The organism is Burkholderia lata (assembly GCF_902499335.1).
GTDB lineage: Bacteria > Pseudomonadota > Gammaproteobacteria > Burkholderiales > Burkholderiaceae > Burkholderia > Burkholderia lata_B.
In genome coordinates this window covers 286,435-343,737 of record NZ_CABVQK010000006.1, presented here as the reverse complement: position 1 = coordinate 343,737, position 57,303 = coordinate 286,435, and the positions used below count along the sequence as shown (strand labels likewise).

Below are 57,303 nucleotides of genomic sequence, written 5' to 3'. Positions count from 1 at the left end.
ATGCCGATAAGCTGCGGCGGGATGCGGTGCGCCGCAAGCGAGTCGTCGCGTGTCACGTTCTTGATGTCAAAGAACTGGTCCTTCGCGGCGACTTCCGAAATCGGGATCAGTTGGACTGCGCCTTTCTCACCACTGCCGCCTCGTGCCGCTGAATGCAGAAACAGGTTCCGGAAATTGCCGATGCCCTTCGAATCGCGCAGCGCTTTCCGGATCGCGTCCACGTCCTCCGGGTCCATGTTCGGGTCGTTCACGTACAGGATGAACCCGGCATGCGAGCCGTTCGCGTAGTAGCGGCGCCGGAACAGCGTCGCCGACTCGTTCAGCCACGCGGACTGTAGAGAGGCGATGTATTCGGGCATGCCATAGACTTCCTGATTTACGTCGGGCTCCATCAGTTGAAAGATGGAGCCGGTTTCGAACTGGTGGCGGTTCAGCCAACCGTCGATGAACACGAAATTTTGCAGATCCGTTTTGCGCCGCGTGTACTTCGCCGGGGAAGGGCGGTAGCTGCGCACTCCGCCCGCGCGGTTGCGCTCACGTTCAAGGTAGGCATCGCCGAAAACCATAAAATCAAGCGCGAGACGACGAAACGCGTCACGTGAAAACTTCGGGTGCTCGATGAACGTCGACGCGAGCACGTTTCGTTTGAAGTACAGCGCGGACGCATGGTGTGTACCGGCGCGCATCGACTTCGCGAGGGCTTCGCGACTGATGGGCGGTTCGAAATAATCATCGACGGCCCACAGCTCGGCGTAGTCGAGAATATCGCCTCCGTCCATAGCGGAAACGGTGTCGCCGAACGTGAACGATTCGACCGACGATAGCGGTGCGCGCGTGGCGATATCGTGTGCGGTGGGTACGAGGTCGGAAGTCATTAGCAAATCTCCACGGTGCTGCGCGCGCGGCTCGCACCTTCGAGGGGTTCATTGTCGAGCGCGTGAAGGCAGGCCCATGCAAGGTCTGCATGGCCGATTTCTTCGTTACGCGCGGCGGTGTAGGTCATCTTTGCGCCGCTCGGCGTCATCGATCGCCGGATGGATAGGAAAGATTGCGCGAGGTCTGTCATGCCCGCGTCGAATTCCAGGCGCTTTTTCCCGATCACCGACATGCCTTTCAGGACAAGGCGATTTTTCAGTTCGGGCGAGTAATTCAACCCGACAACGCGCGGGAAGAACTGGCGCACAAGCTGATGGACGCCGTGACCAATGCCGGTGGTGTCGATCGCGATATACGCGACGTTGTAGCGCTGCGTCAGTTCGCGAATCTTGTCTGCCTGCGTTTCGAAGTCGATGCCCTTCCAGCGATGGCGCTCGAGAACGCGGAATTTCCCGTTCGGCTCGTCGGGCGGTGCGATGACGACGCACCCGGCCGAGTCACCCGTAAGCGCGGGGTCGTAGCCGATCCAGACCGGGCGGTAGCCGAACGGACGATCAAGCAGCGGCTTCACGTCGGTCCATACGTCCCATGAGTCAACCATGCACGCCTGCACGAGCCGGAACGAGAACACCGAAGCGGTGTCGTCTACGAACTGGCACATGTACAGGTTTTCGAAGTCGGCCGGACTGTTCGAGCGGCGCAAGTCCTCCAAATCGAGTTTCGTGAACCCGGATGCAATCGCATCCTCGGCCGTCACGATCTGCCGCCATTGCCCGTCACCACATGCGAGCCCGCGCGCGAGCGACGTATGCGATACGTCGATTTCAACCCGCTCGTCGTCCGGTCGATCGCGATTGAAGTGCGCGCCGGTCCAGAAGGGATAGCCTTCGTGTGTGGTGGTGGACGGCGTGGAAAAGTGCGTCATCCGCAAATGCGAATGCGTCGCCATCCCCATCGCAACCTTGTTGAGCGTTGCGAAATTGCTGGTCCAGAAATATTCGTCGAAGTACAGATCGCCGTTGTAGCTCTGTGCCGTGCGCGAACTGGTGCCGAGATAGATCAGGCCCGCGCCGTTCGGGAGCCACATCGGATCACCGGTCAGTTCGACCTGCGCTGCATCCCATGCGAATTTCTGGATATACGCGCGGAACACGTGCGCCTGTGCGCGGCTCGCGGACAGAAAAATCTGGTTGTATCCGGTTTCGAGTGCGCGCCCGAACGCTTCGTGCGAGAAATAGAACGTCGCGCCGATCTGTCGGGATTTCAGGATGTTCCGACGGCGCAAATGACGGTTCTCATACCACGTGTGCTGATGCCCGATCAGTGAATCGCGGATCGCGTCGAGGATGCGTTGTTGCTGCTCCGGGGTGATCGCGTTGCGTGTGGTCTTTCGCCCCGATGAGCGCGACGATGCGCGCGGCGTGCTACCGCTCGCGGTGCTCGTCTCAGTCGCGCCGGACTCGATTCGCTCGGCGCGAGCCTGCATGCGCTGTTGCCGCTCCATCTCGCGGCCGAGTAGATCGAGCTCTTTGAAATCGCGCGGTTCCTTCGGGTCTTTCGCAATCAACACACGCATTCGTTGCACGAGCGCGTCGGCCACCTTGTCCGTAGACGTTGCCTTGTCCCACCCCTCGCGCTGCTTCCATGTTTCGACGGTCGAGCGCGGTTCACCGATGTATTCGGCAATCGATCGGATTTTCCATCCGCCCCAAAACAGATCACGTGCGACGCGTCGCGTCGCGAGGCTCGTCACATTCGTTTCGGTCTTGTCATTTGCAGCCGGGAAATCGGCGAAAGGGTTTGCAGGTTTTTCCATGCGTCGAGCGTATGCGCGCGCGCGGGCGAAATCGACCGCATGAATTTGTACCCGGCCGCACGCGCAGCGCACCGCGTTGATAGGGCAACGGCGCACGCGCACGATGACGGAACCGCTTAATCAGCGCACAGGAACCAACAGGGAGAAAACACGATGAAGTTTGTGCGGGTGGCAACGGAGGGCGCGACGACGGACGGTCGCGCCATCACGCGACAGCAGATTCAAGAAATGGCGGACACATACAACCCGGCGACGTATGGCGCGCGCGTGTTTCTCGAACACATTCGCGGCGTCCTTCCGGATGGTCAGTTCCGCGCATATGGCGACGTGCGCGCGGCCGAGGCTCGCACGGTCGAAGAGGGCAAGTTGGCGCTGTTCGCGCAGCTCGATCCGACCGACGACCTGAAGGCAATGACCAAGGCGCGTCAGAAGGTCTACACGAGCATCGAAATCGCGCCGAATTTCGCCGAGTCCGGAAAATCGTATCTGGTCGGCATTGGTGTGACCGACAGTCCGGCGAGCCTCGGAACCGAAATTCTCTCGTTCTCGCAGCAGCATCCCGACCACTTCCGGACGCGCAAGCATGCCCCGGAAAACCTGTTTTCGGTCGGCGTCGAGGTCGACGCGGCGCTGTTCAACGACGAGCCCACTGCGGCCCCAGCCATGACCCCCGCATCGTTTACCACGCTCGTCACATCGAAGCTGGCCGAACTGTTCGGCATCGGCGGCAGTGGTGCCGCACCGGCATCGGCGCAAAGCGCCGGGGCAGCCCCGGCCGCGGATTCGAATGGCGGCGCAATTCCGTCGGATATCGCTTCGCGTCTGTCGTACCACAGCGCATCGCAACTGGTACTGATCGAGGGCATGCGGCGTGAAATCGATGCGCTGAAAACGGAGGGCGCGAAGGATCGCGCCGCGTTCAACGAACTGAGCCAGCGACTCGAACGCGAGCCGAGCGGCACGCAACGGCCGACCGCTACGGGCGGCGAATGGGACGCGACGGACTGCTAATCGCGGTCGGTGCATCTAGGCGAAACATCGATTCATCGGAGAAAACATGCTGGAAAAAACTCAGCGCGCCGTTGAGCGCTACATGGACAACATCGCACGCCTGAACGGCATCAGCGACGTATCGAAGAAATTTTCGGTCGTGCCGAGCGTGCAGCAGAAGGTCGAAAAACGCATTCAGGAATCGGCCGCGCTCCTGAAACTCATCAACGTTCAAGGTGTGACGGCACAGGAGGGTGAAAAGCTCGGTCTGCTGGTCGGCGCACCGATCGCGAGCACGACGGACACCAAGGAAAAGGAACGCGAAACGGTCGATCTGACTGATCTCGATCCGAACCGATATTTCTGTTCGCAGACGAATTTCGACACGCACCTGCGTTACAACAAGCTGGATGCGTGGGCGACGACGCCGAATTTCCAAACGATGGTGCGCGACGCGAACGCGCAGCAGCAGGCGCTCGATCGCATCCGCGTCGGCTTCAACGGTGTTAGCCGGGCCAATACGTCGAACCGTGCGAAGAACCCGAATCTGGAGGACGTAAACAAGGGCTGGCTCCAGAAGTACCGCGAGCAAGCGCCGAGTCGCGTTGTCGCCGAAGGAAAGGCGAAGGGCAAGATCGTGATCGGCGGCACTGGTTCCGACTACGCGAATATCGACGCGCTCGTGTACGAGGCGATCAATTCGCTGATCGAGCCGTGGTATGCGGACAATCCCGACCTCGTGGTTCTGTGTGGCCGGGACACGATGCTGGACAAGTATTTCCCCATCGTGAACCGGGACAATCCGCCGACCGAATCGATTGCCGCAAGTCTCATCATCAGCCAGAAGCGCATGGGCAACGTGAGCGCGATGCAGGTTCCGTTCATGCCGCGCGGCAAGATGCTGGTCACGATGCTGTCGAACCTGTCGATCTACTGGGAAATCAGCGGCCGTCGCCGCGCGATCATCGACAACCCGAAGCGCGATCAGCTCGAATTCTTCGAGTCGAGCAACGAAGCGTATGTGATCGAGGACTTCGGTGCGGGCTGTCTGCTCGAAAACATCGTGTTCGCGGGTGCGCCGGGCGCTGACGTTCCGGCTGCGCCGGGCGCTGGCCAGTAAGGGGCGGGCATGGTGAGGCATACCCCGATCACCCGACACCTGATGCGCGTCGCCGCGTCGGTGGCCGGGAGCGAGCCTGACGAGCCGATCGCGGCGAGCGTGCAGCGCGGCCAAGACAGGGCGTCCGACATGATGCGCGCCAAGCTCGCGACTGATCAGCGACGGTTGAAAGAGACGCAATCCGTCGCGCGCAAGGTCGCGATCAAGCGCGAAATCCTGCCGGACTACGTGCCATACGTCGGCGAAGCGCTGAACCGCGACGCAGGCGGTCAGGACGACGTGCTGGTCACGATCATGCTGTGGCGGCTCGATGCGGGCGACATGGGCGGTGCTTTCGATATCGCACGCTACGCGATCCGCCACGGGCTCACCATGCCTGCGCAGTTCGAACGCACGCTACCCGCTACCGTGGCCGAAGAGTTCGCGGACGCGGCCGACGTGCCGCCGTACATGCTGGCCGAAGTGATCGATCTGACCGAGCCGTTCGATATGGTCGATCAGATTCGGGCGAAGCTGTTCAAGGCGTATGGGCTCGCGACTGCCGCGAACGAACCGGCGGTGGCACTCGCCGCGTTTCGGCGTGCGTTTGACCTGAACGACAGGATCGGCGTCAAGCGCGATATCGCGCGGCTCGAAGCGACGTTGTCAGGCGATGAATCTGCATCCATGCCCGACGGTGAGGGCGTGGATGCGTAACGTGTCCCTCGCGACGTGGCGGCACGCGTGCCGGGCGGTAGGCGGAAAGCCTCACCAAACGGCACGCGTCCACCGCCACACCTACATCGCGGCGGTGCCGACATGAGCGATTTGATTTCCACTGCTCCGGTGCCTGCCGCCAGTGCGCCCGCACCCGACGATCCGTCGGTCACGCCGGTCATTCGGGTGGATAGCTGGTATCCACCGATCGACATGCGCAATGCGCGTGCCGTGCTGCGGCTGGTCGACGGCACGATCACGGACGCCCGGTTACGTGAGGCGCTGATCGAAGGCATCGCACACACGTGCGATGTGCTGGCCGACTGGCGCGCCGAAAGCGAGCGCGCCGGGGCGCTCGATCTGTCGGCAACGTCGCCGCTCGAAATCGACGGGGAGAACGTCCAGATACAGCGCTTCCGGCGCGCCGTGTATGGGTGGGCTCGGGCGCAGTTGGCCGAGCGCTACCGGGATTACGACACGTCGAAAGACGGCGCACGTCGTGCTGACGCGCTCGATTGCGTGCCGGACGACGCCCGGCGTGATGCGTATTGGGCGATGTCCGACATGATGCGGCGCGGTCGCGTCACGGTGGACCTGATCTGATGAAAGCGCACGCACTCCAAAACGAAACAGTCGACGCGCTCTGCTGGCGTGTGCTCGGCCGAACCGATGGCGTCGTGGAGGCGGTATTGGAGGCGAACCCCGGCATCGCCGACGTGGGGCTGTTCCTGCCGATCGGACATGAGGTGGAGATTCCCGACCCGGCCACGGTGTCCGGTACTGCCCCGTTGATTCAAATTTTTGACTGAGGTGGACATGCAAAGGCTCACCAACACCCATGATCGCCGCGCGCTGTCCACGGTGGTGAGAATCGCCTACATGGTGGCGGTACTGGCGACCGCACCGCGCAGCGGCATCACGCAGTATCCGCTTGCGCTGATGATGCTCGGGCACGGCGGACTGCTGGTCTACGCGCCGTTTTACGCGATGCTCGGCGTCGCATCCATGCAAGCGGCGGACGTGCTCACGAATGTGATTCTTCGGGGCCGGTTCGTGTGTATTTGGCTCGCCGACATGCGGCGGGGTTTGTACGTGTACGCGGCGTTCTGTTATCTCGTTCCGCCGTTCGTGCTCGCGCCTGTCCTTGGCGATGCGTGGGGCGCTTACGTGGTGTCCGTCGCTATGGCCGTCGTCTCGTTGGCGATGGCATTTCACGATCTATTCGAAAAACGTCATCGGAGGGCTGTGTGCAAAACCTGATTCGCTACCACTGGCTTTGGATGCTGATGGTATGGCCGCTGTCGGCGTGGGCCGCGTCGATCACGTTCGGCGACGATCTGGCGCACATTCCGGCCGCCGCGTTTGCGGTGTGCCTGCTGCTGTCGTTTATCGGCGGGCTCGCGAGCACGTTGCAGAAGCTGGCCGCTGACGATCCACCGGTTCGCTCGGTTGCGTTGGAAATCGCGAAAGACACGGTTGTGTCGCTGGTCGCCGGGCTGGTCGCGTTTTTCGTGTCGGAATGGCTCGACTTGCAATCCGTGCTGGAGGCGGGCGTTATCACGCTATCCGGCTACGGTGGTTCGCGGGTGCTCGATCGGATGCTCGGCCGGGCGCTGCGCGAGGTTGATCGCGGCGTCGACGCGAGCCGATAGATTTTTCACGACTGGATTCAGGGAGAACACATGCAGTTGACGGACCATTTCTCGCTCGCCGAACTGATCGCGAGCACCGAAGCACGCAAACGCGGCATCGACAACATGCCGTCGGCCGAAACGGTCGACAACCTGCGTCGCCTCGCTCAGACACTCGAACAGGCACGCGTGCTGCTCGGCGGAAAACCGATTCTGATTTCGTCGGGCTACCGGTGTCCGGCGCTGAATCGCGCGGTCGGCGGCGTATCGGACAGCGCGCACCTTCACGGGCTCGCGGCCGATTTCGTCTGCCCCGCGTTCGGCTCGCCGCTCGACGTGGTGCGCAAGCTCGCGGCGTCGAATCTGCCGTTCGATCAGGTCATTCACGAGGGCGGTCGGTGGGTGCATATCGGGCTCGCCGCTGACGGCAAGAAACCCCGCCGACAGGTGTTGACCGCGAGTTTCAGCGGTGAGCACACGACTTACACGGTCGGCGCATGAACCCGCTCGTCGTGCGGCTGCTCGCCGTCGCGGTTGCTGCGCTCGCAGCATGGAGCGCGGTGCGCTACGTCAAAGACCTGCGCGGCGATCTGCGGGCCGCTCAGGACGACGCGTCCAAGGCACGCGAAACCGTGACGGCACGCGACAACACGATTGCCGCGTTACTCGCGACGGCGCAGGAGAACGCCAAGCTGCAACAGCGGCTCGGTGTCACGCAATCGAAGATCGACAACGCGCAGAAGCGGATCGAGGACGCAACCCGGAGGATCATCAATGAAACGCCCGAATCTCGTGCATGGGCTGATACTGTCCTGCCTGCTGGCATTGCCCGCTTGCACGCAAGCCCCGCCATCACCGGGGCCTGCGATTACGTTCAACACGTGCCCGACGGTGACACGCTGCACGATGTCTGCAACGGCGCCAGAAACGAACGGTGACATGAGCACGACGCTTACGGCAGTGAAAGCGGCGTGGGCGCGTTGCGCGGCAGTCGTGGACATGATTTTTGACTGTCAGGCGCGGGCCGATGCCGGCGACTCGACGGCGACGGCGGGCGCGAAGTGAAGAAATCGGATTCGCTTCGGGCCGCGATCACGGCGGCGGTGCCGGGGCTTCCTGAAAATCCCGACCGACTGTTGATGTTCGTTGAGGGCGGGCACATCGCCGCATCGCCAGGACAAACCGCATCGTTCGAATACCGCTATTTCGCGCGGCTCGTGATGCTGGAATTCGGTGGGTCGACGGATGCGGTCATGGGCGCGATTGTGCTTTGGGCGCAGGCGAACCAACCCGATCTGTTCCAGAATCGCGACAATGCAGCGCACGGGATCGAGTTCGAGGCCGACGTGCTGAACAACAACGCGGTCGACCTGTCGATTCGCGTCAAGCTCACTGAAAGCGTTGTCGCACGAATGGGCGATGACGGTCGACGCTCGTTCACGCACGTGGATGACAGCATGCCCGCGAGCACCGATTGGGATTCGGCCGCGTGGGTCGAAGGGCGTGATCTGGTGGCCGGGGCGTGGCCGAAGAAATGACCGACGATCTGCACGCGCTCGAAATGCTGGCAATCCAACTGCTCGCACGACTCTCTCCGTCACAGCGGCGGGTGGCGTTGATGGGCGTCGCGCGCGAGATGCGGCGGCATCAGTCCGACCGCATCGCACAGCAGTTGAACCCGGACGGCACGCCATACGAGCCCCGCAAGCGCGCAAGCGCGCGATCACGTAAGGGCCGCATCCGTCGACAGGTGATGTTCCAGAAGCTGCGCACCGCTCGATGGTTGAAGGTCGAAGCCAGCCCCGACGAAGCGGCGGTAGGCTTCGCGGGCCGCATCGCCCGTATCGCGGCGGTCCACCAATATGGCGAGCGCGCGCCAGTCGCGCCGCACGGCCCCGAATACCAGTACCCGCGCCGAGCGCTCGTCGGGGTCGCCGCGCACGATCGCGATTCGATCCGCGCTCGCCTGATTGCGCATCTCGACGGCCGAATTTCACGCGGCTGATTCTCAGGCAACCCCCCACATTTCCGCGCCTTTTGTACCCGGCACGAGCACTGCCGCATGTGCTCGCCGGGCGTTCGCGCGCGCGCCATGATGTTCACGTGATATTCGGGAGCATCGACAGTGGAGCAAGCGGCAGCAAATGAAGCGCGACGAGTCGCACGCAATAGCGTGCTGCTCGGCCGCGTGATCGCGATCGACGCATCGGACGCAGAAAACCCGGTGTGCCGCGTCGCGATCGGCGATGAGGAATCGGACGGACAAGGGCTCCAATCCGGCTGGCTTCGCTGGACTACGGCGCGCGCTGGCTCGTTGCGCACGTGGAGCGCGCCGACGCTCGGCGAACAGGTCAAGATCGATTGCCCGATGGGCGACCTTGCGCAAGGCATCGTCTCCGGTGCGCTGTATTCCGAAGATCGGCCCGCGCCGAGCACGAGCATTGCCGAACACGTGATGCAGTTCGATGACGGCGCACGCATCTCGTATGACGAGGAATGGCACGCGCTGACGGTCGATCTGCCTGCGGGTGCAACGATTCGCATGGTCGCGCCTGCGTCCGTCGTCGTGCAAACGAAGGACGCGACGGTGAAGGCTGAAACGATCACGCTCGACGCCAAACAGACGACGTGCAAGGGCAAGCTCACCGTCGAAGGTCCGTTCGTGTTCCTGTCGGGCGCAGACGGGCAGGCAGGCGAGGGCGGTTCCGGTCCTGTCATGCGGATCAACGGGCCTGCCGCGTTCACTGGTGTTGTGACCGCCGCCGACCATCAGGCGGGCGGTATCAGCCTGATCCGCCATCCGCACCGAGCACAGGGCGAGTTCGCGATCACGTCCACCGCACTTACGGCGGGCGCATGAGCGGCATGAACGCACAAACCGGCGAGTTCATCGACGGCGACGAGCACCTGTCTCAATCGCTCGCGATCATCATGTCAACGCCGCTCGCCTCGCGTGTGAAGCGTCGCACGTTCGGCTCCGAACTGCCGGACCTGATCGACGGCCCGGCGAACCGCGCATTGCTCGTGCGCGTCTACGCAGCGGTCGCGACCGCGATCATGCGGTGGGAGCCGCGCCTTACGCTCACCAAAGTGGCATTCGATGCCGCTGTGCTGGCCGCTGGCGATTTCCGGAACGGCCGCGTGCCGATTCTGATCGAGGGATACAAAACCGTGAACGGGCGGCAGGTTCCGGTCAGCGTGAAATCGTCCGTCGACGTGTCGGGGGTCCGGGCATGAGCCAGAGCGTTATCGACCTGTCGCGTCTGCCCGCGCCGAACGTAGTCGAAGAAATCGACTTCGAATCGCTCTTTGCCGAGCGCAAGGCCGGTTTCCTCGCGCTCGTGCCTGACGAGATTCGCGCGGCGGTTGCGGCGAAGCTCGAACTGCAATCCGAGCCGATCACGATCTTGTTGCAGGAAAGCGTTTATCGCGAAATGTACCTGCGCCAGCGTGTGAACGATGCAGCGCGTGCACTGATGCTCGCGTTTGCGATGGACGGCGATCTGGATCAGCTCGCGGCGCTGCTTGGCGTTGAGCGTCTGGTGGTCACGCCCGGCGATCCAGATACCGGCACCGACCCGGTGATGGAGTCGAACGACGATCTGCGCGACCGCACACAGCTTGCGCCGCAAGGCTATTCCGTTGCAGGGCCGGAAGGCGCGTATCGCTCGCACGCACGCGCGGCGCACGGTTCGGTGCTCGATGCGTCAGCGACGAGCCCGAATCCGGGCGAAGTGCTTGTGTCAGTGCTCGTGCGTGAAGGCGACGGTACGGCACCGCAAGCCGTGATTGATGCAGTCGCGGCGGCGTTGAGCGCTGACGACGTTCGCCCGCTGACGGACAAGGTGACGGTCAGAAGCGCCGAAATCGTGAAGTACGGTATCGACGCAATCATCTACACATACGCGGGGCCTGATTCGGGCGTGGTTATCACGGAGGCGCAGACGCGCGCGCAGAAGTTCGCCGACAACTCGCGCCGCAATGGCCGGGAAATCCCGCTGTCCGGGATCTATGCCGCGCTGCATGCCGAAGGCGTCGAACGCGTCGTGCTCATTTCGCCCGCGAAGGATATTGCGATCACGTCAACGCAAGCGTCGTTCTGCTCGTCGTTGAAGGTGAAACATGGGGGTGTGTATGGCGGATGACCTGTTGCCGCCGAACGCATCGCCGCTCATGCGGGCAGCAGCGCGCGCCAATGCGCCGCTCGGCGACGTACCCGTTCCCCTGCGTGACCTGATGAACCCGGAACGGATTCCCCTTGATCTGCTCCCGTGGCTCGCGTGGCATCTGGGCGTCGTCACGTGGAAAAACGAATGGCCGGAACAGGTGCGCCGCGCACGTGTGAAAGCGGCGATCCCGATCGCACGCAAGAACGGCACGGCGGCAGCGGTGCGCGACGTAGTCGAAAGCTTCGGCGGAAACATCGTCCTTCGGGAATGGTTTGAACAAACGCCGCCCGCTGCGCCGTACACGTTCGAACTTTTCATGACTGTGGCCGCTCGTGACGGCAACCCGCCGACCGCGGACTACATCGCCGACATTCTGCGCGAAGTCGATCGCGCGAAGCCCGTGCGCGCTCACTACACCTTCACGCAGGGGTTTTCGCTTAGTGGCTCGATCGGGGTCGGGGCTGGTGGACAGGCCGCGCTCTATCGTCGTCTGACGTTGACGGAACAATGAACATGGCAGGAAATTTCATTCAGGTAACCGATGCCGGGCGCGCCGCGTTGGTAGCGCAAGGCAATACGGGGACAAACGAACACCGCGTGACCGAAATCGGTCTTTGCACGGGTGCGTTCGCATTCAAGCCGGACATGCTGGCCATGCCGAACGAACGCAAGCGCGTGACCACGTTCGGCGGGAAGAACGTCGCAAAGGACACCATCCACGTGACGATTCAGGACACGACCGACGATCAGTATTCGTTGTTCGGCTACGGCTTGTATCTGGAGAATGGCGTGCTCGCAGCGGTGTACGTGCAGGCCACGCCGATCATGGAAAAGTCGCCTGCCGCCTACCTGATGCTGTCCGCTGACATGCAGTTTGTGTCGATCGATGCGGCAAAACTCGTTTTCGGTGAATCGTCGTTCCTGAATCCGCCCGCGTCGGAGACGGTACAAGGCGTGATCGAGATTGCAACGCAAGAGGAGGTAAACGAGGGCAAGGACGCGGTGCGCGCGCTCACCCCTAAGACTGCCGCTGCTCGCTATGCGCCGCTGGTGCGCCCGCAACTCACCGGGCCGGTGAGCGTCACGTCGACGCCGACGGATCAGGATGCACAGCTTGTGGTCGCGGCAACGTCGGGTGCATTGAATCGCGGCGCGAAGATGCGCTTTCACGGGACGTTTGCGGCTGGCACCGCCGACACCAATGCACGACTCATCGCGTCGCTGCGTGCGGGCTTCGATGCTGGAACATGGGGCCGCGAATACCTGGACTTCTATATCAACCGAACGCCGAACGATTCGAACAGCGATGCGAATCAGATTCGAGCGATGCGGATCACACACGGCGGCAGGCTCATCGTCGGCAATATGGACGATAACGGGGCGACCGCGCTTCAGGTCGGCGGCACCGGTCTGTACTCGGGCGGCGTAGCCTCGGCGGGGCTCGATAGCGGCGGCGCAAACTTCCGGCTGATGAACGGCCGCGATGTGATTCTGCGCAACGACGGCTCGAATTTCTATCTGCTGCTGTCCGACGGGAGCGGAATCGGTGCGTCGTGGAACAGCCTGCGACCGCTCACGATCGACGCCAAGACCGGCGCTGTAACTCTGGACGGTACGGGCTCGGGAAGTACCTACGTTGGCGGTCAGTTGAACGTCAAGGGCATGGTCAACATCAGCAATGGCCCGAGCGAAGCGCGAATGCTCATCGGGCCGAGCGGCGGGTACTTCTTCGGGACCAACATTGCAGCCGGGTTTTACCTTCCGTCGACGGGGGCAATGTTCGCATTCGACTTCGCGAAAAAGAATCTGACCGTCGTCGGAAACGAGGTGTGGAACACGGGCAACCTGCCAAGCCCGGCGCAAACGACCGGTATCACCATGTCCGGGCAGATTCTAGCCGCCGAAGGCACTGTGACCCGGCCCGGCTATTCGTTCGTGAACGACGGCGCACCGGACACGGGCTTTTTCCACATCGCCGATGGCGTGTTTGCGGTTACGAACAACGGGCGAGAAACCATGCGGTTTCTTGCCGTCGATGGAAGCTACCAGAACAATCGCGTGCTCATCGGGCAACCGGCCGACGACGGCAGTATGTTGCAGGTAGCGGGTAACGCGACTACGCGCGGTCTGCATCGGTTCGGCGAGGGCAAAACTACTGCGTGGGCGAACAGCGGCGGTGATTGGGGCTACTTTCGCTCGAACGGCCATGTCTCGGTCGGCAGTGAAGGCGCGGCCGGTGTGCTTCAACTTATCGCGGGAAACTCAGAAGTCGCTCGACTCTTTCCGGGCGGTCGGATGACGCTGGGCGGACTCGGGGACGACGGTTCTACCTTGCTGCGCGGGGCAGGCAATGCACGCTTCACGGGTGAATTCCAGTCAACGAGCCCGAACGGGCTTCGTATCGCATATGGCGACTTCGGCGTGTTTCTGCGAGCCGACGGGGCCAATGCGTTCCTCATGCAGACGGCCGCGAAGGATCAGTACGGAGCGGGCAACGCCTTTCGTCCGTTCCAGTGGGGTCTAAACGATGGCGTGGTGGCGATCGATGGAACCGGTGCGGGCGCGAATTTCGGCGGCGCTGTCAACGTTGCCAAGGGGCTGTCGGCGGGTGGCTCGGTCAAAGGGGGGAGTGGCGTCGGGGCACTCGTTGCTTCCAATGGTGGCGGTACGGGGCAGACGTCGATCATCCTGCGTCGTGAAGGTGGCACGGCCGATCAGAAGCAATGGGAATTGCTGCAGGGCGGTGACGGGACGTTTGCACTTCGCACGGTCAACGACGCCTACTCGGCGGCCATGAACGCTTTGTGGATCACGCGCGGCAATGGTTCAGCCGTCGGGAACATGGTGCTGATGCAGAGCGGCGGGCGCGTGCTGATCGGTGGTGCGACCGACGACGGCTCGATTCTAAACGCCGAAGGGCTCATTCGCGGGCGCGGCTATGCAGTGGACGGCGGTTCGTCGTGGGCCACCATGTATTTCAAGAACGGTAATGCTACGCGGTTCACGCTCGGCAAATCCGATACCGACGATTTCGCACTTAGCGCGTTCGAGAATGACGGCACGACGCAACGCCGAGTGCTGGACATTCCGCGATTGACGCAGCAGGTCAATTTCGTGAAGCGCCCGACGTGGGCCGGTGCGACCCCGTGGGACACGATGAACGTCACGCCGCTCGACAAGAACGTCGGCGGCACGATGGGCGCGCCGCTCTATCTGCAATCCAGAGGCGGGGCGAACGGGTTCGAGGACGGCACTGGCGACAATGCGAGCTACAGCACTTACAACTTCGCGTTGAAGGGCTGGTATGGCATGGGGATGCGTGCATACGACGGGAGCGTGAACGGGTATTACGACTTCCGCGCGGGCAAGTGGGACGTGAAGGGCGGCTTCTATGTGAACGGCGCACGCGTGTGGGATCAGGGTAGTTTCGATCCGAACACGAAGGTGAACAGGGCGGGCGACACCATGACCGGTGACATTCGCGTCAAGCAGCCGAACAACACGGACGCGCGCGGCTTGGTGCTCGCTCGTGCCGATGGCACCGCGCAGGCGTGGTTCCACGGCACGATGAACGGCAGCTATTCCGCGTGGGCGACCATGAAGGCGGATGGTTCGTGGCAGTCGAACGTGATCGTCGTCTACAACGCAGACAACCGCGTCCAGTTCAACACCGATATCCACGTCACGGCGCTTTCGCGCTTCTACAACCGCCCGACCCTGAATCGTGACGGTTGGCAGGCCGACATCGGCCTGCGGAACAACCGGCCGGGTTTCGACTCGTGGACGTACCTTCGTGCGCGTGACGGCGGCGGATTTGAATTCATCAACAGCGCATACAACGCGATGACGCTCGGCGTGGACGATTGGGGAACCGTGCACTTACGTGGCCAGGAAACGCTCAGGACAGATGGGAACCTGCGCCTTGGATGGCGCGGTCGCTGGCTCGGCGAGGAAATCGACGACATTTGGGGAAACATCAACGCACGAGCCGGTGCCGGTGCGCGCGTGCAATGGGACTCTGGTGTGAACAACTTCGGCACCGTCGATCGGCTCGGCGGCGCACTGCCTGCGCCATGGGTTGTGTGTGGGCTGAGTGGCCCCGGCAACGGGACCGCCAATGCGATCGTGGTCTACGGCGTACTACTGAGAAACCAATGACGAACAAATTCATGCTCCACGTCGAGCAAGCGGCTTTCATCCTGTCGAAGAAATTCCCGCAGCTAGTGCGCTGCAAGGATTACTGGGTTGCACACCCGGTCGATGAGAAGTCGCTCGAACAAACGAAATCGGCATGGGTGCCGATTTGGGAGCCGCGCGACATTCCGCAACCGACACCCGCAGATCTGTTGAATTGGTGGCCGGAATTTCAGGCGGAATTCGCGTTGGTCGACGCGGCCGCACGTGTGCGCAGTGAGCGCGATGCGCTGCTGTTGCAGGTCGACCCGTTGGTCGAGCGGGCGGCAGATTCCGGCCGCGCTGATCTGGAATCCGCCCTTCGAAAGTACCGCGCCGAGTTGCGCGACGTTCCGCAGCAAGCCGGGTTTCCGCTGAATGTTGTATGGCCGACTGCACCTATCTGAGCCGAGCGATCGGCGACGTATCTACTGAACCTTGATTGGAGATTTGAGCAATGACCCTGAAAAAAACCATCACCGTTGAACAAACGGGCGCACCCGCAAGCACGCACCGCATCGACTCGGTGACGATCAGCTACACGACCAACACCACGTCGGTGCAAATGTCCAGCTTCTACGACGACGCGGCGAAGAAGGCGAATCTAGCGCCGCTCGCAAATTCGATGCTCAGCGTAGAGGGCGTGCCGAAAAGCGGGAAAGACCCGAAAGCGTATGTCGAATCCGTGCTGGTGGCTCCGGTTCCGGAGGGCGAGAACGGCGACGCGATGTTGCGCCAGTACGGGACGAATCGGTACGCATTCGCGGGTGCCGATATCGTCGCCGACTGACGCGCGAGAACCTGAAACGCGGTCCTGATCTGGGCCGCGCCAAACCAATATCACAGGAGTGAATCAACCATGCCGCAGGACTATCACCACGGCGTAACCGTAGTGGAGGACCGCTCCGGGGTCCGTCCCATCACGACGATTTCGACGGCGATTATCGGCGTCGTCTGCACGGCGTCCGATGCTGACGCCGCCGCGTTCCCCATGAACAAGCCCGTGCTCATCACGAACGTGGTTGAAGCGCTTGGCAAGGCGGGGCGCAAGGGGACGCTGTACAAGACGCTCGACGCGATTTCGAAGCAGGCGCGCCCGTTCGTCGTCGTCGTGCGTGTCGCGGAAGGGAAGGACGCAGACGAAACGACGTCGAACGTCATCGGCTCGGTGAATGCGGACGGCACGAAAACCGGCATCAAGGCGCTCGAATCTGCGCCGGGCGTCGTGCAGGTCAAGCCGCGAATTCTCGCCGCGCCGGGGCTCGATACGCAGCCTGTCGCGAACGCGCTGGCGACGACCGCGCAAATGCTGCGCGGGTTCGCGTACATCGCCGCGCGTGGCGTCGACGGCGAACTGGTCGCGACCAAAGAGGACGCTGTGGCTTACCGGAAGATGTTCGGTCAACGCGAAGTCATGGTGATCTGGCCGGACTTCATCGCATGGGACGACGTTGCGTCGCAAGCGGCCGTCGTGCCCGCCGTGGCCTATGCGGTCGGCATGCGCGCCAAAATCGATCAGCTCGTCGGCTGGCACAAAACGCTGTCGAACGTTGCAGTGAACGGTGTGCAGGGCATCAGCAAGCCGGTTTCATGGGATTTGCAAAACCCGGCGACGGATGCGGGTTTCCTCAACGAGAATCAGGTGACGACGCTCATCAGCCGCGATGGCTTTCGCTTTTGGGGTTCGCGCACCGCTTCGGCCGATACCGATTTCGAGTTCGAGAACTACACGCGCACCGGGCAGGTGCTCGCGGACACGATCGCGGAGGCGCAGTTTCCGTCGATCGACGGCGCGATGGTGCCGAAGCTGCCGCGCGACATTATCGAAAGCATCAGCGCGAAGCTGCGTTCGATGACGACGAACGGCTATCTGATCGGCGCGTCGGCCAGTTATGACATGGACCGCAACGGCGTCGCCGAACTGCGCGACGGCAAGCTGGTGGTCGATTACGACTACACGCCGGTTCCGCCGCTCGAAAACCTCACGCTGCGTCAGACGATCACCGATTCGTATCTGGTCGACTTCGCATCGCAGGTCAACAGCTAACACGTCGCGCGGCGACGGCCGCGCACGATTGAAGGGAGGAAATGAACATGGGGATGCCCAACAAGCTGAAACACTTCAATGTGTTTCTCAACGGTACGTCGTACCTGCACAAGACGCCTGAACTGACGCTGCCGAAGCTGTCGCGCAAGATGGAGGAGTATCGCGGCGGCGGCATGCCGGGGCCGATTCAGATCGATTTAGGTCAGGAGGCGATGGAAATCGAATGGACGCTCGGTGGCATCGAGCGCGACATGCTGCGCCAGTACGGAAAAAGCACGGCCGATGGTGTGATGCTGCGCTTCGCTGGCGCGTATCAGGACGAAACGTCCGAACAGTGGATGGCCGTCGAAATCGTCGTGCGTGGCCGCTTCAAAGAACTGGATTTCGGCACCGCGAAGCCCGGCGACGACACGACGGTGAAGGTCACGATGCCGCTGGCGTACTACAAGCTGTCGATCAACGGGAGCACCGAAATCGAAATCGACGTGCTCAACTCGATCCTGAACATCGGCGGTATCGATTCGCTCGCCGACGTGCGCAAGATCATCGGCATCTAATTCCACTCGGCCCGACTGATCCGGGCCGCTCAACCTATTCTCGAAGGAACGAACGAAATGAAAGCGAAGGCAACCGACAACACGATCACTCTCGATCAACCGATTCAGCGCGGCGACACCGAAATCACGGCCGTGACGCTGCGTAAGCCGATGGCTGGTGAACTGCGCGGCGTGTCGCTCACGGAACTGGTGAATCTCGACGTGACCGCGCTGCAGAAGGTGATTCCCCGCATCACAACCCCGACGCTGAACGAAATCGAAGTGGCACAGCTCGACCCGGCCGACCTGCTGCAAATCGGGGGCGTTATGAGCGGTTTTTTTCTGACGAAGGCTATGCGGGAAAGCATGGATTCCCGCCTGTAATCGAGGACGCCATGGCGGACGTGGCGCTGGTGTTTCACTGGCCGCCGTCCGTCATGGACAGCATGTCCGTTTCTGAACTGATGGATTGGCGCGAGCGCGCGCGCGAACGATACGAAAAGCAATGAACAACGAACTGAAACTGCGTGTCGTATTCGGCATGGTGGAGAAAATCACCGCGCCGCTGAAGAAGATCATCGGCGGTAGCCGGGCCGCGTCGAAGGAGTTGGGCACTCTCCAACAGAAGCTGTCGCAACTCCAGAATCAGAAGCGGACGGTCGATGCGGTGAAGTCCCTGCGCGCGGAAATGGGGCGCACCGCAACGAAGCTGAAAGAAGCGCGCGCGGGTGTCGCTGACCTGACCGCCAAAATCCGGGATACCAAAGAACCGACGGTCCGCATGCAGAATTCATTGCGGCGCGCGTCGGCGGCAGTCGTGTCGCTGACGGCGCAGCAGGCCCGCCAGCGCGACCGCCTGGGCGAATTGAACAGCCGGATGCAGCAAGCCGGGAGGGGAACGCAGACGCTCACAGAATACGAGCGCGCGCTGCATGCGAGCATCGCGCGCACGAACGGTGCTCTTTCGGATCAAGGCCGCAAGCTGCAATCAGTGCAAGCTCGTAAAGCAGCGCTCGCGCCCGCGCGTGAACAGTTGCAGAAAACACAGACGTTCGCGGCCGGGATGGCTGTCGCCGGATACGCGACGCGCACGGTTGGCGGTCGGGTGCTCGGCGGCATGGGTCACGCGCTGAACGAGGCCAAGGAATACGAACAGCAGGTGTCGCAGTTTCGCGCGCTCGGCGTCGGAGAAACGAAACTCGGTGAGGCAACCAAGTTCGCGGACGGCATCGACGTGAAGGGTTTGAGCAAGCTCGACAAGCTCAAACTGCTCAAAGAGACGTACACCATCACGCGGGACATGCACCACGCGGAAGAAATGGCCCCGCTGCTCGCCAAGATGAAAGTTGGCATCGAATCCGTGATGGCCCGGCGCGGGTATGGCGAGGGGCACGGCGAGGTCGCCGAAAACATGCTGATGGACCTCGTCAAGACGACGGAATTGCGTGGGTCGCTCAAGAGCCCGGAGGCGTTCAAGCAGGCCGTAGACAACGCGACGAAAGCCTATGTTGCGTCGGGCGGCACGGTGAAGCCAGAAGATTTCTTGAACGCGATCAAGACGGGCGGCATCGCCGCCAAACAGTTGGGCGACAACGCGTTCTATTTCGGCCTGCTGCACACGATGCAGGAAATGGGCGGGTTCCGTGCCGGTACGGGCCTGATGAGTGCCTATACGAACTGGGCGCAAGGTCGCACGACGCAGCAGTCGGGCGAAGAGCTGGTGAAGGCCGGACTGATCAATAAGAAGTCGGTCAAATACGGGAAAACGGGGCACGTCACGAAGATTCTGCCCGAAGCACTCAACCAGATCGAGCTATACAAGACCGATCCGTTCGAATACCTGATGAAGGAAATCATCCCGAAGATTAACCCGAAGGGAAATCTGACGGATATGCAGGTCGTGTCGAAAATCGGCCATCTTTTTTCGTCGCGCAAGGGTGGCGACTTTTTCGCATCGCTGTTTCTCGAGCGCGCGAACATCATGAAGCACCGCGAGAACGCGCCGAAGGCGTTCGGGGTCGACGCGCTTTACAACGAAGGCACGAACATCGCCTACGGCAAGGAAATGGACGCGCTCGCGAAGCGCGCGACGCTCGAAGCCGAGTTGGGCGAAAAAATCCTGCCGCTGTACAACCGGGGGCTCGAACTGACTTCCAAGCTGCTGTCGCGGGTGACGGAGTTCACGCGCCAGCACGGCGAAGCGACCCGCATTGCGCTCGTCGCGCTGGCGGCGCTCGGCGTAATTCTCGGTGTCGGCGGAACGCTCATGATCGGGCTTGCGGCGATCATTGGCCCCCTCGCAATGGTGCGATTCGGCCTGCGCATGCTCGGCGTCGAAAGCAAGGCAGCGGTCGGCGGGATTAACGTCGGCTCGGGCGCGCTCGGGCGGTTCTCGAAGGTCACGAAGGTGTTCAGTTCCGCAGGCGGAGCCGCGACCAAAACGGCGTCGCGTTTGCGATTCGCGCTGTCGGCCGCATGGGACGCATCATCGCCGCGCAACTTCGCGCGTACCGTGTCCACGCGTATCCCGGCCGCTTACCGTGCTGCACGTGACGCGTCGAAGAAGTGGGGCGTGGATGCGGTCGCGAGCGTGAAGCGTGGCACGAGCGCAACGCGTGAATACATTGCCGAGTTGGGGCGTGCCGCCGCTGCGAAGCGGGCCGCGATCACCTCGCGCGTTGTGAGCGCGGGCCGGTACGTCGCAAGCCGCGGAGTGCGGGGCGTCGCCGGCGACGCCGTGCGCGGTGGCTTCAGCCTCGTGAAGGGTGGGGCGCGCGGGGCGATCGCTGGCGTAGCCGGTGCGCTCGCTGGACTCGGCCAGACGCTGCTGTTCGTTGGTCGGCTGGCGCTTACGAACCCGATCGGGATCGCGATCACGGCTATCGCGCTCGCGGCGCTGCTGATCGTTCGATATTGGGAGCCGATCAAGGCGTTTTTCTCGGGATTCTGGGAAGGTCTGAAAGAGGGGTTAGCGCCGTTGAGCGGCATTTTCTCCGGGCTGTTTGCGTCGCTCGGGGAACTGTTCGCACCGTTGAAGCCGGTGTGGGATTGGCTGCTGGAAAAAGTGCAGGTTGCGTGGGACTGGTTCAAGAAACTTTTCGGGCCGGTGGATACGACGAAAGAAAGTCTCGATAAGGCGTCGTCGAGCGGGAAGGAGTTCGGCAAGTGGCTCGGCGGGTTGATCGTGACGGCAGCGGAAGCGTCGAAGCAGTTCGTAGACTTCGGCGCGAACATGATGCAAGGCTTGGTCAATGGCATCACGAACGGGCTGAAATCGGTCAAGGATGCGATCACGAACGTTGCGAGTTCGACGGTCGCGTGGTTCAAGGAAAAGCTTGGCATTCACAGCCCTAGCCGCGTATTCGGTGAGCTGGGCGGGTTCATCGGGCAGGGGGCCGCGAACGGGATCGACGGTGAGCGGGTGCGTGTTGCATCGTCGGCCGCGCGACTCGCAGGCGTCGCCGCTGTCACGTTCGGCGCAGCGACTGGCACGGGGGCTGCACTGGCCGCGTCTATGGAGCCCATGCAGAGCCCGGTTCGGGCCGAGCAATATCGACCGCTGATCGATCAGCGCGGGCCGCTCGCAGCGTCGACAGCGTCGGCCGGGAGCGGTCGTCAAGGTGGCGGGAGCGAGCCTAGCGTGCATCACTACACGTTCAACATCACCGCACCGTCTGGTAACGCCGACGATATCAAGGCGGCGGTGCGTCAAGCGCTGCAGGACGCCGAGCGTGAACGCCGTCGACGCGGTGGGTCGAGTCTTTCGGATATCGGGTGAGGGTGCGCAATGTTGGTTTCTTACGGGCAGTTCGTTTTCAGTACGGAAATCGCACCGTTCCATCAGTTTCAGCGTCAGCGAACGTGGAAACACGCGAGCAATTCACGTGTCGGTGCGCGCGATAGCACTCAATACGTCGGGCAGGGTGAGGACACGATCAGGATTGAGGGAATGATTGCGACCGGCGAAATCGGCACGCCGCTTTCGCTCGATATTCTCGAATCGATGGCAGACGTGGGTGACGCGAATGTGTTGGTCGATGGCACGGGGCGCATCTACGGTGCGTTCACCGTGGAGGAATTGAACGAAACACACTCGTACTTCAACGTCCTTGGCGTCGCGTTGAAAATCGAATTCGAGTTGACGTTGAAGGTCGCCGACAACAACGCGTTGGGCGCGACCGTCGACGGTGGATCGCAGAACGAGAAAGCGGCACCAGCGAACGGGAAGGTCGACAACGCGCCAATGTCGGAAGCGCCGCCGTACATCAAGACGGGCAAAGCGAAGCGTGCGAAGAAGGGGAAATAATGTCGACAAGACCGACACGCGAGAAATCGGCGGATGCGGGCCGCATCGTGCCGCAATGCGATTACTGGATTACGCTGGATGGGCGCGACATTTCCCGCAGCATCGCCCCGTATCTGATCTATCTGACGCTGAGTGAATCCCGCGCGGACGAGGCCGATAGACTCGATCTCGTGCTGGACGACACGCGCGGCGATCTGGCGATACCAAAGCGCGGCGTCACGATAAAACTGATGCTCGGGTGGGTCGGTCAACCGTTGGTCGACAAGGGCAGTTTTACGGTCGATGAAGTCGAATTCCACGGCGCGCCGGATCAGATCACGATAAGCGCGCGATCGGCATCCATGACGGGAGCCATGCACGAACGCCGGGATAAAAGTTGGCACGCGCAGACCATCAGCGCGATTGTGAAGGCGGTCGCGGTGCGCCACAAAATGACGCCGGTTGTCGGCGAAGCGCTCGGTAAAATCAAGATCGATCACATCGACCAAACGGGCGAAAGCGACCTGTCATTTTTGACACGCCTCGCGAAGCGGTACGACGCCGTTATGACCGTGAAGGACGGGCGGCTGTTGTTCCTGCCGATCGGTGCGGGTGCGACCGCGAGCGGTAAGCCGTTGCCGACGATTCAGATTCGGCGATCGAGCGGCGATTCGTATCGCTATCACGTGTCGCAGCGCGAAAGCTATTCGTCCGTTCGCGCGCGCTGGCACTCATCGAAGAAGGGGCGTGCGCAGTCGGTCACGGTCGGCGGCGACAACGGCAGCAGCGTGAAGCTATTGCCAGAAACCTACGCGACGCAGGCGGAAGCAACGGCCGCCGCGAAAGCGGAGTACACGCGCACGCAGCGCGGGCAGGCGACGTTCGACATTTCGCTGGCACTCGGCCGTGCCGATGTATACCCGGAAATGCCCGCAACCGCGAAGGGGTTCAAGCCCGACATAGACGAGACGCCGTGGCTCGTGAAGCGGGTAACGTCCCGCCTGGACGGAAATGGCGGGTTCACTACGTCGCTTGAAATGGAGATGCGCGACGATCCGACGACGAGTCGGCACCGGACACACTTTCGGAAGGGAGGGAAATCGCAGTAGGTACAACCTGTCCGGATTGACGGCAGCGCCGCCGGATTCGGCTAGCACGTTTGCAAACGAGGCACAACAGCAATTATCAATCCCGCTGCACTGAAAGTTGCGAAATTTCCCCATATAGTGCATTGACCGCTGACGGAACCCCACATACAGTATTAGCACCTCTGCACGAGAGGGATAATCGATCCGCAGCAGCCCCCACAAAAGGAGACACTGCGCGGCGCTAAATTCAGATCGCTGGTAGCGGAGACATGACTTGATGGAGCACAGCTCTTGGGAGCGGTGTCTCTCCGATTTCGTGTCGCCGCTCGATAACAAGACCTAGCATCTGCACCGGGGTTCCACATGTCTATCGTCAAGAGCTTTTCCGTTGGAAACGGCGACATGTTCTACATCAAGCACAACAGCGATAACTTTACAATTATCGACTGCAATCTCACTGATGAGAACAAGGACGCAATTATCGCCGAGCTGAAACAAGAGTCGGCCAGCAAGGGCATAACTCGCTTCATTTGTACCCATCCAGATCAGGATCACTTTGGGGGTATAGAAATGCTCGATGATGAAATGGCCATCGCGAATTTCTATGTCGTCAAGAATCAGGCCACAAAAGATACGGATTCGGACTCCTTTATACGCTATTGCGAGCTTCGAGACGATACCAATAAGGCGTTCTACATCTATAAAGGCTGCAAGCGAAAATGGATGAACGATGACGACGATACGCGCGGCTCGTCTGGTATCAGTGTTCTTTGGCCGGATATTAATAATTCTGATTTTAAAGAAGCGCTGGAAAACTGCGAAGCAGGCGAGTCATATAACAATACGTCGGCCGTCATTCGATACTCGCTTGAAAACGGAGTAAAAGTGATGTGGCTGGGTGACCTCGAAACGGAATTCATGAAAAAGATCGAGAATCACATCAAACTGGAAAAAACCACAATCGTTTTCGCTTCACATCATGGTCGTGATTCAGGGAAAATTCCTGACTCGTGGCTTGAGAAGCTGGATCCGCAGATCATCGTGATCGGTGAAGCCCCGTCACGGTATTTGCACTACTACACGGGCTACCAGACAATCACCCAGAACAGTGCCGGCGACATCACCATGGAATGCGTGGAAGGTAAAGTGCACTTTTACGTTTCCAATCCGAAATACAGTGGGCCGAGCAACCTCAATGACGAATCGATGGCCAGCTTTTCCAACTACATCGGTAGTCTCGACGTAGAAACGGAATACACGCTCGACTCTTAAGTTAGATGTAATGCTCGCCGGGGTAGCGTATGAACAGTAGTCGCCTCACGCCCGATCAACTTGAAATCGCGTTGGCACTATCAGGTGGGGGCGCGCGCGCAATGGCGTTCCATCTCGGTGTGCTGCGGTACTTGGCAGAGCAGGGTGTGTTGGAGCGCGTTTCGCGAGTTTCGACTGTCTCCGGCGGCAGCTTGCTCGTGGGCCTCATATTTAGCCAGTGCAACATGAATTGGCCGTCGTCCGCAGGCTTCATTGAACAGGTGTACGAGCCGCTTCGTATGCAGATGAGTCGACGTAGCCTCGCCTTCGACGCGATATGCAAACTGGTGATTCCGCACAACTGGCGCTATATATTGTCTCGTGCGAACCTGATCGCCAAATCCCTACGAGGCTGGGGCGTCACACATTGCCTCAAAGACTTACCAATGCGTCCGGAGTGGTCGATCAACGGGACTACAGCGGAGACTGGGCGACGGTTTCGGTTTAAGCGCGACTCCATCGGAGATTGGAAATCCGGGTACGCTTACGGCGGAGAATTCGCACTAGCGAATGCTATGGCGGTGTCGGCAGCTTTTCCAGGATTGATCGGTCCGCTCTCCCTCAAGACTAGAGCATTCTCATGGATGCGTCGTAAGGAATGGGATGCCAGCAAACCACCTGAACCTGTCACGTTGCCCTTTAGGAACCTTCATCTTTATGATGGAGGCGTCTACGACAATCTGGGGCTAGAGCCGTATTTCGATGTCGGCAAACAGCAGCCAAAAATCGCTGGAACCGTCATTTACGTTTCAGATGCAGGAGCCCCACTTGCCGATGGGCGAGCATCCTTCTTTAGCTTGTTTCGGGCGAAGCGCCTCGCCGACATCATGTCGGAGCAGTCGCGGACATTGCGGGTGCGTTCGTTTGTTAACTACCTCGAACGATCAAGCAACGCTGGCGCCTACACCTACATTGCGAGGAAGATTCAAGGTGGAGACCAAGAAAATGCAAAACTCGCACGCGGTTTCCCGACGAATCTCTCACGAATGAAGGTTGAGATTTTTGATGCGATTGCGGGCCACGGATACGCTCTTGCGCAGGACATCGAACGCCAATATGGATTACTCACAAGTTTGAAGAGCCCTGATTGTGCGACGCCAACGGTATCGGCAAGCGATATCGACCGGAATTTATAACGAACCTAGAAAAATACCCGCATGCGCGGGCTTTTCTGTTGAAGTGCATCGCATCAGTTCAGCCCTTAGAAAATGCGACTTCGGCGCGCAGCGCGTCAGCCTCTGTCAGTATTGTTCGGATGATTCGATGGGGATTTCTACCAATGCCGATCAGCAGGGGGCCGTAACAGCCACGTGTAGCATCGCCCGGCCCGGTCGGCCTCGACTTGTGCCGCGTACCACATGGAAAGCAGGACGACGGCGCACGGAAACGTCACGGCGGTTCCGGTGCTGTCGTTCCACCCGAATTCGCTGTTCCAGTAGCACGAGAAATAGCCGCCCGTCGGCATGGCGATACCGCGTGGCTCGAAGTAAAGGCGCGTGCGGACCATCGCGCGAAAATCAGCATCGTGTCGCGATAGCCCGCCGTCGAACGTCATGATCGCGGCGCGCTCATCGAAGAATTCCCACACGTTCGCGTCGTCGTCGAGCTGCATGATCGTCAAAATATCTGTATGTTTGTACAGTATTTGAGTCGCATAAGCCGAAGTCAACGAGCGGCGAAACGATGGAAGGAGGTGGATGCGACGGGTTACAGGCGATGGAAAGCGCGCCGCATGTGCAGCGTCCCCGGAATGGTCATGTTATTTCCCTATTTTTCAGTAGATTGCGTGGCGACGGATCGCACTGCGATGCGCGAATGCGATCCGGTCACTTTTTTTCGTATGCTGGCGGGCCGATCCCGGCCCACATCGGGCCGGACCGCCACATGCGCGGGAGTTCGACGGCCAGCAAGCGCCAGCGCGCCAGCACGGCGGCAAACGTACCTTCGGACTTCGCGCGCCGTACCTTGTCGATAACGTTCCAGCCACGCACGTAATGCGTGAGGCTTCGCTTGCTGGACAGGTGATGTGGCGAATGAACGCCGACCCACGCAAGCATGTCGTCGGGCGTTACGTCCGGGGCGGCCGGATCGGGATCGAGTGTGGCAACGACGGGAGTTTCATCAGCGGCTGACGCCCGACCGATATCCCCAAGCGCTTCGAGCGCAAGCAGGCGTAGCATTTCAATGCGGTGCCACGGGATCGGGGCGCGCCCGGCAAGATAATTGCGCACAGTGCGTGTGCAGCAGCGCAATCGGCGGGCGATTTCGGCTGTCGCTAGACCGTCGATCAGGTCGAGAAACTCCCGCAGCGTGCCGTGGCGTGTTTGGTCAGACACGATGTATTGTGTGGGGCTGCGGAAAGGCGGGCGTAAACTATCGTAAACCCGCGATCTTTGCTCAGACGAAAGCAGCGCCGCAGCCTATGCGAACCATCGGAAAGATAGCGACCTGACTTTACATAACGTGAATTATCGATAGTTTGTGTGTCAGGGCTTTTTAGTAATGTCTGGTTTGGGCTCGTTAGAAATGTCTGATTCCTGCAGTGGGCGAACCTAAAGTTGCTACCTTTTTGGCCCGAAGCCCCACGCTTCCCAATTTTGGTGCGGAAAAATGTCGGGTAGCGTGTTTTGCTTCCACAACCGATGAGCGGTACCAGAGATAGTATTTTTCCGTACACTTTGAGCACGCGCCTGGGGTTCTTCCGGCGCCTGTATGGTGGAGAACCACGGGATGCCTTTGCACCTCTTCGTCGATACTGTGACCTGCCCCCGGTTTTAGTCCGGACTGCAGTTAGAGTCCAAGGTTAAAAACTGCTGCTTTGCATCGTGCGCCAAGGCGAACTGCACCGGCGTCAGATAGCCGAGTGAGCTATGAGGCCGCTCGGTGTTGTACTCGATACGCCATTCCTCAATCAGCCGCTTGGCGTGGCGCATTGAGACGAACCAGTGCTCGTTCAGACATTCGTCACGGAATCGCCCGTTGAAGCTCTCGATATAGGCATTCTCCACCGGCTTGCCAGGCCGAATGAACGACAGCGTGACACCGGCTTCGTAGGCCCATGCATCCAGCACCTTACCAGCGAACTCCGGCCCATTGTCGACCGTGATGGATGCGGGTAAGCCTCGCATCTCCTTGAGCCGCTCAAGCACTTGCTGCACGCGTAGGCCCGGCAATGAAGTATCGACCTCGATGGCCAGGCACTCGCGCGTATAGTCGTCGACCACGTTCAGGCATCGAAACCGCCGACCATAGGCCAGCCCGTCAGAAACGAAGTCCATCGACCAGCTCTGATTCGGGCCTGTTGGTAACGGCAGCGGCGTGCGCTCGACAGCCGCAATACGCTTGCGTCGTCGCTTGCGCACGCTCAGCCCCGCCTTGCTGTACAGGCGCCAGATGCGCTTGTGGTTGGCGAAGCAGCCATCCCGCTGCAACAACACGTGAATCCGGCGATAGCCGTAACGGCGCTTCTGCGCGGCGATCGCCATCATCCGGCCAGTCAGCGCTTCGTCGTCAACTCGGCGGCGTGATTCGTAGTGGAACAGCGAGCGCGAAATCCCTACCAGCCCGCAGGCCCGGGTAACACCCATGGCGCGTTCGGTCATCAAGGTTCGGACCGCTTCGCGCTTGGCCTGCGGGCTTGCTACTTTCGGGCCAACAGGTCCGAGATGCCGTACTTGCGGCACAGCTCCGCCGGCTTCAGGCCAGCCTCGGCTTCCTTCAAGATGCTGATGATTTGCTCTTCGGTGAATCGCTTTTTCATTGCCGTTCCTCTCTGGAACGGACTCTACACCGTCACCGTACTAAACGCGGGGAGCAGGTCAAGCCCAAACCGCCCCCCCAAGATCGATCTGTATTTTTGAGCCAATTGCGTAGGTTTGCTCTCCATTCGATTGATAATTTAAATTTCCATCGGCATCTTTCGGAGTATACAACCCAATCGGACCAGCAGTCTTGGCATCAACCTCCGCTTGATACTGATTTAGATACTGAACCATCAATGGACTGGAGTTGATGTAGTTCAGCGCTTTCGCGGAGATTGTTTGACCGCCCCACATTGTCGCAGCTGCAGAAATTGGGGTTAAATTAACGTCACTCATTCACTTATCCCTTAAATGCTTGATTGACGTTCACCCTTGAGGCACACATCTTTCTTGAAGACGAAAACAAAAAATCGACGGATATATTTTTGCCGGGCAACTTCTCCGCCAAAACCGTCCAAGCAGTCCCCAAGGCGGTAGACGTCACAGACGGGAATCTCCGCAGGATATCCTCTTGCTTAATACATACGCGATCAGAATCGAGGTTGAGTTGAATTCCAGCAGACCGCACCTTTTCACCGTCCATTCGTTCGATTAGATCCGCAAAGCAAGGGGACTTCCCGGCTTTTGACGAATCAACAAACCACGGCATCGACTCAAAAGCATATCTCCTCGCCTTGAATACCGGCTCCGGAGGCATAGTTAAACCGCAAACATTAAAAGATAGCGGAGCGTTAACTATCACCCCTTCCGTAAACGACACTCCAAGTGCATGAGCGTAGAAGGCACGATCCGACAAATCCCCATGATTAATGAGATCACTTATTGCCGCCAAAATTTCATCGGAGGTTTGAGGGGCGACAAAAACTTGGCTCGACGCAACATTTTCCGCACTGGGTACATCTACACTACACCCGGACAAAGAACCAGTCGATACAACTAAAACCATTAGAGAAAAAAACACTCTAAACTTCACAATTACCTCTCGATATCTTGAACACGGCCAGCTACGGCCGTTCCGCCGATGCAATCCCACATCGGTGCATTTCGTTCAGGAGACTTCTTGAATTCCTCCCTCTATACCACCGTGCTGATCGCCCTGGCACTCCTGCTCATCGCGATGTTCGCGTTTGGCTTCTATTGGCTCGCAACCAAAGACCGTCCGGCTCTCCCCAAAACTCCCCCTCCTTCATCCTCGTCGCTCAATACAATAGACGACCATGATGAATGGGAAGCGCTGGCACCGTATCCCGATCATGCGCGGGATGCGCTACATGACTCGGGTTCTGCAACGCAAAACCCTGTCCATCATCCGCAATCGTCGTTCGCGCCACCCAAGCTCCACGAGGTTCCCGTCGACGACGCACCAGCCTTCTCCGAGACGCACCGTCCGTTGCCGTCCTCTGACCACTTCTCCTACGCACCGCAACGGGCGCCCCGCGCCGCACCCAGCCCATCCAACGCCCCCGGCTGTCCGCACTGCGGGTCGACGCGGATCGATACGCTCAATATTGGCCGACGCGCCGGCAGCACGCTCGGCAGCGCGGCCGGTGCAACCAGTGGTGTCGCCATGGCGTTATTCGGCGCAGAAGCCGGGGCAGCAGTGGGTGCGGTCGGCGGACCGGTCGGCGCTGTGTTCGGCGGACTGGCGGGCGCCGTCATTGCCGGACTGCTTGGCGGCGCGGCAGGCTCAGCCGCCGGGTCCGCTGTCGGGAGCGTGCTCGACGACAACGTATTCGACAACTATCGGTGTCTGACGTGTGGTCATACCTTCGGCTCGACGTTCCATTGAATCCAGTCCATGTCGGCTGTTCCTCTCGGCAAGCGCCCTCATCGACTCTCAGGAAGCCAACCATGCTCTCCCCCTTTCCCCTCGACTACCTCGCCGCGTTCGCGCTCGCGTTCATCGGCGGCGCGCTGGTCGCCGCGTGCCACTGCAAGTACGTCGGCAAGATCCGCAGGGAGGTTCCAGCTCATGCGTGACCCTCTGCCGTTCGACGATGAAGAGGAACCCTGGTCCGCCCACGCATCGCAGCCCAGTAACGCTGAAGCGACTCATTACCGTCCCGGCACTGATCCGCTTTGTCCGTGTCCGTATTGCCAGTCTCCACGGACAGAACCACGTCATACCGCGAGACGCATCGGCGGTGCGATCGGCGCCGCGGCGGGCACAACAAGCGCCGTTGCGATTACGTTGTCTGGCGCGGAGGCCGGTGCAACAGCCGGTTTGATCGGGGGCCCATTCGGAGCTGCGTGCGGTGGCATCGCTGGTGCCGTCCTGGCCGGACTCGTCGCCGGTGCGGCCGGATGCGCGACCGGTACCGCATGTGGCGAAGCCATCGATCAGAAAGTGCTCGACAACTGGCGCTGTCTCGCCTGCGGCCGAACCTTCAGCGCTCACCCGCGCTAGCCCTCCCTCGCCTTCCCCCTTTATTGCTTTCATTCCGCTCGGCCTCGGCCGGGCTTTATGCACTGTGATTTTCCAATAGGAGTGTTCTCTCATGCATCTCGTCCAAACCATGGCCTACGTCGGTGCCGAACCTTGGCACGGTCTCGGCAACAAACTCGCTCCCAAACAACCGCTCGAAGTCTGGGCACAAGCTGCCGGGATGGACTGGCGCATTGAAGAAGCTGAAGTACGCTTCGTCGCCGCGGGCGGCCGTAGTCTCGGTTCGATCCACGCGTTTCCGGAACAGAAGGTACTCTACCGCAGCGATACGAAGATGCCCCTGTCCGTCGTATCTTCCCGCTATCAGGTCGTGCAGCCTGAAGAGATTCTGGAGTTTTATCGCGACCTGACGGAGATCGGCGGGTTCCAGCTCGAGACAGCCGGTGAGGAACGCACGGACACTGCGCAAGTCGTCCGCGTTCAGGTAGACGAGCAGCTGCTTACCGATGAGCCCTGTGCTGCAAGCCAGAACGGGGCTCGAATACCGCACACCGTAGCGGGTACCCTGATTCAGATACGCGTGGACACGACAGCGCTTCGCCGACTGCATCAGGCAAAGCGTGCGACGGCGGGGCTCCGACAACCAGTTCACGAGCGTGTGTCGGCCACGGACGAACAATTCCATCGCCTCGAGCGGTGAGACGTTGTTGAGTCCGGTGTGCGGCGTGCCGTTGTAGCTCGCAATTGCGTATTCGACCAACTCTTCGAGCTCGTCGAAGGATACGAACAAGCGCAGATTGCCGTTTGGGTCCGACAATGCGCGATGCAAATCGCGAGGGTGGCTGCCGGTGTAGCCCGGCAAGCGCGAGGACAACCGAGTGGCGATCGTGCCAAAGAACCGCTCGATGTAAGGACGCTCATCCGGACTGTGCTTCGGTCCGGCGCGACCTGACAGCCAACGAACTCGCATAAAGCGGCCAGCGTCTCGGTGGCGAGATTCGCCTTCGCGTTGTCGAGCTTGATGCGCTCCCACGTCACGTACGCCAGCTCCGGCATGCGTTGAGACGGGTGCGCGTAGGAGCGAAAACGCAACCAACCCGCGCGCCGCGACCAGGCAGGGCAGCATGTGCCGCCAGTTATCGATCCAGGCGCGCGCGACCGCGAGGTCGATTGATGTCACCGACCGAACGGGAACGCCATCCAATTCATACTTGGGACGAGCAGCACGGAGCCGCATGTCCGCGAGCGAATCAGAAAGGATGGCCACCTCTTCGCGGTCGGCATAGCGGACCCAAAAATCGGCGAGGTAGCGCTGTCCGTTGAGCGGCACGTAACCCGGCCGCTCACAAAATGATTGGACAGCGGGATCCGTTTCGATGAGCAGCCACAGTTCGGGCGCGCCACGTTGAAACAGCGTCAGTCGGCGATCGAGTTTGAGGCTGAAGGCGTCCAGCCGGGGTGCGCCGCGCGGGCGGCATCGCAACCGGCCGCATCGCGTGCCGGGAATCGTCCATAAGATCAAGGCCTTACGGTCGGGCTTCGAAGCCTATGATGCGAGTTGACAAATTTAATCCGGACATATGCGAATTGACGACATTATTTTGGTAAGAATGTCAATAAAGTCGTCAACTCAGGGGCCGGATGCCTAGATCGGCGGGGATTCTGGAGTGACAGATTTAATTTGCTCTACGTGACGCCGCTTGCGAATCAGTGTGAGCAGATCGGCACACGTAGCGACGTCGGCGGCCGTGAGCCGCGCAATGAGTTGGGGTCGAGCCAGCCCTCGAGCGCGTGCTCGGGCTGCGAGGTCTCAACGAGACTCGCAGCTCTCCGCGCCCTGCTTCCGGTATGGAGGGCGATGCCAGCGCGGATCTCGCGCAGGGCCCCGCCGTGGACATTGTTACGCATTTAAATGCATATCCGTGCCGATGTTCAAGAATACGATGCGCTTCAACAGCGTATTCAGGTTGACTTAACAGTTATCACATTGTCATCGCCAGATTTTTCGGGAAATCGACTAAACGACGCCGAATAGATTTACGCAAGCCAACAACGACATCGAAATCAGTCTTGCAAAAAAGGGGGTGACCATAGATTTTCTGAAGCGCCCCGAAATTCTCCTTGCATTTCCCAAATCCTGGTCAATACTGATACCAATTTAATACCAAATACATACCAAAATAAACCAGGCTTCATCACCGGCATCCGCCGTAAAGCAAAGGAGAATGTAATGCAACGTTCGATTCACCGCCTGTGCCTGCCCCTGATCGGCGCGAGCAGCCTCATCGTGGCCAGCTCTGCGGCCTATGCCCTGCCCAGCTGCAGCGCCTGGCAATCCAGCCAGATCTATAACGCGGGCGATTACGCCTTGTACAACGGCCAAACCTGGCAAGCGCAATGGTGGACGCGAGGGGAAACGCCTACAGCCAGCCAAGGGGCCGTTTGGCAGCAGCGCGCCGCCAACTCATGCGCGCCTATCAGCGGTGGCGGCTCAGGCAGCGGCGTGCCGCCGGAACCCACGCCCACCGTGGGCTACAACGTGGGCTCTTATTTCACCCAATGGGGCATTTATCAGCGCCAGTATTTTGTGAAAAACCTGATGGCCAGCGGAGGCGATAAAAAACTCACCGTGCTCAACTACGCTTTTGGCAATGTCTACGCCAACGGCCAGTGCGGCATGGTTACGGTGGCGGAAAGCGGCAATGGCGATGGCGGCGACGCCTGGGCGGATTACCAGCGCGCCGTCTCCGCGGCGGAGTCCGTGGATGGCCAGGCAGACAGCTGGGACACCCCACTACGCGGCAACTTCAACCAACTGCGTAAGCTGAAACTGAAAAATCCGCAGCTCAAGGTGCTGATCGCCCTGGGCGGCTGGACCTGGTCCAAGAATTTCTCCACCGTAGCCGCCAGCGACGCCAGCCGCCAGGCGCTGGTTTCCTCCTGCATCAACCTCTACATCAAGGGCAACCTGCCGCAACAAGAAAACGCTGGGGGACAGGGTGTGGCGCTGGGCGTGTTTGACGGCTTTGACATCGACTGGGAATACCCGGTGGCCGGTGGCCTGCCCACCAATCATTACAGCGCGGCGGACAAGCAAAACTTCACCCTGCTGCTGGCGGAGTTCCGCCGTCAGCTGGATGCGCTGGGCCAGCAGAACAAGCGTCGCTATTACCTTTCCGCCGCGCTGGGCGCCGGAGTGGACAAAATCCGCAATACCGAACCGAGCAACTACGGCGCTTACCTGGACTGGGCCAATGTGATGTCTTATGACTTCCATGGCGGCTGGGAAGCGCAAGGCCCCACCAACTTCCACTCCAACCTCTACCCGGATCCGGCCAATCCGGCCCAGAACGACGCCAAGTTCTATGATATCGACGACGCGGTGAATGCCCTGGTCAGCGCTGGCCTGGCCCGCAACCGCATCAATGTGGGCATCCCCTTCTATGGCCGCGGCTGGACCGGCGTGGCCGCCGGCCCTAATGGCAATGGCCTGTATCAAAGCGCCACCGGCCCCGCGCCCGGCACTTACGAGGCGGGTTACGAGGACTATCGTGTGCTGGGGGGCCGCGCAGGCGCGCGTTATGTGCATCCCGTCACCAAGCAGCTGTGGAGCTATGACGGCACGCAGTTCTGGAGTTATGACACACCGGATGTGATCCGCACCAAGCTGGGCTATGTCAAAGCCCAGCAGCTGGGCGGCGTGTTCAGCTGGTCATTGGATGGCGACGATATACAAGGCTCACTGCTGTCCACCATGGGCGAGTTGCGCAGCGCCACCGCCGCCACCAAGCCCACCGGGGTGACGCCGAACCGTTAATGCTAGCAAAGCATTTTTAGCTGGAGTCCAGCATGCCGGTCCGCGTGCCCAATCCCTCGCTCAAGGTACGCGGTCTTTTAACGACGCACCGGCATTGTCACGTTGGCGTAGGATAGACACCCGAAGGACGACTCGGTGATCATCCTAGACGCTTTGCTTCGTCAACCCTTCGCATGAAGTGCGGCGCGTGCTCCTGAAGCAACATATATCCGAAAACCTGCGGAAGCATCATGCGCAAGTGAACCCAGTCATCGGTCATCACCGGTGCGAAGGGAGCGTCCCCGAAGCGGCTCCCCGGATGGATGGTCTGGATTCTCTGTTCGTAGAATTCTTCGAAATATTTGAGGCCTTGTCCCGCGGAGAGGCCAAGGGGTTCATCGAAGGTCTTGTATAACCAGTCACCGGCTTCGCGGGAACCTGGATTCTTTAATATGGGCTTGAAGCCCGGCCGTGCAGCCGAACGGCTGGGGCTGACAGTGCGGCAGATCGAACGCCTAGTGACCCGCTATAGGGAATCCGGCGCAGCTGGACTAGCTTCGCGTAAGCGTGGCGGTCCCGGCAACCGTCGCCTGGACCCAGGGGCCGCCGACCGGGCTCTGTCGATCATCCGCGATCGCTACGCCGATTTCGGGCCGACGCTGGCCTGCGAGAAGCTCCGGGAGTGTCACGGCATTCGGCTAGCCAAGGAAACGGTCAGGAAGCTGATGACGGACGCTGGCTTGTGGATTCCGCGCCGACAACGACCGCCGAAGGTCTACCAGCCGCGAGCGCGGCGCTCTTGCCTCGGTGAACTGATCCAGATCGACGGCAGCGATCATCGGTGGTTCGAGGAACGGGCGCCGGCCTGCACGCTGCTGGTGTATGTGGACGACGCGACGAGCCGCCTGATGATGCTGCACTTCACGCAGACCGAATCGACCTTCAGCAACTTCGAGGCAACGCGGGCGTACATCGAACGCCATGGCAAGCCGGGAGCGTTCTACAGCGACAAGGCCAGCGTGTTTCACAACGTGAAGCCGGGCAAGAATGGCAATCGCGTGACGCCGTTTGGTCGGGCGATGTACGAGCTGAACATCGACACGTTCTGTGCGAACAGCAGCTCGACCAAGGGGCGAGTCGAACGAGCACACCTGACGCTGCAGGATCGATTGGTCAAGAAAATGCGATTGCGCGGGATCAATACGGTAGCCAATACCAACGCGTATGCGCCCTCCTTCATCGCCATGTATAACGCTCGGTTCGCGAAGCCGCCGTGATGCGCATCGACCGTTGCGAGACGACGAGAATCTGGACAAGCTGGCGGAGATTGATCAAGGCGCGATCATCGAACACAAACGCCTAAGCCACGTGCTGCAGGTTGCGCAGGCGCTTCAGGCGCAGCGCGATAACCGACGCGCTTCCGGTTCGCCGTCACGCACGAATCAGAGCCTCGAAGTTCGGAAGCCTGAACGTTTCGGCGTTGCGCCAAAACTTCCTGCCGGCATATGGCTGTGTCTTGAGAGTTATGACGTCCGGGCGGCTCTGCCTTCATGCAGATTGGAGTCTTGACGCAGTGTGTTACCGGTTGCCCCTGCGATTGGAAGCCATGCGTAACAGCGCTGCATTGGCAGCACGCAGATCGTGTGCCCGGGGGGCGTGAACAGGTGACCGAGGTTCGTGCGATCGAGCGTAGTTGCAGCTCAAGTCCCTCGCCATCGCATTATGCGGGTTCACTGCAATATCAAGTTCGCGCCGCCACGAACCATACTCATATCCTCGGGTAGCATCGAAACCGGAGGAATGCCATGCCGACCTACCAATACCGTTGCGAGAAGTGCGGCAAAACGTTCGAGAGCGTCGAGCATCTCGCCGAACATGCATCGGCTCATCCGCCCTGCCCTCATTGCGGAAGCAAACACGTTCAACACGTACCGACGCCATTTGTCGCGAAGACGTCAAGAAAGAGCTGATCCAGCCTGTCGACTCTATTTTCCCGTTCGCCAGGTGCTAACGCCGAAATCGCTTACGAGGCAGCGCGTCTGGTTCAACGAAGATTTTGAGGGGCTTGCATCGGCTATGCCAGCGTGGCTTACCAAAAATCTGGATTGTCAGTGACAGCCCCGTCGTGATACAAGGTAGCCGCTGTCTGGCACTGGCCAGTCGCATCATTTACAACCGATTTCCTTGGAGCGTTCAGAGTATGGCAACGGGTACCGTCAAATGGTTTAACGATACGAAGGGGTTCGGATTCATCACGCCGGATGACGGCGGCGAAGACCTGTTTGCGCACTTCTCCGAGGTTCAGGGAAGTGGCTTCAAATCGCTTCAGGAGGGCCAGAAGGTCAGCTTCGAGATCAAGCAAGGCCCCAAGGGGAAGCAGGCCGCCAGCATCAAGCCGCTGTAAGTTTTCCCCGCGGCGAACACGCCCGGTCAGGACAGCGATCAGGCCGACGCGTGATCGCCGCAAGTCTGGAGCCGGGCGTCGAAGGGATACCACGCCCGGCTTGCCTCAGCGCTCTAGAAAGGGCCTGAGCTTGTCTGCACGGCTGGGATGCATCAGCTTGCGCATCGCCTTGCTCTCAATCTGACGGATCCGCTCGCGGGTCACGTCGAACTGCCTGCCGACCTCTTCAAGCGTGTGATCGGAGTTTGTGTCGAGCCCGAATCGCATCCGCAGAACCTTGGCCTCGCGCGGCGACAACCCGTTGAGTGCCTCGTCGATCGCCGCACGCATGTTCGCGTGAATCGCGGCCTCAGCCGGCGAACTCGCGGAAACATCCTCGATCATGTCGCCGAGCGTTGCATCGGCGTCGTCACCCACCGGGGTTTCGAGCGAGACAGGTTGCTTGGCGATCTTGAGGATACTGAGCACTTTCTCCTCGGACATCTCCATGCGCTTTGCGAGCACTGCGGGATGCGCTTCCTGCCCAGTCTGTTGCAAGATTTCGCGCGATATCCGGTTCAGCTTGTTGATCGTCTCGATCATGTGGACCGGCACGCGAATGGTCCGCGCCTGATCGGCGAGCGCACGCGTGACAGCCTGCCGGACCCACCAAGTCGCGTAGGTCGAGAACTTCCAGCCGCGCCGGTATTCGAACTTGTCCACCGCCTTCATCAGGCCGATATTGCCCTCCTGGATCAAATCCAGGAACTGCATGCCGCGGTTCACGTATTTCTTGGCGATTGAAATGACAAGACGAAGGTTCGCCTCGATCATCTCGCGCTTGGCCTGCCGCATTTTCAGTTCCGCGGCGCTCATCTGGCGGTTGATCTGCTTGAGCTGCTGGAGCGGCAACGAGACCCGGGACTCGATGTCGACGAGTTTCTGCTGCGCCGCCTGAATCGCCGGCTGATGTCGCTCGAGCGCCGCGCCAAACTGCTGCGAGGTCGCTGCCGTGCGGCTCGTCCATTCGAGGTCGGTCTCGTGGCCCGGGAACGACTCGACAAACGCGTCGCGTGGCATGCCGCAACGGTCGACAGCAATCGCCAGGATGCTGCGCTCGATCGCGCGAACCTCGGTCACTTGCCCATGCACAATGGCGCACAGGCGGTCGATGGTCTTGGCCGTAAAGCGGATCGGCGCGAGTTCATGCTGGATCGCCGTGCGCACTTGCGCGGCGGCTGCGGAACGGGCATCGCCAGTAACAGGCACATCCGGCAACTGCTCGAACAGTGCACGCACGCGCGCGAAAATCACAAGACTGTCGTTCGTGAGTTCTTCGAGGCGTGCCGCGTTCACCTTCTCCGAATCCCCCGCGTCCGTTTCGACGTCGTCTTCGTCCGAATCATCGTCGGCGGCGAGTGCTTCCGCATCCTCTTCCTGGGAGTCCGGCGTCATTTCGCTCTCGTCGGCGTCGACACTGATGCCATCGACCAGTTCGTCGATGCGCAGTTCTCCTGCAACGATGCGGTCGACATCGGCAAGAATCGTGGACACGATCGACGGACACGCGGCAATCGCTTGAATCATGTCCTGCAGACCATCTTCGATCCGCTTCGCGACCTCGATTTCACCGGCGCGGGTCAGCAGTTCGCTAGCCCCCATCTCACGCATGTACATCCGAACCGGATCCGTGGTGCGGCCGAATTCGGAGTCGACGGTCGATAACGCAGCTTCCGCCTCCTCGTCCGCCTGATCGTCGGATGCCACGGCCGGCGCAGCGTCGGTCAACAGGAGCGCTTCGGCGTCCGGCGCTTGTTCGTACACGGCCACGCCCATGTCGCTGAACGTGCTGACGATGGTGTCCATCGCCGCCGTTTGGGCAAAGTTGTCGGGCAGGTGATCGTTGATGTCCGCGTGGGTGAGATAGCCGCGCTCGCGACCGAGCGCGATCAACGCGCGCATCTGGTGCTGGCGCTCCTCATTCTGGCGTGCCAGTGACGCGGTGTCCGCCGGTGTCAGGGCCTGGGGCTTTCCCTTCGACACACGGCGGCCGGCTTTTGCCGTGGCCGTGATTTCAGGGGATGTGGAATCGTTCCGATCAGAAATTGCCAATACATGCTCCTCGACGGATGAGCCGACGATCGTCGCGAGCATGACGCCAGAATGGGTTGCCTGCCGGGATGCGAACGGAATCGTGTACGCACAGATAGTCGAGGGCGGGACGCCTCGCGCGAAATCCGTGTGCGCAGCTTGTGGGGGGCGTGAATGATACCGGAATATATTGTGCGGCGCAATACGGGGGCTTGGATTTCCATCCCCTTTGCCCGCGCTAGCTGCGCCAAGGGTGTTAGCAGTCGGCCCCATAAAACGCGCGGTCCCTCACCGCCCTCCTTTCCGCTTTTTCCGGTGTCGCTCGCGCGGACCACTCGCTCGATCGCATCCATCAACGTCACAAGATCCCGACCATCAATATTTCCCGCCTAACACGATCGCAGCGGCCGCGGTCGGCTAAAATCCCGGCGCTTGCAAAGCGCAGGCGAATGCGGGTCCGATGACGGCAGCATCGCGCTATCCAGCGCGGCACTGTCGTCGATCGTGGCTGAAACACGAGCAGACTCCGCATCTACACAACGCGGGTCCAAGGTAGCCGTATGGCAAAGGTGCTGTTGCTCGACGACGAGGTCGAGTTGCGCGAGGAAATCGCCGCGTTCCTGGAACGACGCGGCTGGGCGGTCGATCAGGCCGGCACGGTCGCGGAATTCCAGGAACGGGCGTCGGATCTCGCATTCGCGATCATCGACGTGATGCTGCCGGACGGCAGCGGCTTCGATGCGGCCGCGTGGCTCAGGGCTCGCCATCGTGACTGCGGCATCGTCATGCTGACTGCCCGCGGGGACACGCAGGACAAGATCGACGGCCTGATTGGCGGCGCCGATCACTATCTCGTCAAGCCGGTGAAACTGCTCGAACTCGACGCCATTCTCCAGGCACTCGGCCGCCGGGTGGCAAACGACTGGCGGCTCGACTGTCAGGCACGCGTGCTGACCGCGCCGGCCGGTGGCCGGCTCGATCTGTCGGCAAGCGAGATCGCCCTGCTCGCCCTCCTCGCACGGCATCCATCCAAGGCAGTCAGCCGGCGGCAGATCGCGGAGGATTTCGGTTTCAACTGGGTCGACTACGACGAGCGCAGGCTGGAGACGATGGTCAGCCGTCTGCGGCAGCGCTGGCGAAGCGAGGCGGGTTCGGAACTACCGTTGAAGACCGTCCATCGCACCGGTTACACGTTCGCCGCGCCGCTGATGCTCGCCTGACCGGCAACGGCCGCCCTGTCCGCGTTCGCGGGCAGAAAGACCGTAGCCCGGCAGCCGTGCCCTGCCTCACTGACCAGGTTCAACGTACCGCCCTGCATCTCGACCATCCGGCGCGCCAGCGGGAGACCGAGGCCCGTACCCGGCTTGCGCCCCACGTTGCGGCCGCGATAGAAGCGGTCGAACACGTACGGCAGGTCCGCCGGCGGAATGCCGGTGCCGTCGTCCTCTACTTCCAGCGCCACGCCGCCCGGCACACGCCGGCCGCGCAGCACGATCCGGGTGCCGGCGGGCGTGTATTTGACGGCGTTGTCGGCAAGCGTGCGCAGCACGAGGCGCGTCAGGCTCGCGTCACACGCGAAGGTGTCCGGCAGGTCTTTCGCGTCGATCTCGAGGCGGTGGCCATCGGACAGCGCACTGGCTGCGGTCGCCGCATCGTCGAGCAGCGCCGCCAGCCGGGTGTCGCCGATGCGGGTTCCGCGTCGCAGCAGCTCGAACCCGTCCTCGTGCAGCGAGTCATTGATCAGCACCGTCAAACGCTGCGTCGCGCGCAGGATCTTCTGATAGCGCGACGAGGTCAGCGGATCGGCGCGGGAGTCGTCGAGGTCGAGGTTTTGAGCGGTGGCGTCGATGACTGCCAGCGGCGTCCGCAGCTCGTGCGACACGGTTGCCAGAAGCTGGCGCTGCTCGTCCTGTGCACGCTTTTCCATCGCCAGCGACGCTTCCACTTGTTCCATCGCCTCCCGAAGCGCCTGGGTGCGCAACGCGACCTTTGCTTCCAGATCGCGCTCGGCCTGGCGCGCGACGCGCAACGCGTCGGCCTGTGCCGCTTCCATCGCATTGCGCATCGCGTTGTAACGCGAGCTGATCGCCGAATTCATGATCAGCATGAACGCGAGCATCCCCAGATATCCGGCGTTGTCGGCGAGCAGGCCCGGCGGGATCCAGCCGACGTTGCGTGCGACACGTAGCGCACTGCCGCCAAGCAACAGCAGCAGCACGAGCACGACCACGCGCGCATGCCGGTGTCCGCGAGCAGTCAGCCAGAGCGCAACGCCCATCGTGACGAGGATGACCGCGATCTGCCAGAACAGGTAGAGCGGGCGCACCCACCAGACATTGACCACCAGCATCAGGGGCGCGGCAGCCAGCGCGACGACGATCGTCAGTGCGGAAAAAGCGATCGTCGGACGCCGCCAGCGCCCGTTGAACAGGCCGAGGTAGTGCGCGGTGAACAGCGTGCCGGCGGGCGTGCCGAGCAGCCAGCTGAGCAGGTAGACCGCATTGCTCGCGACCGGAAAGTCCGGCAGCAGGTATTGATAGATGTAGCCTTCGGCGCCGAGCGCGGTGAGCAGGTTCACGATGACGCTCAGCCCGTAGAGCCCGAACGACGCATCGCGCGTCACCCGGAAAAGCCACAGGCTCGAGACGAGCAGCACGAGATGCGCGGCGTCCAGCAGGCCGAACAGCAAGGATTCCTTGCTCGTTGCGGAGATGAACGCGTCCGGCGACCACAGCGCCATCGAGAAACTCATGGTGCTGGTGCTGCGGATTCGGAGATAGAGCGTGACCGGTTGGCCCGCCGGAAGGTCCAGGCGAAAGACGGGGTTGCGGTACGCGATGTCGCGCTGCTCCACCGGCTTGCGATCACCTGCGACGTGGCGCTGGTACCCGCCGCCCGGCTGCGGCACGTACAGCGTGACGTCGTTCAGCAGCGACGACCGCAATTCCAGCAGCCACATCGGCGGTGCGCTCGCCGGGCGGGTCACGGTCAGGCGCAGCCACGCTGCGCCGTTGACATAGCCGAGCGCGGGCTCCGACGTCTGGCCGATGAACGCGCGCGCGATCTCGGGCTGCGACATGTGCTCGACCGCGAGCGTGTTGCCCGGATCGCGCAACAGATCCCAGCCGTTCCGGATGCCGACCTGCCCTCCGTCCGGCAACGTAATCGGCGTTGACGCGAAGGCCCCCGAGGCCCAGGTAATCAAGATGAGGAAGATGAGCCGTAACATCACGCGATTCGTGCTGGTGTCTGCGATCGGCCGACACTATAACCGAACGCGCGACACCCTCCGGCCGCCCGATACCGCCCGCGCCCGGATGTCAGAACTTGTCAGCTTTCGCCACATACGCTCATTTAAGATTCACGCCAATCGAGGAGACCCGGGCGCTGTTCACCGACAGCGAATGCCCGAAACCCTTGACCAGCGGCGCCACCCCAGGCATCACCCTGCACGATAACGGCGCATCGACCGGTCATGCGACCACTGTGATCGACGCCGAAAACAACAATACGGCCGGGCGGGCGGCGGCATTTCGACGAGCATTCAAACAAAAAACAGGCACGAGGCGCTCGTTGGACAGCAATGCCGTCGCCGTCGACGGAGGTCGGCAGGGTTTTGCGGGCTTTTGTGGTGTTGCGCGCGAAGATGGCGGGCAGTGGTTCGCCCTTCTCCAGCCTCGCCTGGCCCAATGGGGCCGGGCGAGGCCGGACGCGCGGCGCTGTTCGACGTCGGCGCGGCCGGGGCGGACGGCACGTCGCTCGCCCGCTTCGATCGCGGGCACGCGTTACTCACGTATCCCCTCCAGATCGCAGATCAGCAGCGTGAACTTGCGCGCGGTCTCATCGTTCCCGGCTACCCGCGCGGCGCCCGCGCGCTTACGAAACCGAAGCCGGTTCGACGCTGTCTTGCGACGACAACGCGCTTGCGCTTCGTACCTCCCCGTGAACACACACCCTGTTGCGCCCCGAACGCTTTGCTTCGTATAACGCGGCGTCCGCTTTCGTACTCAGGTGGTCCAGGGTTTCGCCCGGTCGCCAGCCGGCCAGGCCGCCGCTGATGCTGTACGAGCACGGCCCGGTCGCCGTTGTCACGGGCTGCGCGAAGACTGCATTGCGCAGCCGTTCCGCGAAGCGCCGTGCGTCGTCCAGCTCCGTCGCCGGTAGCAGCACGGCAAACTCCTCACCGCCCATGCGCCCGAGCACATCGCCGCGCCTCAGCTGCAATTGCGTGACGCGGACGAACTCGCGCAGCACCGCGTCGCCGCCGGCATGACCGAGCGTATCGTTGATGGACTTGAAGTGATCGAGGTCGGCGATCAGAAGGGAGGCAGGCAAACCCCGCCTGCCCGCTTCGGCCAGTTGCGCGCGCGCAACCGCTTCAAAGCCCTTGCGCGAAAGCGCCCCGGTGAGGAAATCCCGGTTCGCCGCCTCGCGCGCATCGGCGAGAAGGACGTCGTGCACCATCATCATCGCGGACATCGACAGCGTGGGCATGATAGCCGCACCGGCGACCAGCAACATCACGCTGCCCGTGGAGGCGAACATCAGCGGGCTCGACACAACGTCGAGCGTCATGAAATAGATCCCTCGTGCAAACTGGCATGCGGCAAAGAGGAATGCCATCACGGCGGTAACCCGATAGGGATACGCCGGCCGGCCGGACGGGCGATACCGGAGAACCAGAAGTGCGATCGCGATGCAGAACGCGGCAGTGAACAGCGTCGTGGCGAGTACGCGCAGCGGAATGCTGTCGATCGCGTAACGCCAGTAGACAAGCGCGATTCCAAGCGGCAGCAGCGAACCGGTCAGCACGACCCAGCGAACCGGGCGCCCCAGAAAACGGGCGCAACCGGCGTAGTACGTGACGGCTGCCAATGCCATCAGCATGTTCGCAACAATGACGGACAGGGAATCCGGAATCCTGCCCCTCAACAGGATCAGCGGCAATCCCGCTGCCACCCCGGCATTGGCGGCAAACCATTCGAGCACGCCGGGTATCCCCGATCGAAGCAGGGACCCGAGCAGCACCAGCAGTACCGTGCTCATGAGTGCGGACGTGGCGATAGCTACTGCGGGATCTAGCATGTGAGTGAGCGTGCCCGGAAGGAGTCGACTGGCCGGGAGCGAGTCCAACAGTTACGGTGGCCACTCCGCCTGCTGCTGCGTCGCTTCATGCCGGAAAGATCTCCGGCCGATTCACGATCATGAGGCTACTTATCGGCGATCGTCGACGAGATTGTCGACGATCCGAGCACCAATGTCGAACGTCTGACGCTGGCCTTACACCGCCGGACGATAGCGCCGGTATCCACACGCAACGCCGGTATTCCGGAACCGCCGGGCAGGACTGGCGCCCCGGCCACCTGTCGACGCCGCTGTCAGGCCTCGCGTATCGCGGTTTCTGGCACGCTCAATGCCGCCTCCGGCCAGCAGGCGCGCGCAGGCTGCGCGCACGAGCACGAGTTCGCTGTCGAAGTCGAGGATCCGAAACACGGTTTCGAAATCGAAGCGCCGCCCCCTCCCCAACCTGACGCTTTCGTCCCTCGCCACGGTTACCCGGTTCAGACTCGCCGACCGCCGCCCTCACGAACCGATGGCCGGTATCACACGGGTAACGCTTCGTGCGCGAAGGTCAGCGGCATCTCGTGTCGCCAATCGGATCAAACAACGACACGTGCCAACCGACTGCGAATGATCTCCGTCGCCTCGCTCACGATGCGATCGACGAGTTCCTTCACGGTCGGGATATCGCGGATCAACCCGACGACCAGGCCGCACGACCATGCGCCCGCGTCGAGCGCACCTTCCTTCATGATGCGCGGATACACGCCGGCGACCTCTTCGACGATATCGTCGAACCGGATGCTCGCGCCGAGCTGGCTTTCCTTTTCGAGGATGCGATCGACCGCGGCATTGCGCAGGACGCGCTCGGTATTGCGCAACGGGCGCATGACCAGGCGCGTGTCCAGTTCGGTGGCCGCGACCAGTGCCTGCTTCACGTTCTCGTGCACCGGCGCCTCGCGGGTGGCGATAAATCGCGTCCCCATGTTGATGCCCTCCGCGCCCAGCGAAAGTGCCGCAACCAGCGACCGGCCATCGGCCATGCCGCCGGAAGCCACGAACGGAATCTTGAGCTCGTCGGCCGCGCGCGGCAGGAGAATGAAGTTCGGAATGTCGTCCTCGCCGGGATGACCACCGCATTCGAATCCATCGACGCTGACCGCATCGCAGCCGATCGACTCGGCCTTCAGCGCGTGACGAACCGACGTGCACTTGTGGATCACCTTGACATGCGCCTCCTTGAGCGCGGCCAGATAGGGCTGCGGGTTGTTGCCGGCCGTTTCGACGATCTTGACCCCGCCTTCGACAATGGCCCGGATATAGCCGGGATAGTCGGGCGAAGTGACCGTCGGCAGGAACGTGAGATTCACGCCGAACGGCTTGTCGGTCATCTCGCGGCAACGCCGGATTTCGGCAGCGAGATCGGCCGGCGTTCGCTGGGTCAGGCCGGTGATGATGCCGAGGCCACCGGCGTTGGAGACGGCTGCCGCCAGCTCCGCATACCCGACGTGGTGCATGCCGCCCTGGATGATCGGATATTCGATGCCGAAGAGTTCTGTGATCCTGGTTTTCATGATGTTTTCGGTTCAGGTTGAGACGAAAGCGCCTTCGCATGCGGGAAACGCGTTGGGACTACGCGCCGGCGCCAAGTAGACACCGACAGTTTCCTCGCAGTTCGAATTGCCGTACATTGGCTAAACTGACACATCGAATGCGATATCCGACACACGATGCCCCGCGCCGCCATCCTTGCGTATGACGATTGCTACGCCTCCAGCTTGGGCGGGTTCGCCGACATCCTTCAGATCGCGAACGCGCACTTGCGGCGACAAGGAGGCGATGGAAATACGCAGTTCGAATGGCGGTTCGTTTCTCCGACGGGGGAGCCCGTCATGGCGAGCAACGGGCTGCAACTGAACACGGAGCCGATCCGGCCGCACGAGACGTTCGACCTGGTGTTCATTCCCAGTGCGCACTACGCGAGCGGCAAGGCCTTCGACCAGTTGCTGGCACGACAGTCTGCCGCATGCGGCTGGCTGGTTTCGCAATGGAACGCGGGGGCCTACCTTGCGGCCAACTGCACCGGCACGTTCGTGCTGGCCAAAACCGGCCTTCTGGACGAACGGCCCGCGACGACCACATGGTGGCTGGCTGACCAGTTTCGCAGCCGGTTTCCCCGTGTCGACCTTCAGCTGGAACCCGTCGTCACCGAGGCTGACCGCCTGATCTGCGCCGGCGCGTCAGCGTCCTACCTGCTGCAGACCATCCATGTCATCGAACGCTTCTCCGGGGCGGTCATCGCCGCGCAGTGCGCCAAAGCCATGCTGATCGACGTCAGCCAGACGAAGCAATTGCCGTATCTTCCGTTGCTGACCGACAAGGCGCACGCCGATTCGCTGGTTCACCGCGCGCAGCATTGGCTGCAGAAGCACATGACGAAGGACGTGAAGATGTCGGAGATGGCGCATGACCTCGGCGTGAGCGAACGCACGATCATCCGCCGATTCCAGGCAGCGCTGAACCAGCCGCCCTTGCGGTATTTGCAGAGCCTGCGCATCGAAGCCGCGCGCGGTTTGCTGGAGGCCGGCGATCTCAGCCTCGAGCGAATTACGGCCCAGGTGGGATACAGCGATACGAGCTCATTCTGCCGGCTGTTCAAGGACAAGGTCGGCCTCAGCCCCGGCGCATATCGGGATCGCTTTCGGCCCACGGGGGAATCGCAACAATGACCGGTTGATTGCGGACGGCTGCCCACCCGCCAGGCCCCCGCCTCCCCGTCACCACCCTCGCCCCCGCCACGCAATTCGTCTATAGAATCAGCCTGTTCGCCGCTCACGACACCGTAAAACGCATGATCCTCAACCACCACCCCGGCGGAGCCCTGCGATCCTTCATCGACTCGGTCCGGGCGTCGTACCCGCCATTTCCGAGTCAGGCGCGGCGGCAAGTTATATTCAAGACCAGGCCTGCGAGGCCCGACAGGATCGAGCGACACCCCCACCGCCCACCGGAGGGCATCATGGCGATTCACGAAGTCTTTCCCTATTTGCGCGCCAGGCACGCGGACGAAGCCATCGCGTTCTATACGAAAGCGTTCGGCGCGCAGGAGAAATTCCGTCTCGTCGAACCGTCGGGGCGCATCGGCCACGCGGAATTGCAGCTCGGGCCGTGTACGCTGATGATCTCGGACGAGTTCCCCGAATACGATCTCCTTGCCCTCGACCCGGACGGCAAGGCGCCGATGGCGCTTCACCTGCATGTCGACGACGCCGATGCGACAATCGCCGCCGCGGTCGCGGCCGGCGCGCAACTGACGCGCGCGATTCGGGACGAGTTCTACGGCGAGCGTTCCGGCCGGATTCGCGACCCGTTCGGTTACGATTGGATGATCGGGCACACGATCGAAGCGATCGACCCCGATGAAATGCAGCGGCGTTATACGGCCCTGCTGTCCGGCGACCAGCAGCCAACCTGAACGGTATGCTGCGCGCCGGTCGATCACCCCGACATTCGCGATGCACTATCACCCCGACGATCTCCACCGGCTCTACCGGAGCGTACCGACGCTGCTGCTGAACCGCCCGGCACCGGCCGAACGGTTTCTCGCCGCCGCCGTCGAGACCGGCGCGGAACTCGGGCACGTGCTGCGCGACTACCCGCAGGTCCGCTACCAGCCGCTCGACTTCCACTACCTGTGCCAGCAAAGCCTGTCCGTGCTGGACGACGCGCTGCTGGCCGACCTCACGCGCGACATGCCCGTTGGATGGCGCGGCGCGCAGTGGGCCGCGCTGTTGATCGCGTTATCGGGCGACGCGCGCCATCTGTCGCATCTCGACGAAGTCAGGCGCCACCGCGGTGTCGAGTGGACGGCCGGGCTTGCCGACGCCGCCGTCCGCCCGGAAGCCTCGTCCGCCGGTTTTCGCTGCTGCCGGCTGATCGTCGACCTCCGGCATCAGCTCGCATCGCTGCCGCGCGTCGCCGTGCGCCTGCGGAAGTCCCCGCCGCCGGAAATCGTCGCGGCCACGGCAGCGGCCGTCCGGGCCGCGTATCGCCGCGGCGATGTCGCGACGGCGCTGGCGTTCGCGCGCGACTAGACGCGTGGCGACCGTCCGGCCGCTTGCTTCACCGCTTACTCGACGTTGTCCGACACATCCGTCATGCGGATCATGTGCGGCCTCACGCCGTCGTCCATCGCTACCGCCTCCTTCGGATGGATCAGCGCCTCGAGCCGCGCCTTCGTCGCGATGAACTCGGGCGTATTGACCTGCGAATAGTCCCGCGGCCGTGGCACGGGCACCTCGATCAGTTCCTGCACCCCGCCCGGATTCGCCTTCAGCACGAGAATCCGGTCCGCCAGAAAGATCGCCTCGTCGAGATCGTGCGTGATGAACAGGATCGTCACGTCGATGTTGCGCCAGATGTCGAGCAGATGTGTCTGCATCCGCGCCCGCGTCTGCGCGTCGAGCGCGCCGAACGGCTCGTCCATCAGCAGGATGCGCGGGCGGTTCGCGAGCGCGCGGGCGATCGCCACGCGCTGCTTCATCCCGCCCGACAGCTGGTGCGGATACACATCCGCGAAACGCGTCAGCCCGACGAGATCGAGCCACTGCAGCGCTTCGCGCTCGGCTGCGCCGCTGCTGCTGCCGTTCATCCGGAGGCCGAACATCACGTTCTTCTTCACGGTGAGCCACGGAAACAGCGTATAGCCCTGGAACACCATCCCGCGATCGGCGCCCGGCCCCTGCACGGGCTTGCCGTCGAGCAGCACGTCGCCGCTCGTCTGCGCGTCGAGCCCCGCCAGGATGCGGATCAGCGTCGACTTGCCGCAGCCGGACGGGCCGATCACGCACACGAATTCACGCCGGTACGTACGGAAACTGATGTCGTCGAGTGCGACGCACTCGCCCTGTGGTGTCGTGAAACGCTTGCCGACGTGACGCACGTCGAGTATCACGTCGCGGGTTTTCAAGCGCGCGAAGCGCTCGCGCACCGCGTCGGACTGCATCAGGTAATCGGGAACGGCTTGCGGGTTCTGCATGATGGCCTCTGCGGAAATCGGTCGATGGGTGGGCGTCAACGGGTGTCACGCTTTCAGCGTGCGATCCCACGGAAACAGCCTGCGGCCGAGCAGCCCGAGCACGATGTCGGTGCCGAGGCCGATGATCCCGATCATCAGGATCGCCGCATACACGTTGTCGAAATGCTGGTAGCGCGCCTGCTGGCTGATGTACCACGTGATGCCGGAGCTCGTGCCGACGAGTTCGGCGACGATCAGGTAGGTCCAGGCCCAGCCGAGCAGGATGCGCTGGTCGCGATACAGGTCGGGCAGCACGCCGGGGATCACGACGTGCGTGAGCAGCTTCAGCTTCTTCGTGCCGAGTGTCATCGCGGCCTCGAACAGTCCGTATTCGAGCTTGCGCGTCGTGTTCGCGATGATCAGTACCTGCTGGAAGAGCGTCCCGATCACGATGATCGCGACCTTCGGCGCATCGTAGATGCCGAGGACCGCGACCATCAGCGCGCCGAACGCGGGCGCCGGCAGGTAGCGGAAGAACTCCAGGAACGGCTCCTGCAGCCGCGCGAGCGCACTGAAGGTGCCGCAGACGATGCCGAGCGGCACGCCGATCGCGGACGAGATCACGAAGCCCCAGAAAATGATCCGGATGCTGTGCCACAGGCTCTCGTGCAGCCAGACGCCGTCGCGGGATGCCGGCGGTGTCGTGAACGCCGTGTAGAACGCGCGCAGCACCTGATGCGGCGCGGGCAGGTAGACCGGGTTCGCACGCACGCCTTCGGGCACGGCCGCGTGCGTCGCACGCGCATGCGCGAGTTCGTCGTCGAACACGTCGCGGTCGATCTGCATGCCCGGCTGGAAGTAGTCGACGCTTCCCGGATTCGTGATGCGCATTTGCGGATGCCAGATGAACGGCACATAGCTGATCAGGCACCAGGCGGCGAACGGCAGCAGGAAGGACGCCACGCCGAGCGTCCATTTGCCGCGTGTCGTCAGCTCGCGGCGCACGGCAAGCCATCCGGTCGTGTTGCGGGTCATTGGCATGAAAATCTCCGTATCGTTTCAGGTGCCGGTCGCGCGAATGCCGGGGCGCCGCGCGACCGGACGTTCATTGCAATGCGTGGCTCGCGGCGCTCGCGCGGTAAGCGCGCCAGCCGCCGAAGTGCGTGATGTCCCGCGCGCCGTCGAGCGCCGCGCTTTCACACAGGAAACCCTGCACCCGAGAGCCGTCCGCGAGCGTCAGCGTGCCGATGCCGAGCGGATCGGCAATGCCGGCGACGAAGCTGCCGTAAGCGTCGACCGGCATCTCCCAGATCTCGACCGCGATCGACGCGCCGCCGTCCGGCACGCGCACGAGGCCCGGCTTGGCAACGCCGCCGGATGCCGCCGCGGACAGCACGTAGAGACGATAGGCGGGCGCCGTCGTCGTCGCGGCAACAAAACGTCCGCCTCGCTGCGTGAGCTGCCCGTTCAACGGTTCACCGCGCAGATGCGCGCCGACGACCGCCACGCGCACGACGCCGTCGGACACGCCGGGCGCAGGTGCCGTCGTTGCACACGCGTCGCCGGCGACACCCGCCTGCAAATCGCCCCCCTCGCCCGCGCCTCCGCCGCGTTCACCCATTTCAGTCCACGCCTGTGCAAGATCGAGCAGCCGCGCGTCATCGTGCGCGCGCCCGACGAACGTGATGCCGAACGGCAACCCTGCATGCGGCCCGGTTTCGCAGCGGCCGGCGGGCACCGCGATCGCCGACAGGTCGAGCAGGTTGACGAAGTTCGTGTAGTAACCAAATCGCGAATTGATGCCGATCGGGTCGGCTTCGAGTGCGTCGACGGTCGCCGTCGTGGCCGAAGTCGGCATGACGATCGCGTCCAGTCCGTCCCATGCGCGACCGGCCTCGACGCGCAACGTCGCGAGCATGTCGAACGCGGCGAACGCATCGGCCGCGCTGAAGCGTGACGCGCCGCCGACGATTTCGCGGATCACCGGATGCAGCGCATCGGGCTCCCGCGCGGCGAAGGCGCCAATCGCGGCGAGCCGTTCGGCGACCCACGGGCCTTCGTAAAGCAGCCTCGCGGCAGCCAGGAACGCGCTGAAATCGATCTCGACGATCCGCGCCCCGGTCGCTCGCAGGTGCTCGAGCGCGGCGCGCCATGCGGCACGATACGATTCGTCGCCGAAGAATTGAAGCTGATCGGCGCGCGGCGTACCGAAGCGCAACTGCCCGAACGGTCGCGCCGGTTGCGCGCGGAGCCCGTCCGCGCCCAGCAGCGGCTGCCACGCGCGTCCGTACGGATCGCCGTCGGTCACGCCGTGCGCGGCGGCGAACACCGCCCGCGCGTCGGCCGCCGAATGCGCGAACACCGACACGCAATCGAGCGACCGGCAGGCCGGCACGACGCCGAGCGTGCTCAGCACGCCCTTGGTCGGCTTGAGCCCGACGAGCCCGTGGAACGCCGCCGGCACGCGCCCGGAGCCGGCCGTGTCGGTGCCCAGCGAGAACGACGCGACGCCAAGCGCCACGGCCACCGCCGACCCGGAGCTCGAGCCGCCCGACGCATAACGCGGATCGAGCGCATTGCGGCACGCGCCATAAGGCGAGCGCTGGCCCGACAACCCGGTCGCGAACTGGTCGAGGTTGGTCTTGCCGATCGGAATCGCGCCGGCCGCGATCAGCCGCTCGACGACGGGCGCGCTGCGCGCCGGCGTGTATGCGTAGGCCGGGCAGGCTGCCGTCGTCGGTATGCCGGCGAGGTCGATGTTGTCCTTGATCGCGAACGGCACGCCGTACAGCGGCAATGACGCGATGTCGCGCCCGGCCAGCGCGTCGGCATACACCGTCATCTCGGCGTGCGTCAGCGGCCGGATCCACGCGTGATGCGGATCGCCCGCGGCGAAATGCGCGGCGATCGCGCCGACGAGCGCTTGCGGCGTCAGGTCGCCCGCCGCATAACGCGCACGCAGCGCCGCGATCGAGCGGACGCCTGGCAAGATCGAACGTTCCGTCGTGCTCATGCAACCTCCTCGGCGGCGCCCGCCTTCATCACCATCAGCCGCTGGCCGGCCACCACCGCCGCGCCCGGCGCGCAATCGACCGTCTCGATCGTGCCGTCTTCCGTCGCCGTCACCGCGACCTCCATCTTCATCGACTCGACGATCGCGACGACCTGCCCTTCGGTCACGCGCTCTCCGGCTTCGACCAGCACCTTCCACACGCTGCCCGAAACGTCCGCGGCAATCGCACGTTGCGTATCGGCGAGCGCGCCGGCTTCCCGCGCGGCGTCCGCATCGCCCTGCGCCGCGTCGCCAACGTATTCGGCGTGCCCGGCCACCCGCCACCGTTCGCGCTCCGCTTCGAACGCCGTCTGCTGCGAGGTCTTGAACGCGGCGATCGAATCCGCCTCGTCGCGCAGGAAGCGGTTGTATTCGCCAAGATCGAACACCGATTCCTCGATCTTCAGCCCGGCGCGCCCCGCGACGAAATCCGCGCGCAGTTCCGCCAGCTCGGCCTCGCTGACTTCGTAGAAGCGAATCTCGTCAAAGAAGCGCAGCAGCCACGGCTTGCCGGCTTCGAACTCGCGCGTGGTGCGGTGGCGGTTCCACATCTGGACGGTGCGGCCGACGAACTGATAGCCGCCGGGCCCTTCCATCCCGTACACGCACAGATACGCGCCGCCGATCCCGACCGCGTTTTCCGGCGTCCAGGTACGCGCGGGGTTGTACTTCGTGGTGACGAGCCGGTGGCGCGGATCGATCGGCGTCGCGACCGGCGCACCGAGGTACACGTCGCCGAGGCCCATCACGAGATAGCGGGCGTCGAACACGACGCGCTTCACGTCGTCGATGCTGGCCAGTCCGTTCATCCGCCGGATGAACTCGATATTGCTCGGGCACCACGGCGCATCGGGCCGCACCGACTGCATGTAGCGCTCGATCGCGATGCGCGTCGACGGATCGTCCCACGACAACGGCAGATGCACGATGCGGTTCGGCACGCGCATGTCGGCGACTTCGGGCAACTCGCGCTCGGCCACCTGCAGATGCGCGAGCAGCGTGTCGAGCGGCAGGGTCCGCGCGTCGAACTGCACCTGCAGCGAACGGATCCCCGGCGTCAGGTCGAGCATGCCGGGCAGACGGTGCGCGTCGAGCCAGCACATCAGCGCATGCACGCGAAAGCGCAGGTTCAGGTCGAGCACGAGCGGCCCGTATTCGACCAGCACGTTCCGGTCGCCCGAGCGCCGGTAGACCACGCCGATGCCGCCGCCGGCCGACGGGTCGCGATGCAGCACGCAATCGCCCGGCGCGCCGGTGGGTGCCCGACGCCCAACCGCGTCGGCAGCGGGCTCGGTTGACACGCGGGCGCGCAGGAACTGCACGGTATCGCCCGGCCGCAGTTGCCCGAGCTTCCACAACTCGTCGTGCACGACCGTCACCGGGCAGACGAAGCCGCCGAGGCTCGGGCCGTCCGGGCCCAGGATCACCGGCATGTCGCCGGTGAAATCGACTGCGCCGATCGCATACGCGTTGTCGTGGATGTTCGACGGATGCAGGCCGGCTTCGCCGCCGTCCGCGCGTGCCCATTGCGGCTTCGGGCCGATCAGCCGGATGCCGGTCCGGCTCGAGTTGTAATGGACCGTCCACTGCGTGCCGTACAGCATCGCGATGTCGTCCGGCGTAAAGAAATCCGGCGCACCATGCGGGCCGTCGAGCACGCCGAGCGTCCACGCGTGCGTCAGCGCGGGGATGTCCGCCGCGGCCAGCGTTGCGCCCGCGTCACCGCGCCCGGCTTCCGCGTCCAGGTGCAGCACGTCGCCCTTGCGCAGCGCACGCCCTGCGTGGCCGCCGAACTGGCCGAGCGTGAAGGTCGCCTTGCTGCCGAGATAGTCGGGCAGCTGCAGGCCGCCTTTCACGGCCAGGCAGGCGCGCACGCCGGCGCCCGTCACGCCGCCCAGCTTCAGCACCGCGCCGGGCCGCGCACGCAGCACCCGCCAGAACGGTGCGGGTTCGCCATCGAGCGATGCCGCGAGCGGCGCGCCGCCGAGCACGAAGAGCGTCTCGGCGTTGAAGCGCAACATCGCGCCGACCATCGTGAATTCCAGCCCGGCCGCGTCGCGTGCATTGTCGAGCAGCGCATTCGCGAGCGCGAACGCGCGATCGTCCATCGGACCGGACGGCGGCACGCCGACGTTCCAGTAGCCGACTCGCCCGGGCGCCTGCTGCACGGTGGTCTGCACGCCGCCGTCGAGCACGTCGATCGTGTGCGGCGCGAACGCGAAGCGCGACAGGAAGGCGGTCGTCGATGCGCCACGCGCGAACGTGTCCGAACCGGCAATCGCGCGCAGATAGTCGAGGTTGGTTTCGATACCGTACAGCTCCGTGCGCGACAGTGCGCCCCGCAGCGCGGCCAGCGCGTCGCGGCGCGTAGCGCCATGCACGATCAGCTTCGCAAGCAACGGATCGTAGTGCGCGCTGATCTCGGTGCCCGCCTCGATCCATCCGTCGACGCGCACGTCGTCCGGAAACGCGACATGCGTCAGCAGCCCCGCGCTCGGCAGGAACTGCTTGTGCGGATCCTCCGCATAGAGCCGCACCTGGATGCTCGCGCCGCGCGGCGCGACGGCGAGCGTGGCGAGCGGCGGCAGGTCGCCCTCCGCCTGGAGGATCATCCATTCCACGAGATCGATGCCCGTCACCGCTTCGGTCACGCAATGCTCGACCTGCAACCGCGTGTTCACCTCGAGGAAATAGAACCGGCGCGTGTTCGCGTCGAACACGAATTCGACCGTGCCGGCCGACGCATAGCCGACCGCGCGGGCAAGCCGCACCGCACTCGCGTGCAACGCGGCGCGCTCTTCATCGGTCAGGCCCGGCGCGGGCGTTTCCTCGATCACTTTCTGGTTGCGGCGCTGCACCGAGCAATCGCGTTCGCCGAGCGCGATCGCATCGCCACGGCCGTCGCCGAAGATCTGCACTTCGATGTGCCGCGCGTGCTCGACGAACTTCTCGAGATACACGCCCGCATGCGCGAAGTTCGTGGCGCCGAGCCGCACGACGGAATCGAACGCCGCTTCGAGCTGCGCGGCGTCGCGGCACAGGGACATGCCGATCCCGCCGCCGCCCGCGGTGCTTTTCAGCATCACCGGATAGCCGATCGCGTCGGCTTCGGCGAGCGCCGTCCGTGCATCGTCGAGCAGGCCCGTGCCCGGGAGCAGCGCGACGCCCTGCGCAGCGGCGAGCTCGCGCGCGGTGTGCTTGAGGCCGAACGCGCGCATCTGGTCGCCACGCGGCCCGATGAAGCGCAGGCCCGCGGCTTCGCATGCGTCGGCGAAGCCGGCGTGCTCGGACAGGAAGCCGTAGCCCGGATGCACGGCCTGTGCGCCGGTCTCGCGCGCGGCGGCGAGGATCGCCGCGACATTCAGGTAGCTCTCCGCCGCCGGTGCGGGGCCGACCCGCACGGCTTCGTCGGCGAGCGCCACGTGGCGCGCATCGCGGTCGGCGTCGGAGTAGATCGCGACCGACGCGATCCCGAGCCGCTTCAGCGTGCGGATCACGCGGCACGCGATTTCGCCGCGGTTCGCGACGAGGACTTTCGTGAATCTCATTCAGCCTCCCAGACCGTGAGGCGCACCGGCGTCGGGTTGTACCCGTTGCACGGATTGTTGAGCTGCGGACAGTTCGAGATCAGCACCGTGACGTCCATCTCCGCGCGCATCTCGACGTACTTGCCCGGTGCGGAAATGCCGTCCTCGAAGGTCAGCCCGCCGAGCGGCGTGACGGGCACGTTCATGAAGAAGTTGACGTTGCCGACGAGGTCGCGCTTGGTGAGCCGCGCGCCCGCGCCGCACGTGCAGTGCGCGATCGCGTTGAGGAAGCTGTCGCGGCAGTTGTGCATGTGCCGCTTGTCGAGCGCATAGCGCACGGTGTTGCTCTCGGCCGCGCAGGCGCCGCCGAGCGTGTCGTGACGGCCGCAGGTATCGGCGACGATCGTCACCATCGGGTTGCCCCGGCTCGACAGCAGCACGCTGCCCGCGCTCAGGTACAGGTTGCGCTGTGCGCGGATGGTGTCCTGCGCGCTGTAACGCTCTTCGGGCTCGTCGGAGCGGTAGAACAGCGTGTCGACGGCCTGGTTGCCCTCCAGGTCGAGGATGCGGAAGACTTGTCCGCGCTTCAGCTCGTGCAGCCACGGTTCGCCCGCGTTCAGCGTGGTGTCGTGGATCGCGTCGCGTGGGTCGAGACGGCTTTCGATGATCGGCATGGCTCGGCTCCTTACGCAAACAGGCGATCGGTGTTGGTGAAGCCGCGCGTGTTCTCGGCGCAGGCGCGGCGGCACGGGTCGTCTTCCGGTGCCGCGCCATCCGCCGGATACGCGCGGTACGCGATCAGCTTCACGGCCTTCGGCGCATAGTCCGGGCGCGGATCGAGCGGATGCGGCGCCGTCGAGAACGCCGCCAGCGTGTTCATCTCGAAGCGCAGGTCGACGGCGCTGCCGGCCGGCGAATGTCCGGCGACGAAATCGAGCGCGCCGTCGTCGCGTGTGTCGAGCTTGCTGAAGAAATTGACGTTCGCGACGAGGTCGCGTGCCGACAGCCCGTATTTCGCAAGTTCGAGCACGAGGCTGTCGCGGCCGTTGCGGATCATCGCGTTGCGATCGGCCTGGTACGACGTCGTGCCGTACTTGTGCGCGAACAGCCGCGCATCGCCGACGCCGCCGAGCGGGTCGTGCCAGCCGAGCGTATCGGCCGTGATCGATGCGATCACGCGCCCCATGTCCGTGTACAGCGCATGGCCGCGCGTGAGGTGCGCGGTGTGCTGCGCCTTCAGCGTGTCGGCCATGTTGTAGCGTTCGAGCAGGTCTTCCTGGCGATGAAACACGGCGGACAGGTTCGCGCCGCCGTCGATATCGACGATGCGCAGCGCGAGACCGCGGCGCAGGATGCCGGACCAGTGGGTTCCGGCGGGAATGAGCGCTTCCCACACGACGTGTGGCGGCGGGGCAAGGACGGCTTGGGGGCTCGGCGACATGGCGGCTCCGTGGTCGGTTGGACAAAAGGCGTGAGAGGGCGACCGAACGA

54 protein-coding genes and 4 pseudogenes (1 of these 58 only partly in view) are annotated in these 57,303 nt (G+C 62.6%); 39 read left to right on the top strand and 19 right to left on the bottom strand.

The annotated features are described in order from the left end of the window. On the bottom strand, positions 1-875 hold the 5' portion of the coding sequence (locus BCO18175_RS17260) for a phage portal protein (protein ID WP_174982714.1). Its footprint begins 163 nt before the window's first position; the window shows 875 of its 1,038 coding nt (coding positions 1-875); the start codon lies at positions 873-875; its stop codon lies beyond the left edge, outside the window. After that, on the bottom strand, positions 875-2,692 hold the full coding sequence (locus tag BCO18175_RS17255; RefSeq protein WP_174982712.1) for a terminase large subunit domain-containing protein: 1,818 nt from the start codon (positions 2,690-2,692) through the stop codon (positions 875-877). Before BCO18175_RS17255 ends, BCO18175_RS17260 begins: the two co-directional genes overlap by 1 nt. Before the next feature lie 153 nt (positions 2,693-2,845). On the opposite strand from BCO18175_RS17255, the gene BCO18175_RS17250 reads away from it, so the two are divergent. The 28 genes from BCO18175_RS17250 to BCO18175_RS17120 all read left to right on the top strand — a co-directional run bounded on the left by BCO18175_RS17250 (position 2,846) and on the right by BCO18175_RS17120 (position 25,874). Next, a complete protein-coding gene (locus BCO18175_RS17250; protein ID WP_174982710.1) occupies positions 2,846-3,703 on the top strand; it encodes a GPO family capsid scaffolding protein in 858 nt (285 codons plus the stop codon). 46 nt (positions 3,704-3,749) lie between these two features. Beyond that, positions 3,750-4,802 carry a phage major capsid protein, P2 family gene (locus BCO18175_RS17245; RefSeq protein ID WP_174982709.1) on the top strand — a complete coding sequence of 351 codons (1,053 nt, stop codon included), beginning with the start codon at positions 3,750-3,752 and terminating at the stop codon, positions 4,800-4,802. Positions 4,803-4,811: 9 nt separating this feature from the next. Continuing rightward, positions 4,812-5,498: a phage terminase small subunit gene (gene gpM / locus BCO18175_RS17240; RefSeq protein WP_174982707.1), complete on the top strand. Its 687-nt coding sequence runs from the start codon at positions 4,812-4,814 to the stop codon at positions 5,496-5,498. Positions 5,499-5,600: 102 nt separating this feature from the next. Next, positions 5,601-6,101 (top strand): head completion/stabilization protein, encoded by a 501-nt coding sequence (locus tag BCO18175_RS17235; RefSeq protein WP_174982705.1) that lies wholly within the window; start codon positions 5,601-5,603, stop codon positions 6,099-6,101. Further along, on the top strand, positions 6,101-6,307 hold the full coding sequence (locus BCO18175_RS17230; protein WP_124583514.1) for a tail protein X: 207 nt from the start codon (positions 6,101-6,103) through the stop codon (positions 6,305-6,307). The genes BCO18175_RS17235 and BCO18175_RS17230 overlap by 1 nt, the downstream gene beginning before the upstream one ends. A gap of 7 nt (positions 6,308-6,314) precedes the next feature. Further along, on the top strand, positions 6,315-6,758 hold the full coding sequence (locus BCO18175_RS17225) for a hypothetical protein (RefSeq protein ID WP_174982703.1): 444 nt from the start codon (positions 6,315-6,317) through the stop codon (positions 6,756-6,758). Positions 6,759-6,784: 26 nt separating this feature from the next. Continuing rightward, positions 6,785-7,150 (top strand): phage holin family protein, encoded by a 366-nt coding sequence (locus tag BCO18175_RS17220; protein ID WP_254608110.1) that lies wholly within the window; start codon positions 6,785-6,787, stop codon positions 7,148-7,150. Between the two features lie 30 nt (positions 7,151-7,180). Further along, the gene (locus BCO18175_RS17215) at positions 7,181-7,630 is read left to right on the top strand and encodes a D-Ala-D-Ala carboxypeptidase family metallohydrolase (protein ID WP_174982701.1); all 450 of its coding nucleotides are present in this window, start codon (positions 7,181-7,183) and stop codon (positions 7,628-7,630) included. Further along, entirely contained in the window at positions 7,627-8,067 is a 441-nt protein-coding gene (gene lysB, locus BCO18175_RS40620) for an Rz-like lysis system protein LysB (RefSeq protein WP_174982699.1), read from the top strand. The genes BCO18175_RS17215 and lysB overlap by 4 nt, the downstream gene beginning before the upstream one ends. After that, positions 7,955-8,194, top strand: a complete 240-nt coding sequence (gene lysC, locus BCO18175_RS17210; RefSeq protein WP_254608109.1) for an Rz1-like lysis system protein LysC — start codon at positions 7,955-7,957, stop codon at positions 8,192-8,194. Before lysB ends, lysC begins: the two co-directional genes overlap by 113 nt. Then, positions 8,191-8,667: a phage tail protein gene (locus BCO18175_RS17205; protein ID WP_174982694.1), complete on the top strand. Its 477-nt coding sequence runs from the start codon at positions 8,191-8,193 to the stop codon at positions 8,665-8,667. The genes lysC and BCO18175_RS17205 overlap by 4 nt, the downstream gene beginning before the upstream one ends. Next, entirely contained in the window at positions 8,664-9,134 is a 471-nt protein-coding gene (locus tag BCO18175_RS17200) for a phage virion morphogenesis protein (protein ID WP_174982693.1), read from the top strand. Before BCO18175_RS17205 ends, BCO18175_RS17200 begins: the two co-directional genes overlap by 4 nt. Before the next feature lie 120 nt (positions 9,135-9,254). Next, on the top strand, positions 9,255-9,989 hold the full coding sequence (locus BCO18175_RS17195; RefSeq protein WP_174982691.1) for a phage baseplate assembly protein V: 735 nt from the start codon (positions 9,255-9,257) through the stop codon (positions 9,987-9,989). Next, positions 9,986-10,366 carry a GPW/gp25 family protein gene (locus tag BCO18175_RS17190; protein WP_174982689.1) on the top strand — a complete coding sequence of 127 codons (381 nt, stop codon included), beginning with the start codon at positions 9,986-9,988 and terminating at the stop codon, positions 10,364-10,366. Before BCO18175_RS17195 ends, BCO18175_RS17190 begins: the two co-directional genes overlap by 4 nt. After that, entirely contained in the window at positions 10,363-11,274 is a 912-nt protein-coding gene (locus tag BCO18175_RS17185; protein ID WP_174982940.1) for a baseplate assembly protein, read from the top strand. The genes BCO18175_RS17190 and BCO18175_RS17185 overlap by 4 nt, the downstream gene beginning before the upstream one ends. Next, positions 11,264-11,809 carry a phage tail protein I gene (locus BCO18175_RS17180; protein ID WP_174982687.1) on the top strand — a complete coding sequence of 182 codons (546 nt, stop codon included), beginning with the start codon at positions 11,264-11,266 and terminating at the stop codon, positions 11,807-11,809. The genes BCO18175_RS17185 and BCO18175_RS17180 overlap by 11 nt, the downstream gene beginning before the upstream one ends. Before the next feature lie 2 nt (positions 11,810-11,811). Then, entirely contained in the window at positions 11,812-15,456 is a 3,645-nt protein-coding gene (locus tag BCO18175_RS17175; protein ID WP_174982685.1) for a phage tail protein, read from the top strand. Then, complete coding sequence (locus tag BCO18175_RS17170) at positions 15,453-15,878, top strand: tail fiber assembly protein (RefSeq protein WP_174914060.1); 426 nt, start codon at positions 15,453-15,455, stop codon at positions 15,876-15,878. The genes BCO18175_RS17175 and BCO18175_RS17170 overlap by 4 nt, the downstream gene beginning before the upstream one ends. Before the next feature lie 50 nt (positions 15,879-15,928). Further along, entirely contained in the window at positions 15,929-16,261 is a 333-nt protein-coding gene (locus tag BCO18175_RS17165) for a hypothetical protein (protein WP_124583536.1), read from the top strand. Between the two features lie 69 nt (positions 16,262-16,330). Further along, positions 16,331-17,518, top strand: a complete 1,188-nt coding sequence (locus tag BCO18175_RS17160) for a phage tail sheath protein (protein WP_174982683.1) — start codon at positions 16,331-16,333, stop codon at positions 17,516-17,518. A 47-nt stretch (positions 17,519-17,565) separates the two neighbouring features. After that, positions 17,566-18,075 carry a phage major tail tube protein gene (locus BCO18175_RS17155; RefSeq protein ID WP_174982681.1) on the top strand — a complete coding sequence of 170 codons (510 nt, stop codon included), beginning with the start codon at positions 17,566-17,568 and terminating at the stop codon, positions 18,073-18,075. Between the two features lie 57 nt (positions 18,076-18,132). Further along, positions 18,133-18,438: a phage tail assembly protein gene (locus BCO18175_RS17150; protein ID WP_174982679.1), complete on the top strand. Its 306-nt coding sequence runs from the start codon at positions 18,133-18,135 to the stop codon at positions 18,436-18,438. A gap of 11 nt (positions 18,439-18,449) precedes the next feature. Next, a complete protein-coding gene (locus tag BCO18175_RS17145; protein WP_027808311.1) occupies positions 18,450-18,563 on the top strand; it encodes a GpE family phage tail protein in 114 nt (37 codons plus the stop codon). Then, positions 18,560-21,832 (top strand): hypothetical protein, encoded by a 3,273-nt coding sequence (locus BCO18175_RS17140; RefSeq protein WP_174982677.1) that lies wholly within the window; start codon positions 18,560-18,562, stop codon positions 21,830-21,832. The genes BCO18175_RS17145 and BCO18175_RS17140 overlap by 4 nt, the downstream gene beginning before the upstream one ends. A 9-nt stretch (positions 21,833-21,841) precedes the next feature. Beyond that, entirely contained in the window at positions 21,842-22,360 is a 519-nt protein-coding gene (locus tag BCO18175_RS17135) for a phage tail protein (protein ID WP_174982675.1), read from the top strand. Then, on the top strand, positions 22,360-23,448 hold the full coding sequence (locus BCO18175_RS17130) for a phage late control D family protein (protein WP_174982673.1): 1,089 nt from the start codon (positions 22,360-22,362) through the stop codon (positions 23,446-23,448). The genes BCO18175_RS17135 and BCO18175_RS17130 overlap by 1 nt, the downstream gene beginning before the upstream one ends. A gap of 342 nt (positions 23,449-23,790) precedes the next feature. Further along, positions 23,791-24,699, top strand: coding sequence for an MBL fold metallo-hydrolase (locus BCO18175_RS17125; RefSeq protein WP_174982671.1), 909 nt, complete (start codon positions 23,791-23,793; stop codon positions 24,697-24,699). Between the two features lie 29 nt (positions 24,700-24,728). Next, positions 24,729-25,874 carry a patatin-like phospholipase family protein gene (locus BCO18175_RS17120; RefSeq protein WP_174982669.1) on the top strand — a complete coding sequence of 382 codons (1,146 nt, stop codon included), beginning with the start codon at positions 24,729-24,731 and terminating at the stop codon, positions 25,872-25,874. A 137-nt stretch (positions 25,875-26,011) separates the two neighbouring features. Here BCO18175_RS17120 and BCO18175_RS17115 read toward each other — a convergent pair whose 3' ends face one another. The 5 genes and pseudogenes from BCO18175_RS17115 to BCO18175_RS17095 form a co-directional block, all read right to left on the bottom strand. After that, positions 26,012-26,350, bottom strand: a complete 339-nt coding sequence (locus BCO18175_RS17115; RefSeq protein ID WP_174982667.1) for a hypothetical protein — start codon at positions 26,348-26,350, stop codon at positions 26,012-26,014. A gap of 214 nt (positions 26,351-26,564) precedes the next feature. Continuing rightward, complete coding sequence (locus tag BCO18175_RS17110) at positions 26,565-27,074, bottom strand: IS21 family transposase (protein ID WP_254608108.1); 510 nt, start codon at positions 27,072-27,074, stop codon at positions 26,565-26,567. 438 nt (positions 27,075-27,512) lie between these two features. Next, positions 27,513-28,498 (bottom strand): annotated as a pseudogene (locus BCO18175_RS17105) (IS3 family transposase). Positions 28,499-28,556: 58 nt separating this feature from the next. Beyond that, positions 28,557-28,835, bottom strand: coding sequence for a hypothetical protein (locus BCO18175_RS17100; RefSeq protein ID WP_174982665.1), 279 nt, complete (start codon positions 28,833-28,835; stop codon positions 28,557-28,559). A 4-nt stretch (positions 28,836-28,839) separates the two neighbouring features. Continuing rightward, complete coding sequence (locus BCO18175_RS17095) at positions 28,840-29,460, bottom strand: hypothetical protein (RefSeq protein WP_174982663.1); 621 nt, start codon at positions 29,458-29,460, stop codon at positions 28,840-28,842. A gap of 99 nt (positions 29,461-29,559) precedes the next feature. Between BCO18175_RS17095 and BCO18175_RS17090 the strand changes: the two genes are divergently transcribed. The 3 genes and pseudogenes from BCO18175_RS17090 to BCO18175_RS17085 all read left to right on the top strand — a co-directional run. Then, complete coding sequence (locus BCO18175_RS17090) at positions 29,560-30,288, top strand: hypothetical protein (RefSeq protein WP_254608107.1); 729 nt, start codon at positions 29,560-29,562, stop codon at positions 30,286-30,288. A 62-nt stretch (positions 30,289-30,350) separates the two neighbouring features. Next, entirely contained in the window at positions 30,351-30,479 is a 129-nt protein-coding gene (locus BCO18175_RS40885; RefSeq protein ID WP_302480657.1) for a hypothetical protein, read from the top strand. A 518-nt stretch (positions 30,480-30,997) separates the two neighbouring features. Next, positions 30,998-31,330: pseudogene (locus BCO18175_RS17085) on the top strand (DUF932 domain-containing protein); the annotation flags it as partial. Here BCO18175_RS17085 and BCO18175_RS17080 read toward each other — a convergent pair. Further along, positions 31,313-31,953 (bottom strand): annotated as a pseudogene (locus BCO18175_RS17080) (integrase); the annotation flags it as partial. The pseudogenes BCO18175_RS17085 and BCO18175_RS17080 sit on opposite strands and share 18 nt — an antisense overlap. Positions 31,954-33,115: 1,162 nt before the next feature. Between BCO18175_RS17080 and BCO18175_RS17070 the strand changes: the two are divergent. Beyond that, a complete protein-coding gene (locus BCO18175_RS17070; RefSeq protein ID WP_174982661.1) occupies positions 33,116-34,702 on the top strand; it encodes a glycosyl hydrolase family 18 protein in 1,587 nt (528 codons plus the stop codon). A gap of 431 nt (positions 34,703-35,133) precedes the next feature. Beyond that, positions 35,134-36,250, top strand: a pseudogene (locus BCO18175_RS17065) (ISNCY family transposase). A gap of 161 nt (positions 36,251-36,411) precedes the next feature. On the opposite strand, the gene BCO18175_RS17060 reads toward BCO18175_RS17065, so the two are convergent. Next, positions 36,412-36,558: a hypothetical protein gene (locus BCO18175_RS17060; protein WP_174982283.1), complete on the bottom strand. Its 147-nt coding sequence runs from the start codon at positions 36,556-36,558 to the stop codon at positions 36,412-36,414. Here BCO18175_RS17060 and BCO18175_RS17055 point away from each other — a divergent pair. Both BCO18175_RS17055 and BCO18175_RS17050 read left to right on the top strand, forming a co-directional pair. Continuing rightward, positions 36,487-36,651 (top strand): FmdB family zinc ribbon protein, encoded by a 165-nt coding sequence (locus BCO18175_RS17055; protein WP_174982660.1) that lies wholly within the window; start codon positions 36,487-36,489, stop codon positions 36,649-36,651. The two genes, BCO18175_RS17060 and BCO18175_RS17055, sit on opposite strands and share 72 nt — an antisense overlap. Before the next feature lie 230 nt (positions 36,652-36,881). After that, complete coding sequence (locus BCO18175_RS17050; protein WP_174982658.1) at positions 36,882-37,085, top strand: cold-shock protein; 204 nt, start codon at positions 36,882-36,884, stop codon at positions 37,083-37,085. Positions 37,086-37,190: 105 nt separating this feature from the next. Here BCO18175_RS17050 and rpoD read toward each other — a convergent pair whose 3' ends face one another. Beyond that, positions 37,191-39,218: an RNA polymerase sigma factor RpoD gene (gene rpoD, locus BCO18175_RS17045; protein ID WP_254608106.1), complete on the bottom strand. Its 2,028-nt coding sequence runs from the start codon at positions 39,216-39,218 to the stop codon at positions 37,191-37,193. 497 nt (positions 39,219-39,715) lie between these two features. Between rpoD and BCO18175_RS17040 the strand changes: the two genes are divergently transcribed. Next, a complete protein-coding gene (locus tag BCO18175_RS17040; RefSeq protein WP_174982656.1) occupies positions 39,716-40,375 on the top strand; it encodes a response regulator transcription factor in 660 nt (219 codons plus the stop codon). Here the strand turns inward: BCO18175_RS17040 and BCO18175_RS17035 are convergent. From BCO18175_RS17035 to BCO18175_RS17025, 3 genes are all read right to left on the bottom strand, one after another. Then, positions 40,342-42,315, bottom strand: a complete 1,974-nt coding sequence (locus BCO18175_RS17035) for a sensor histidine kinase (protein WP_254608105.1) — start codon at positions 42,313-42,315, stop codon at positions 40,342-40,344. The two genes, BCO18175_RS17040 and BCO18175_RS17035, sit on opposite strands and share 34 nt — an antisense overlap. Positions 42,316-43,031: 716 nt before the next feature. Next, entirely contained in the window at positions 43,032-44,201 is a 1,170-nt protein-coding gene (locus BCO18175_RS17030) for a GGDEF domain-containing protein (protein WP_254608104.1), read from the bottom strand. 614 nt (positions 44,202-44,815) lie between these two features. After that, a complete protein-coding gene (locus tag BCO18175_RS17025; protein WP_174982651.1) occupies positions 44,816-45,790 on the bottom strand; it encodes an NAD(P)H-dependent flavin oxidoreductase in 975 nt (324 codons plus the stop codon). Positions 45,791-45,946: 156 nt separating this feature from the next. Between BCO18175_RS17025 and BCO18175_RS17020 the strand changes: the two genes are divergently transcribed. The 3 genes from BCO18175_RS17020 to BCO18175_RS17010 all read left to right on the top strand — a co-directional run bounded on the left by BCO18175_RS17020 (position 45,947) and on the right by BCO18175_RS17010 (position 48,310). Then, on the top strand, positions 45,947-46,945 hold the full coding sequence (locus BCO18175_RS17020; RefSeq protein ID WP_174982649.1) for a GlxA family transcriptional regulator: 999 nt from the start codon (positions 45,947-45,949) through the stop codon (positions 46,943-46,945). Between the two features lie 290 nt (positions 46,946-47,235). Next, positions 47,236-47,691 (top strand): VOC family protein, encoded by a 456-nt coding sequence (locus BCO18175_RS17015; RefSeq protein ID WP_174982932.1) that lies wholly within the window; start codon positions 47,236-47,238, stop codon positions 47,689-47,691. Positions 47,692-47,731: 40 nt separating this feature from the next. Then, complete coding sequence (locus tag BCO18175_RS17010; protein WP_174982647.1) at positions 47,732-48,310, top strand: hypothetical protein; 579 nt, start codon at positions 47,732-47,734, stop codon at positions 48,308-48,310. 35 nt (positions 48,311-48,345) lie between these two features. Here the strand turns inward: BCO18175_RS17010 and BCO18175_RS17005 are convergent, their stop codons facing one another. The 6 genes from BCO18175_RS17005 to BCO18175_RS16980 form a co-directional block, all read right to left on the bottom strand. Next, positions 48,346-49,254: an ABC transporter ATP-binding protein gene (locus BCO18175_RS17005; protein WP_174982645.1), complete on the bottom strand. Its 909-nt coding sequence runs from the start codon at positions 49,252-49,254 to the stop codon at positions 48,346-48,348. 45 nt (positions 49,255-49,299) lie between these two features. Beyond that, the gene (locus tag BCO18175_RS17000; RefSeq protein ID WP_174982643.1) at positions 49,300-50,274 is read right to left on the bottom strand and encodes an ABC transporter permease; all 975 of its coding nucleotides are present in this window, start codon (positions 50,272-50,274) and stop codon (positions 49,300-49,302) included. A 64-nt stretch (positions 50,275-50,338) separates the two neighbouring features. Next, complete coding sequence (gene atzF / locus BCO18175_RS16995) at positions 50,339-52,246, bottom strand: allophanate hydrolase (RefSeq protein ID WP_174982641.1); 1,908 nt, start codon at positions 52,244-52,246, stop codon at positions 50,339-50,341. After that, positions 52,243-55,833 carry an urea carboxylase gene (gene uca / locus BCO18175_RS16990; RefSeq protein ID WP_174982639.1) on the bottom strand — a complete coding sequence of 1,197 codons (3,591 nt, stop codon included), beginning with the start codon at positions 55,831-55,833 and terminating at the stop codon, positions 52,243-52,245. The genes atzF and uca overlap by 4 nt, the downstream gene beginning before the upstream one ends. Continuing rightward, the gene (locus tag BCO18175_RS16985) at positions 55,830-56,486 is read right to left on the bottom strand and encodes an urea amidolyase associated protein UAAP2 (RefSeq protein WP_174970117.1); all 657 of its coding nucleotides are present in this window, start codon (positions 56,484-56,486) and stop codon (positions 55,830-55,832) included. The genes uca and BCO18175_RS16985 overlap by 4 nt, the downstream gene beginning before the upstream one ends. An 11-nt stretch (positions 56,487-56,497) precedes the next feature. Then, complete coding sequence (locus tag BCO18175_RS16980) at positions 56,498-57,253, bottom strand: urea amidolyase associated protein UAAP1 (protein ID WP_174982637.1); 756 nt, start codon at positions 57,251-57,253, stop codon at positions 56,498-56,500. Positions 57,254-57,303: the final 50 nt, after the last annotated feature.

Bases quoted from the DNA above. Each gene is read 5' to 3' on its own strand.
- BCO18175_RS17115 (WP_174982667.1), bottom strand. From the start codon at position 26,350: ATGCAGCTCGACGACGACGCGAACGTGTGGGAATTCTTCGATGAGCGC.
- BCO18175_RS17140 (WP_174982677.1), top strand. From the start codon at position 18,560: ATGAACAACGAACTGAAACTGCGTGTCGTATTCGGCATGGTGGAGAAA.
- BCO18175_RS17220 (WP_254608110.1), top strand. From the start codon at position 6,785: ATGGTATGGCCGCTGTCGGCGTGGGCCGCGTCGATCACGTTCGGCGAC.
- BCO18175_RS17215 (WP_174982701.1), top strand. From the start codon at position 7,181: ATGCAGTTGACGGACCATTTCTCGCTCGCCGAACTGATCGCGAGCACC.
- BCO18175_RS17070 (WP_174982661.1), top strand. From the start codon at position 33,116: ATGCAACGTTCGATTCACCGCCTGTGCCTGCCCCTGATCGGCGCGAGC.
- BCO18175_RS17055 (WP_174982660.1), top strand. From the start codon at position 36,487: ATGCCGACCTACCAATACCGTTGCGAGAAGTGCGGCAAAACGTTCGAG.
- BCO18175_RS16985 (WP_174970117.1), bottom strand. From the start codon at position 56,486: ATGCCGATCATCGAAAGCCGTCTCGACCCACGCGACGCGATCCACGAC.
- gpM (WP_174982707.1), top strand. From the start codon at position 4,812: ATGGTGAGGCATACCCCGATCACCCGACACCTGATGCGCGTCGCCGCG.
- BCO18175_RS17050 (WP_174982658.1), top strand. From the start codon at position 36,882: ATGGCAACGGGTACCGTCAAATGGTTTAACGATACGAAGGGGTTCGGA.
- lysB (WP_174982699.1), top strand. From the start codon at position 7,627: ATGAACCCGCTCGTCGTGCGGCTGCTCGCCGTCGCGGTTGCTGCGCTC.
- uca (WP_174982639.1), bottom strand. From the start codon at position 55,833: ATGAGATTCACGAAAGTCCTCGTCGCGAACCGCGGCGAAATCGCGTGC.
- BCO18175_RS17010 (WP_174982647.1), top strand. From the start codon at position 47,732: ATGCACTATCACCCCGACGATCTCCACCGGCTCTACCGGAGCGTACCG.
- BCO18175_RS17255 (WP_174982712.1), bottom strand. From the start codon at position 2,692: ATGGAAAAACCTGCAAACCCTTTCGCCGATTTCCCGGCTGCAAATGAC.
- rpoD (WP_254608106.1), bottom strand. From the start codon at position 39,218: ATGCTCGCGACGATCGTCGGCTCATCCGTCGAGGAGCATGTATTGGCA.
- BCO18175_RS17020 (WP_174982649.1), top strand. From the start codon at position 45,947: ATGCCCCGCGCCGCCATCCTTGCGTATGACGATTGCTACGCCTCCAGC.
- BCO18175_RS17025 (WP_174982651.1), bottom strand. From the start codon at position 45,790: ATGAAAACCAGGATCACAGAACTCTTCGGCATCGAATATCCGATCATC.
- BCO18175_RS17170 (WP_174914060.1), top strand. From the start codon at position 15,453: ATGACGAACAAATTCATGCTCCACGTCGAGCAAGCGGCTTTCATCCTG.
- BCO18175_RS17145 (WP_027808311.1), top strand. From the start codon at position 18,450: ATGGCGGACGTGGCGCTGGTGTTTCACTGGCCGCCGTCCGTCATGGAC.
- BCO18175_RS17015 (WP_174982932.1), top strand. From the start codon at position 47,236: ATGGCGATTCACGAAGTCTTTCCCTATTTGCGCGCCAGGCACGCGGAC.
- BCO18175_RS17230 (WP_124583514.1), top strand. From the start codon at position 6,101: ATGAAAGCGCACGCACTCCAAAACGAAACAGTCGACGCGCTCTGCTGG.
- BCO18175_RS17120 (WP_174982669.1), top strand. From the start codon at position 24,729: ATGAACAGTAGTCGCCTCACGCCCGATCAACTTGAAATCGCGTTGGCA.
- BCO18175_RS17060 (WP_174982283.1), bottom strand. From the start codon at position 36,558: ATGTTCGGCGAGATGCTCGACGCTCTCGAACGTTTTGCCGCACTTCTC.
- BCO18175_RS17135 (WP_174982675.1), top strand. From the start codon at position 21,842: ATGTTGGTTTCTTACGGGCAGTTCGTTTTCAGTACGGAAATCGCACCG.
- BCO18175_RS17200 (WP_174982693.1), top strand. From the start codon at position 8,664: ATGACCGACGATCTGCACGCGCTCGAAATGCTGGCAATCCAACTGCTC.
- BCO18175_RS17225 (WP_174982703.1), top strand. From the start codon at position 6,315: ATGCAAAGGCTCACCAACACCCATGATCGCCGCGCGCTGTCCACGGTG.
- BCO18175_RS16980 (WP_174982637.1), bottom strand. From the start codon at position 57,253: ATGTCGCCGAGCCCCCAAGCCGTCCTTGCCCCGCCGCCACACGTCGTG.
- BCO18175_RS17180 (WP_174982687.1), top strand. From the start codon at position 11,264: ATGGCGGATGACCTGTTGCCGCCGAACGCATCGCCGCTCATGCGGGCA.
- BCO18175_RS17155 (WP_174982681.1), top strand. From the start codon at position 17,566: ATGGGGATGCCCAACAAGCTGAAACACTTCAATGTGTTTCTCAACGGT.
- BCO18175_RS17245 (WP_174982709.1), top strand. From the start codon at position 3,750: ATGCTGGAAAAAACTCAGCGCGCCGTTGAGCGCTACATGGACAACATC.
- BCO18175_RS17130 (WP_174982673.1), top strand. From the start codon at position 22,360: ATGTCGACAAGACCGACACGCGAGAAATCGGCGGATGCGGGCCGCATC.
- BCO18175_RS17100 (WP_174982665.1), bottom strand. From the start codon at position 28,835: ATGAGTGACGTTAATTTAACCCCAATTTCTGCAGCTGCGACAATGTGG.
- BCO18175_RS17250 (WP_174982710.1), top strand. From the start codon at position 2,846: ATGAAGTTTGTGCGGGTGGCAACGGAGGGCGCGACGACGGACGGTCGC.
- BCO18175_RS17185 (WP_174982940.1), top strand. From the start codon at position 10,363: ATGAGCCAGAGCGTTATCGACCTGTCGCGTCTGCCCGCGCCGAACGTA.
- BCO18175_RS17235 (WP_174982705.1), top strand. From the start codon at position 5,601: ATGAGCGATTTGATTTCCACTGCTCCGGTGCCTGCCGCCAGTGCGCCC.
- BCO18175_RS17160 (WP_174982683.1), top strand. From the start codon at position 16,331: ATGCCGCAGGACTATCACCACGGCGTAACCGTAGTGGAGGACCGCTCC.
- BCO18175_RS17175 (WP_174982685.1), top strand. From the start codon at position 11,812: ATGGCAGGAAATTTCATTCAGGTAACCGATGCCGGGCGCGCCGCGTTG.
- BCO18175_RS17150 (WP_174982679.1), top strand. From the start codon at position 18,133: ATGAAAGCGAAGGCAACCGACAACACGATCACTCTCGATCAACCGATT.
- BCO18175_RS17190 (WP_174982689.1), top strand. From the start codon at position 9,986: ATGAGCGGCATGAACGCACAAACCGGCGAGTTCATCGACGGCGACGAG.
- BCO18175_RS17125 (WP_174982671.1), top strand. From the start codon at position 23,791: ATGTCTATCGTCAAGAGCTTTTCCGTTGGAAACGGCGACATGTTCTAC.
- BCO18175_RS17165 (WP_124583536.1), top strand. From the start codon at position 15,929: ATGACCCTGAAAAAAACCATCACCGTTGAACAAACGGGCGCACCCGCA.
- BCO18175_RS17000 (WP_174982643.1), bottom strand. From the start codon at position 50,274: ATGCCAATGACCCGCAACACGACCGGATGGCTTGCCGTGCGCCGCGAG.
- BCO18175_RS17040 (WP_174982656.1), top strand. From the start codon at position 39,716: ATGGCAAAGGTGCTGTTGCTCGACGACGAGGTCGAGTTGCGCGAGGAA.
- BCO18175_RS17030 (WP_254608104.1), bottom strand. From the start codon at position 44,201: ATGAGCACGGTACTGCTGGTGCTGCTCGGGTCCCTGCTTCGATCGGGG.
- BCO18175_RS40885 (WP_302480657.1), top strand. From the start codon at position 30,351: ATGCTCTCCCCCTTTCCCCTCGACTACCTCGCCGCGTTCGCGCTCGCG.
- atzF (WP_174982641.1), bottom strand. From the start codon at position 52,246: ATGAGCACGACGGAACGTTCGATCTTGCCAGGCGTCCGCTCGATCGCG.
- BCO18175_RS17005 (WP_174982645.1), bottom strand. From the start codon at position 49,254: ATGCAGAACCCGCAAGCCGTTCCCGATTACCTGATGCAGTCCGACGCG.